At 54.3% G+C, this 57,671-nt stretch carries 47 protein-coding genes and 1 tRNA gene (2 of these 48 running past the window's edge); 21 read left to right on the top strand and 27 right to left on the bottom strand.

All coding sequences use genetic code 11. The annotated features are described in order from the left end of the window. On the top strand, positions 1-607 hold the 3' portion of the coding sequence (menC, locus tag ACHHZ6_RS03110; RefSeq protein WP_395121715.1) for an o-succinylbenzoate synthase. It extends 359 nt beyond the left edge of the window; only the last 607 of its 966 coding nucleotides appear in the window; its start codon lies off the left edge, out of view; the stop codon is at positions 605-607. Beyond that, entirely contained in the window at positions 604-1,965 is a 1,362-nt protein-coding gene (gene menE / locus ACHHZ6_RS03105) for an o-succinylbenzoate--CoA ligase (RefSeq protein ID WP_182920053.1), read from the top strand. The genes menC and menE overlap by 4 nt, the downstream gene beginning before the upstream one ends. On the opposite strand, the gene ACHHZ6_RS03100 is transcribed toward menE, so the two are convergent. The 3 genes from ACHHZ6_RS03100 to ACHHZ6_RS03090 are packed head-to-tail and all read right to left on the bottom strand — an operon-like array spanning position 1,966 to position 4,915. Beyond that, complete coding sequence (locus ACHHZ6_RS03100) at positions 1,966-3,480, bottom strand: tripartite tricarboxylate transporter permease (RefSeq protein ID WP_182918702.1); 1,515 nt, start codon at positions 3,478-3,480, stop codon at positions 1,966-1,968. 11 nt (positions 3,481-3,491) lie between these two features. Beyond that, entirely contained in the window at positions 3,492-3,923 is a 432-nt protein-coding gene (locus ACHHZ6_RS03095; RefSeq protein WP_182272113.1) for a tripartite tricarboxylate transporter TctB family protein, read from the bottom strand. An 11-nt stretch (positions 3,924-3,934) separates the two neighbouring features. Next, the gene (locus ACHHZ6_RS03090; protein WP_395121714.1) at positions 3,935-4,915 is read right to left on the bottom strand and encodes a Bug family tripartite tricarboxylate transporter substrate binding protein; all 981 of its coding nucleotides are present in this window, start codon (positions 4,913-4,915) and stop codon (positions 3,935-3,937) included. 141 nt (positions 4,916-5,056) lie between these two features. Here ACHHZ6_RS03090 and tctD point away from each other — a divergent pair, with 141 nt between their 5' ends. From tctD to ACHHZ6_RS03070, 4 genes are all read left to right on the top strand, one after another. Continuing rightward, complete coding sequence (gene tctD / locus ACHHZ6_RS03085; RefSeq protein WP_182272111.1) at positions 5,057-5,731, top strand: transcriptional regulator TctD; 675 nt, start codon at positions 5,057-5,059, stop codon at positions 5,729-5,731. Beyond that, a complete protein-coding gene (locus ACHHZ6_RS03080) occupies positions 5,718-7,127 on the top strand; it encodes a sensor histidine kinase (RefSeq protein WP_182272110.1) in 1,410 nt (469 codons plus the stop codon). The genes tctD and ACHHZ6_RS03080 overlap by 14 nt, the downstream gene beginning before the upstream one ends. Before the next feature lie 131 nt (positions 7,128-7,258). Beyond that, entirely contained in the window at positions 7,259-7,801 is a 543-nt protein-coding gene (locus ACHHZ6_RS03075; RefSeq protein WP_182272109.1) for a YfaZ family outer membrane protein, read from the top strand. Positions 7,802-7,895: 94 nt separating this feature from the next. After that, the gene (locus tag ACHHZ6_RS03070; RefSeq protein WP_182272108.1) at positions 7,896-9,095 is read left to right on the top strand and encodes a nicotinamide mononucleotide deamidase-related protein YfaY; all 1,200 of its coding nucleotides are present in this window, start codon (positions 7,896-7,898) and stop codon (positions 9,093-9,095) included. A gap of 34 nt (positions 9,096-9,129) precedes the next feature. On the opposite strand, the gene glpC is transcribed toward ACHHZ6_RS03070, so the two are convergent. From glpC to glpA, 3 genes are read right to left on the bottom strand one after another with little or no spacing between them, the layout of a single operon-like run. After that, entirely contained in the window at positions 9,130-10,320 is a 1,191-nt protein-coding gene (gene glpC / locus ACHHZ6_RS03065) for an anaerobic glycerol-3-phosphate dehydrogenase subunit GlpC (RefSeq protein ID WP_182272107.1), read from the bottom strand. Continuing rightward, positions 10,317-11,534 (bottom strand): glycerol-3-phosphate dehydrogenase subunit GlpB, encoded by a 1,218-nt coding sequence (glpB, locus tag ACHHZ6_RS03060; protein WP_395121713.1) that lies wholly within the window; start codon positions 11,532-11,534, stop codon positions 10,317-10,319. Before glpB ends, glpC begins: the two co-directional genes overlap by 4 nt. Continuing rightward, a complete protein-coding gene (gene glpA / locus ACHHZ6_RS03055; RefSeq protein ID WP_395121712.1) occupies positions 11,524-13,152 on the bottom strand; it encodes an anaerobic glycerol-3-phosphate dehydrogenase subunit A in 1,629 nt (542 codons plus the stop codon). The genes glpB and glpA overlap by 11 nt, the downstream gene beginning before the upstream one ends. A 257-nt stretch (positions 13,153-13,409) precedes the next feature. Here glpA and glpT point away from each other — a divergent pair, with 257 nt between their 5' ends. Both glpT and glpQ read left to right on the top strand, forming a co-directional pair. Next, positions 13,410-14,762 carry a glycerol-3-phosphate transporter gene (gene glpT / locus ACHHZ6_RS03050; protein ID WP_182272104.1) on the top strand — a complete coding sequence of 451 codons (1,353 nt, stop codon included), beginning with the start codon at positions 13,410-13,412 and terminating at the stop codon, positions 14,760-14,762. Positions 14,763-14,773: 11 nt separating this feature from the next. Then, on the top strand, positions 14,774-15,835 hold the full coding sequence (gene glpQ, locus ACHHZ6_RS03045) for a glycerophosphodiester phosphodiesterase (RefSeq protein WP_395121819.1): 1,062 nt from the start codon (positions 14,774-14,776) through the stop codon (positions 15,833-15,835). An 83-nt stretch (positions 15,836-15,918) separates the two neighbouring features. Here the strand turns inward: glpQ and yfaE are convergent, their stop codons facing one another. The 4 genes from yfaE to ubiG form a co-directional block, all read right to left on the bottom strand. Beyond that, positions 15,919-16,173, bottom strand: coding sequence for a class I ribonucleotide reductase maintenance protein YfaE (gene yfaE / locus ACHHZ6_RS03040; RefSeq protein WP_182272103.1), 255 nt, complete (start codon positions 16,171-16,173; stop codon positions 15,919-15,921). Continuing rightward, the gene (gene nrdB / locus ACHHZ6_RS03035; protein WP_182272102.1) at positions 16,173-17,303 is read right to left on the bottom strand and encodes a class Ia ribonucleoside-diphosphate reductase subunit beta; all 1,131 of its coding nucleotides are present in this window, start codon (positions 17,301-17,303) and stop codon (positions 16,173-16,175) included. Before nrdB ends, yfaE begins: the two co-directional genes overlap by 1 nt. A gap of 51 nt (positions 17,304-17,354) precedes the next feature. Next, a complete protein-coding gene (nrdA, locus tag ACHHZ6_RS03030; RefSeq protein ID WP_395121711.1) occupies positions 17,355-19,640 on the bottom strand; it encodes a class 1a ribonucleoside-diphosphate reductase subunit alpha in 2,286 nt (761 codons plus the stop codon). Positions 19,641-19,989: 349 nt separating this feature from the next. Next, positions 19,990-20,718, bottom strand: coding sequence for a bifunctional 2-polyprenyl-6-hydroxyphenol methylase/3-demethylubiquinol 3-O-methyltransferase UbiG (ubiG, locus tag ACHHZ6_RS03025; protein ID WP_182918697.1), 729 nt, complete (start codon positions 20,716-20,718; stop codon positions 19,990-19,992). 146 nt (positions 20,719-20,864) lie between these two features. Here ubiG and gyrA point away from each other — a divergent pair, with 146 nt between their 5' ends. After that, positions 20,865-23,501, top strand: coding sequence for a DNA topoisomerase (ATP-hydrolyzing) subunit A (gene gyrA / locus ACHHZ6_RS03020; RefSeq protein ID WP_182272099.1), 2,637 nt, complete (start codon positions 20,865-20,867; stop codon positions 23,499-23,501). Positions 23,502-23,636: 135 nt separating this feature from the next. Next, positions 23,637-26,483 carry a two-component system sensor histidine kinase RcsC gene (rcsC, locus tag ACHHZ6_RS03015; RefSeq protein WP_182918696.1) on the top strand — a complete coding sequence of 949 codons (2,847 nt, stop codon included), beginning with the start codon at positions 23,637-23,639 and terminating at the stop codon, positions 26,481-26,483. A gap of 91 nt (positions 26,484-26,574) precedes the next feature. On the opposite strand, the gene rcsB is transcribed toward rcsC, so the two are convergent. Both rcsB and rcsD read right to left on the bottom strand, forming a co-directional pair. Beyond that, positions 26,575-27,225 (bottom strand): response regulator transcription factor RcsB, encoded by a 651-nt coding sequence (gene rcsB / locus ACHHZ6_RS03010; RefSeq protein ID WP_003859405.1) that lies wholly within the window; start codon positions 27,223-27,225, stop codon positions 26,575-26,577. Between the two features lie 16 nt (positions 27,226-27,241). After that, complete coding sequence (gene rcsD / locus ACHHZ6_RS03005) at positions 27,242-29,914, bottom strand: phosphotransferase RcsD (protein ID WP_395121710.1); 2,673 nt, start codon at positions 29,912-29,914, stop codon at positions 27,242-27,244. Between the two features lie 742 nt (positions 29,915-30,656). Between rcsD and ACHHZ6_RS03000 the strand changes: the two genes are divergently transcribed. The 5 genes from ACHHZ6_RS03000 to mqo all read left to right on the top strand — a co-directional run bounded on the left by ACHHZ6_RS03000 (position 30,657) and on the right by mqo (position 36,540). Next, complete coding sequence (locus tag ACHHZ6_RS03000) at positions 30,657-31,763, top strand: porin OmpC (protein ID WP_182272096.1); 1,107 nt, start codon at positions 30,657-30,659, stop codon at positions 31,761-31,763. A gap of 117 nt (positions 31,764-31,880) precedes the next feature. Then, positions 31,881-32,936 carry an FAD:protein FMN transferase ApbE gene (gene apbE, locus ACHHZ6_RS02995; protein WP_182918695.1) on the top strand — a complete coding sequence of 352 codons (1,056 nt, stop codon included), beginning with the start codon at positions 31,881-31,883 and terminating at the stop codon, positions 32,934-32,936. Positions 32,937-33,008: 72 nt separating this feature from the next. Further along, positions 33,009-34,067, top strand: a complete 1,059-nt coding sequence (gene ada / locus ACHHZ6_RS02990) for a bifunctional DNA-binding transcriptional regulator/O6-methylguanine-DNA methyltransferase Ada (RefSeq protein WP_182920051.1) — start codon at positions 33,009-33,011, stop codon at positions 34,065-34,067. Further along, positions 34,067-34,720, top strand: a complete 654-nt coding sequence (alkB, locus tag ACHHZ6_RS02985; protein ID WP_196390250.1) for a DNA oxidative demethylase AlkB — start codon at positions 34,067-34,069, stop codon at positions 34,718-34,720. Before ada ends, alkB begins: the two co-directional genes overlap by 1 nt. 170 nt (positions 34,721-34,890) lie before the next feature. Continuing rightward, entirely contained in the window at positions 34,891-36,540 is a 1,650-nt protein-coding gene (mqo, locus tag ACHHZ6_RS02980) for a malate dehydrogenase (quinone) (RefSeq protein ID WP_182920050.1), read from the top strand. A 43-nt stretch (positions 36,541-36,583) separates the two neighbouring features. On the opposite strand, the gene eco is transcribed toward mqo, so the two are convergent. Continuing rightward, the gene (gene eco, locus ACHHZ6_RS02975) at positions 36,584-37,093 is read right to left on the bottom strand and encodes a serine protease inhibitor ecotin (protein WP_182272092.1); all 510 of its coding nucleotides are present in this window, start codon (positions 37,091-37,093) and stop codon (positions 36,584-36,586) included. A gap of 204 nt (positions 37,094-37,297) precedes the next feature. On the opposite strand from eco, the gene ACHHZ6_RS02970 reads away from it, so the two are divergent. After that, on the top strand, positions 37,298-37,561 hold the full coding sequence (locus tag ACHHZ6_RS02970) for a DUF2534 family protein (protein ID WP_182272091.1): 264 nt from the start codon (positions 37,298-37,300) through the stop codon (positions 37,559-37,561). A gap of 137 nt (positions 37,562-37,698) precedes the next feature. Further along, a complete protein-coding gene (locus tag ACHHZ6_RS02965) occupies positions 37,699-38,904 on the top strand; it encodes an MFS transporter (protein WP_182918693.1) in 1,206 nt (401 codons plus the stop codon). A gap of 38 nt (positions 38,905-38,942) precedes the next feature. On the opposite strand, the gene ACHHZ6_RS02960 is transcribed toward ACHHZ6_RS02965, so the two are convergent. The 3 genes from ACHHZ6_RS02960 to ACHHZ6_RS02950 form a co-directional block, all read right to left on the bottom strand. Further along, a tRNA-Pro gene (locus tag ACHHZ6_RS02960) sits at positions 38,943-39,019 on the bottom strand. 72 nt (positions 39,020-39,091) lie between these two features. Then, positions 39,092-40,852 carry an LPS biosynthesis-modulating metalloenzyme YejM gene (gene yejM / locus ACHHZ6_RS02955; protein ID WP_395121709.1) on the bottom strand — a complete coding sequence of 587 codons (1,761 nt, stop codon included), beginning with the start codon at positions 40,850-40,852 and terminating at the stop codon, positions 39,092-39,094. 19 nt (positions 40,853-40,871) lie between these two features. Continuing rightward, positions 40,872-41,099 (bottom strand): YejL family protein, encoded by a 228-nt coding sequence (locus ACHHZ6_RS02950; RefSeq protein ID WP_001135586.1) that lies wholly within the window; start codon positions 41,097-41,099, stop codon positions 40,872-40,874. Between the two features lie 146 nt (positions 41,100-41,245). Between ACHHZ6_RS02950 and yejK the strand changes: the two genes are divergently transcribed. Next, entirely contained in the window at positions 41,246-42,253 is a 1,008-nt protein-coding gene (yejK, locus tag ACHHZ6_RS02945; protein ID WP_334399454.1) for a nucleoid-associated protein YejK, read from the top strand. A gap of 51 nt (positions 42,254-42,304) precedes the next feature. Here yejK and rplY read toward each other — a convergent pair whose 3' ends face one another. Further along, complete coding sequence (gene rplY / locus ACHHZ6_RS02940; protein WP_395121708.1) at positions 42,305-42,589, bottom strand: 50S ribosomal protein L25; 285 nt, start codon at positions 42,587-42,589, stop codon at positions 42,305-42,307. Positions 42,590-42,714: 125 nt separating this feature from the next. Continuing rightward, a complete protein-coding gene (locus ACHHZ6_RS02935) occupies positions 42,715-44,475 on the bottom strand; it encodes a DEAD/DEAH box helicase (protein WP_395121707.1) in 1,761 nt (586 codons plus the stop codon). Positions 44,476-44,629: 154 nt separating this feature from the next. Here ACHHZ6_RS02935 and rsuA point away from each other — a divergent pair, with 154 nt between their 5' ends. The 3 genes from rsuA to ACHHZ6_RS02920 all read left to right on the top strand — a co-directional run bounded on the left by rsuA (position 44,630) and on the right by ACHHZ6_RS02920 (position 47,173). After that, complete coding sequence (gene rsuA / locus ACHHZ6_RS02930) at positions 44,630-45,337, top strand: 16S rRNA pseudouridine(516) synthase RsuA (RefSeq protein WP_395121706.1); 708 nt, start codon at positions 44,630-44,632, stop codon at positions 45,335-45,337. Positions 45,338-45,352: 15 nt separating this feature from the next. After that, complete coding sequence (locus ACHHZ6_RS02925) at positions 45,353-46,549, top strand: Bcr/CflA family multidrug efflux MFS transporter (protein WP_182272084.1); 1,197 nt, start codon at positions 45,353-45,355, stop codon at positions 46,547-46,549. A 279-nt stretch (positions 46,550-46,828) separates the two neighbouring features. Then, on the top strand, positions 46,829-47,173 hold the full coding sequence (locus ACHHZ6_RS02920; RefSeq protein ID WP_182272083.1) for a YejG family protein: 345 nt from the start codon (positions 46,829-46,831) through the stop codon (positions 47,171-47,173). A gap of 3 nt (positions 47,174-47,176) precedes the next feature. Here the strand turns inward: ACHHZ6_RS02920 and yejF are convergent, their stop codons facing one another. The 9 genes from yejF to ACHHZ6_RS02875 form a co-directional block, all read right to left on the bottom strand. Next, a complete protein-coding gene (gene yejF, locus ACHHZ6_RS02915) occupies positions 47,177-48,766 on the bottom strand; it encodes a microcin C ABC transporter ATP-binding protein YejF (RefSeq protein ID WP_182272082.1) in 1,590 nt (529 codons plus the stop codon). Position 48,767: 1 nt separating this feature from the next. After that, the gene (locus ACHHZ6_RS02910; protein ID WP_395121705.1) at positions 48,768-49,793 is read right to left on the bottom strand and encodes an ABC transporter permease; all 1,026 of its coding nucleotides are present in this window, start codon (positions 49,791-49,793) and stop codon (positions 48,768-48,770) included. Beyond that, positions 49,793-50,884, bottom strand: a complete 1,092-nt coding sequence (locus ACHHZ6_RS02905; protein WP_196390247.1) for a microcin C ABC transporter permease YejB — start codon at positions 50,882-50,884, stop codon at positions 49,793-49,795. Before ACHHZ6_RS02905 ends, ACHHZ6_RS02910 begins: the two co-directional genes overlap by 1 nt. A 9-nt stretch (positions 50,885-50,893) precedes the next feature. Beyond that, a complete protein-coding gene (locus ACHHZ6_RS02900; RefSeq protein WP_182272079.1) occupies positions 50,894-52,699 on the bottom strand; it encodes an extracellular solute-binding protein in 1,806 nt (601 codons plus the stop codon). A gap of 75 nt (positions 52,700-52,774) precedes the next feature. Further along, positions 52,775-54,331, bottom strand: a complete 1,557-nt coding sequence (locus ACHHZ6_RS02895; protein ID WP_182272078.1) for a cyclic di-GMP phosphodiesterase — start codon at positions 54,329-54,331, stop codon at positions 52,775-52,777. A 127-nt stretch (positions 54,332-54,458) separates the two neighbouring features. Beyond that, positions 54,459-55,028, bottom strand: a complete 570-nt coding sequence (gene mepS, locus ACHHZ6_RS02890; protein WP_182272077.1) for a bifunctional murein DD-endopeptidase/murein LD-carboxypeptidase — start codon at positions 55,026-55,028, stop codon at positions 54,459-54,461. Between the two features lie 416 nt (positions 55,029-55,444). Next, complete coding sequence (locus ACHHZ6_RS02885) at positions 55,445-56,158, bottom strand: phosphatase PAP2 family protein (RefSeq protein WP_196390246.1); 714 nt, start codon at positions 56,156-56,158, stop codon at positions 55,445-55,447. 33 nt (positions 56,159-56,191) lie between these two features. Next, the gene (locus ACHHZ6_RS02880; protein WP_395121704.1) at positions 56,192-57,178 is read right to left on the bottom strand and encodes a CobW family GTP-binding protein; all 987 of its coding nucleotides are present in this window, start codon (positions 57,176-57,178) and stop codon (positions 56,192-56,194) included. Between the two features lie 123 nt (positions 57,179-57,301). Beyond that, positions 57,302-57,671, bottom strand: partial view of a mannitol dehydrogenase family protein gene (locus ACHHZ6_RS02875; protein WP_182918687.1) — the 3' portion only. Its footprint extends 1,097 nt past the window's final position; 370 of the gene's 1,467 nt are visible here — the last part of the coding sequence; the start codon falls outside the window, past its right edge — the gene reads right to left on this strand; its stop codon occupies positions 57,302-57,304.

The raw sequence follows: 57,671 nt of genomic DNA, 5'->3' as shown, positions 1-57,671 counted from the left end.
GCTGCTTTCCGCCATGCCAGGTGAGAAAGTGGCGAAAATCAAAGTCGGCCTCTACGAGGCGGTGCGTGACGGCATGGTGGCGAACTTGCTGCTGGAAGCGATCCCTGACCTGCACCTGCGTCTGGATGCCAACCGCGCCTGGACGCCGCTCAAGGCGCAGCAGTTCGCCAAATACGTCAACCCTGCATACCGCAACCGTATTGCGTTTCTGGAAGAACCGTGCAAAACCCGTGAGGACTCCCGCGTTTTTGCCCGTGAAACGGGTATTGCTATCGCCTGGGATGAAAGTCTGCGTGAGACTGATTTCGAGTTCGTCGCTGAACCGGGCGTCAGTGCGGTGGTCATTAAACCGACGCTGACCGGCAGTCTGGCGAAAGTGCGCGAGCAGGTGGCTGCAGCCCATGCGTTAGGGTTGACGGCGGTGATCAGTTCGTCCATCGAATCCAGCCTTGGGCTGACACAGCTGGCACGCATTGCCGCGTGGTTAACGCCGGATACCCTGCCTGGCCTGGACACGCTGAACCTGATGCAAACCCAGCTTATCCGCCAGTGGCCGGACAGTACGCTGCCGTGTCCTGGCGTTGAGGCGCTGGAGCCGCTGTGGTGAGTTTTACCGACTGGCCGTGGCGGCACTGGCGCGCACAATGCCCAGGGAAACCGGCGCTGCGCCTGGACGAAGAGACGCTCACCTGGCAACAACTGGGCGATCGCGTGGATGGCCTTGCAGCAGGTTTTCACCATCAGGGTGTGCAGGAAGGTGATGGTGTCATGCTGCTCGCCCACAACCACCCGCAGACGTTGCTCGCGTGGCTGGCACTGCTCCAGTGTGGGGCGCGTATTCTTCCGGTTAACCCACAGCTACCGCGTCCGTTGCTGGACGTGTTGCTGCCGCAGATGACGCTGCGCTTTGCGCTGGTGCTGGACGGCATCTACGAAGGGCTTACTGCGTTGCAGATGGCCGCACAGCCAGGCGAATATGTCGCGTCGTGGCAGCCGGAGCGGTTGGCCTCCATGACGCTGACGTCCGGCTCTACCGGGTTGCCTAAGGCGGCGGTGCATACCTGTGCAGCACACCTTGCCAGTGCCAAAGGTGTTCTGGCGCTGATGCCTTACCGTGATAACGATGACTGGCTGCTGTCACTGCCGCTTTTTCATGTCTCCGGTCAGGGCATTTTATGGCGCTGGCTGCAGGCTGGTGCGCGGTTAACCGTACGCGAAAAACAACCCCTGGAGCAGGCGCTGCAGGGGTGTACTCACGCCTCGCTGGTGCCGACGCAGCTCTGGCGTCTGCTCAATGCGAACCAGCGTATCGCGCTGAAAGCTGTGCTGCTTGGCGGCGCGGCGATCCCCGTTGAACTCACGCAAAAGGCCCGCGAGCAGGGCATTCGTACTTTCTGTGGCTACGGTCTGACGGAGTTTGCTTCCACCGTGTGTGCCAAAGAGGCAGACGGTGAGCCGGATGTCGGCTGTGCGCTACCGGGCAGAAATGTGCAGGTAGTGGAAGGGGAAATCTGGCTTAATGCGCAAAGCATGGCTGCAGGCTACTGGCGGGATGGGGCGTTGCTTCCGCTGACGAATGCGCAGGGCTGGTTTGCCACCCGCGATCGCGGTGAACTGCGCGATGGCCGCCTGACGATCCTCGGGCGTATGGATAATCTCTTTTTCAGCGGTGGGGAGGGGATCCAGCCAGAAACGCTTGAGCGTGTCATTGCCACCCATCCGCAGATAAACCAGGTGTTCATCGTCCCGCTGGACGACGCTGAATTCGGCCAGCGCCCTGTTGCGGTGGTGGAGTGTGAACCGGGAACGGACATTACGCTGTTTCCTGACTGGGTTCGGGATAAGCTGGCGCGTTTTCAGCAGCCGGTGCGCTGGCTGGCACTACCGGCCGGGCTAAAAAATGGCGGGATTAAAATATCCCGCCAGGCGTTAACACAGTGGGTGAATGATCAGTCGAAGGGGTAATCACCCCCCTTCCGGCTGCGGTTTGCGCTGGCGTCTGCGCAACAGGCGCAACACCGGCGGCACCACAATCACCATTATCGCCATCGCCAGCAGCACTTTCGCCACGCTACTGTCCCACAGAATCGACAGGTTGCCGTTGCTGATGGAGAGGGCGCGGCGCAGGTTTTGTTCCAGCATTTCCCCCAGCACAAAACCTAAAATCAGCGGTGACATCGGGAAGTGCATCTTGCGCAGGATGTAGCCCAGCACGCCAAGAAGCACCATCAGCACCAGATCGAACGTGGTGCTGTGTACTGCATATACCCCGACGGCAGAAACGGCTGCGATGGCGGGAACCAGGAACCACAGCGGAATGGTCAACATGCGGGTGAACAGGCCAATCAGCGGGATGTTCATCACCAGCAACATCACGTTGGCGATCAGCAACGCAGCAATCAGACCCCAGACAATATCCGGCTGTTCAGTAAACATCGCCGGGCCGGGGGTGATGTTATAGAGCGTCAGTGCGCCCATCATCACCGCTGTGGTACCAGAGCCCGGTACACCAAGCGTCAACATCGGAATAAATGAACCGCAGGCCGAGGCATTATTGGCCGCTTCCGGGGCGGCGACGCCACGAATATCCCCTTTGCCGAAGCTGTCGCTATTGCCGCTGAGCTTTTTCTCGGTCATGTAGGTGATGGCGCTGGCAATGGTGGCTCCGGCACCGGGTAAAATACCAACGAAGAAGCCAATGACTGACGAGCGCAGCGTCGTGGCAATGCACTGCGCTCCCTCTCTGGCATTAAAAAGCATCCGCCCGGTTTTACGTACCAGCGTTTGCCCGCTGCTGGTATGCTCCAGCATCAGTAAGATTTCCGAGACCGAGAACAAACCAATCACGACAACGATAAACTGCACGCCATCGGACAGGTGAACGCTGTCGAAGGTAAAACGATAAACCCCGGTGTTGGCATCCACTCCGACGGTGGCTAGCCCTAAGCCAATCAGCGCAGATAAAAACGATTTCAGTGGGTTTTGCGCCATCATGCTGCCGAGACAGGCAATAGCGAACACCATCAGTGCAAAATATTCTGCAGGGCCAAACGCCAGTGACCACTGGGCCAGCGCAGGGGCGAACAGAATGATGCCGCCAATGGCGATAAGCGACCCGAAGAATGAGCTGACGGCAGAAATAGAGAGCGCCACGCCGCCGCGTCCCTGTTGCGCCATCGGGTAACCGTCCAGCGCGGTCATAATGGCCGCTGCATCGCCTGGCACGTTCAGCAGGATCGACGAGATGCGGCCACCGTATTCGCAGCCGATGTAGACCGTTGCCAGCAGGATCAGTGCGGATTCCGCAGGCAGGTGCAGGGCAAACGCCAGCGGCAGCAGGATCGCGACGCCGTTAATTGGCCCCAGGCCAGGCAACAGGCCCACAATCGTTCCGACAAAGCAGCCGATCAGGGCAATCACCAGGTTTTCCGGGGTCATCGCCACAGCGAACCCCTGAGAGAGATAAATCCAGGTATCCATAGCGAGCTCCGTTAGTTAAACCATGCCCCAAGGGGTAACGTCACGTCCAGCAGGCGGTCGAAGGCGTACCACAGTAAAATGCCCAGCATCGCCCCCGAAATTCCCGCCGCAGGCAGCGTGGCGTTAAACAACATGCCGATCACCATCGTCAGAATGGCGGTGGCAATCGGGAAGCCGAGCCACTCAAACCCCCACGCGTACATCAGCAGCACAACCACCATGACCAGCAGGCGTTGCAGAGTACGGCGTGGCGGCCAGTCCACGGTATCAGGATGGCGCAGTAACAGGGCCACCGAGCAGAGCAGCATCAGGCCGACAATGCCCATCGGAAAGGGGCGTGGCCCCACGGGTTCATAGCTGTATTCGCTGTGGATTTGCCAGGCAACGAATAACCCGCCAGTGCAGAGCAGCAGCCATATCCCGGCAAAAATACGATCGCTCATAGCGCCTCCGGTTATTTCGCCAGACCAAAGGCTTTCGCCTGCTCGCGGTAGTCATTCACCTGCTTTTTGACATACTCATCCAGCTGTTTGCCGTTCAGGTTGAACTCAAACAGCCCGCGCAAATCGCGCTGTTTTTTGAACTCCTCGGTTTGCTGGAGCTTGTTAAACTCGTCCACCCACCACTGGTATTCAGCGTCGGTGACGTTTGGCCCGACAAAGAAGCCACGGATAATCGGCCAGACCAGGTCATAGCCCTGCTCTTTTGCGGTAGGGACGTTTGCCAGCTGGCCGGGCAGACGGTTGTCGGAGAAGACCGCCAGCACGCGAATTTTATCTCCGCTCAGGTAAGGCACCATTTCACTGAGATCGCCGGATACCGCCTGCACGTGGTTACCCATCAGCGCCGTGACCGGTTCACCGCCGCCTTCAAATGCGACGTAGCGCATCTTGTGTGGGTCGACCTTTGCCTGTTGCGCCAGCAGTGCCTCTTTCATCCAGTCCTGGCTGCCAATAGACGCCCCTGCGCCAATCACCACGCTGTTGGGATCTTTTTCCATCGCGGTCAGCAAGTCTTTCAGCGATTTCCACGGGGAGTCTGCCCGCACGGCAATCATGCCGTAATCCGTGCCGACGGTAGACAGCCAGCGCACGTCATCGACGCCATAGCGGCCAAATTTACCCTGCGACAGGTTCAGCAGTGAACCACCGGAAAAGGCAACCACAGTGCCCGCTTCAGCCGGGCGTTGCGCCACGATGGCGTTATAGGCCACTGCACCCACGCCGCCAGGCATATACGTTACGCGCATCGGCTTTTTGATAGCGCCAGTCTCCAGCAGGCTAACCTGGATGAGTTTGCAGGTGAGATCGAAACCGCCGCCGGGTTTGGCCGGAGCGATACACTCGGTACGGGACGGCGCATCTTGCGCCTGGACGACAGAGGCACTCATCATGAATACGCTTGCAGCAAAGGCCGAAAGTAATTGTTTTTTCATCGTTTATCCTCACGCAGGATGACGGGTACGGGTGTTTTTTTTGATTATGTGAACCGCCTTGTGGCGATTCCGTTGCGTGATTGTTAAAACATTAACCTTTCATTTCCCTTTCAATGCCACACGAACTTTACAGGATGTGATATGCGTCTCTTACTGGCAGAAGATAATCACGAGCTGGCTCACTGGCTGGAGAAGGCGCTGGTACAGGGAGGCTTTGCCGTGGACTGTGTGAGCGACGGGCGTGCGGCTGACCATCTCCTGCAGGGGGAACGCTATGCGGTGGCTATCCTCGATATCGGGATGCCTGGTTTTGACGGTCTGGAGGTGGTGCAACGTCTGCGAAAGCGCGGACAAACGCTGCCGGTGCTGTTCCTGACCGCCCGTAGCAACGTGGCGGACAGGGTGAAAGGACTCAATGCCGGGGCGGATGATTATTTGCCGAAACCTTTCGAACTGGAGGAGCTTGACGCGCGCCTGCGTGCGCTGCTGCGCAGAAGTGAAGGCCGAACCCTGGAGCGCCAGCGTCTGGGAGAGCTGGAGTACGATGACGACGGTTTCTTTCTGCTGCGCGATGAGCCGCTCTCGCTGACGCCGCGCGAGCTCTCTTTACTAAAAGTATTAATGTACCGCCGAACACGGCCCGTCTCCCGCCAACAGCTTTTTGATCAGGTGTTCAGCCTGAACGACGACGTGAGCCCGGAGAGTATTGATCTCTATATTCATCGCTTGCGTAAAAAACTGAGCGGCAGCGGGGTACGGATAATCACGCTGAGAGGGCTGGGTTACGTTCTGGAGTGTGGCGATGAAGTGGGTTAAACCGCAGTCTCTTTACCTGCAATTGCTGCTCTTTCTGGGGTTGCCACTGCTGTTGCTGTGGGGACTCTCGGCCTTTAACAGCTACGTCAGCGCACTACAGGCGGCTACTCAGGCTTATGATCGAACGCTGTTATCCTCTGCCCGCACGGTATCAGAGCGGCTGGTGGTGCATAACGGCAGGCTGGAGGTCAACGTTCCCTGGGTGGTGCTCGACAGTTTTGAACTCAATATGAATGACCGGCTTTACTACAAAGTGGTCGACCCTGACGGGCGGGTGATCTCCGGTTATGACGATTTGCCGAAGATGCCGCCCGCAACATCACGCACGACGCTTTATCCGGCGCTGGCATGGTTTTATCACACGGAGTATCGCGGGCAGGCCATCCGCGTCGCCCGGCTGCTTCAGCCTGTCAATGAGGGCAATATCATGGGGATGGCAGAGATCTACATCGCCGAAACGCTCCAGTCCCGTCGCTATCTTGCCAGCCAGTTGCTCTTTTCGTCCTGGGTCACTCAGGGTCTGTTGGTGCTCCTGACGCTCGTCCTTACCGCGTGGCTGTTGCGTCGCGTACTGCGTCCGATGCGTCAGCTTTCAACATTGATGGTACGGCGTGAACCTGGTCTGCTTGCGCCACTGCCGGAGCTGTTGCCCTGGTCAGAAACGCGTCTGCTGATTGTCGCGTTTAACCGTTATATCGACAGACTGCGCGGGGTGCTTTCACGGCAGGAACGCTTTAACGCCGATGCCTCTCATCAGCTCAAAACTCCACTGGCGGTGCTCAAAACGCAGGTTTCGGTTGCCCTGACGCGTGACGATCCGGCGTTGTGGCAGGAGAGTTTGCGGGCGATGAACGTTACGCTGGATAACACCATTCTGCTGACTGAGCGTTTGCTTCAGCTCTCTGCGGTGAAGTGTAAAGAGCAGGGGGAGCGCCAGTTTGCGCCTGTCGATCTGGTTCAGGTGGTACAGCATTGTTGCTTCTCCAGGCTGGCGCAGGCGCGGAGTAAGGCAATTGATCTCGGGTATGAGGGTGTTCAACAGCCGGTCATGATAGATGGCGATGAGGTGCTACTGGGGGAGCTTTGTGCCAACCTGCTGGAGAATGCCATCAAATACACCCCGGTACAGGGGATTGTGACGGTTTACCTGCGTGCAGATAACGGAGCGGTGGAACTGCGCGTGGAAGACAGTGGCCCGGGGATTGATGAACATCTGATGCACCAGGCGATGCAGCCATTTCACCGGCTGGACAACGTCGGAGAGGTGGCCGGGTCGGGGATTGGGCTGGCGTTGGCCGGTGATATTGCCCGGCTGCACAGGAGCCACCTTCAGCTTACGCGCAGTGAAACCCTGGGGGGACTGAGTGTGAAAATGCGGTTTTTACTGCTGATGTAAAAACCGGAAAGTATCATATCGTTACAATCTAATTGTCTGACGCACGCAGAGTACATTGATCCCGGGCTGACTCAGGTTAAAATCTCGCGGTTTTTGGGACATCTCTAAATAATTTGTGTGGGATCACGACAATGAAAAAAGTGGCATTACTGGGCCTCAGCGGCCTGATGTTTGTTTCTGCGGCGGCTAACGCCATTAGCATCAACGGCTCGGCTGGTCAGGATTACACCCACCTGGGCTTTGGCATGGGCACAGAAACCTCCGGTCTGGCGATGAGCGGCGGCTGGACGCATAACGATGACGACGGCGATGCAGCCAGCCTCGGTCTCGGTCTGAACATTCCTCTTGGCCCATTCCTGGCAACCGTGGGCGGTAAAGGCGTTTACACCAATCCGAATGACGGCGACGAAGGTTACGCGGCGGCAGTCGGTGGCGGCCTGCAGTGGAAAATTGGCGACAGCTTCGGTCTGTTTGGCGAGTATTACTATTCTCCGGATTCACTCTCCAGCGGCATTGAAAGCTATGAAGAAGCCAACGCCGGTGCGCGCTGGACTATCATGCGTCCAATCACCATTGAAGCAGGCTACCGCTATCTGAACCTGGCGGGTAAAGACGGTAACCGTGACAATGCGCTGGCAGATGGCCCGTATGTGGGTGTGAGCGCAGGTTTCTAACCACTCCGGCGCGGCGTTCTGTCGCGCCAGTTTCTCTCTTCTTCCCGCAATCAATTGCGCTATAGTGTTTTGACCATAGAAGTGGGAGAACACAATGATAAACGTGGAAATGTTATCCACCGGCGACGAAGTGCTGCATGGGCAAATTATTGATACCAATGCCGCCTGGCTTGCCGATTTATTCTTTGAGCAGGGATTACCGTTAACGCGTCGCAACACGGTGGGCGACAATCTTGATTCGCTGGTGAATATTCTGCGCGAACGCAGTGAGCACGCTGACGTGCTGATTGTGAACGGCGGACTTGGCCCCACCAGCGACGATCTCAGCGCGCTGGCTGCCGCGACGGCCAAAGGCGAAGAGCTGGTGCTGCATGAAGCGTGGCTGGCGCAGATGGCGCGTTTCTTTTCGGAGCGTGGGCGCGTCATGGCCCCCAGCAACCGCAAACAGGCTGAAATTCCGGCCAGTGCGGAACTTATCGACAATCCCGTCGGTACCGCCTGCGGTTTTGCCGTTAAGCTGAATCGCTGTCTGATGTTCTTCACGCCGGGCGTGCCGTCTGAATTTAAAGTGATGGTCGAGCAGCAAATTCTGCCGCGTCTGCGCGAACGTTTTACCCTGCCGGAGCCACCGCTGTGCCTGCGTCTGACCACCTTTGGCCGCTCTGAAAGCGATCTGGCCCAAAGTCTTGACCACCTGCCGCTGCCGCCGGACGTATCGATGGGGTATCGCTCCTCCATGCCAATCATCGAGCTGAAGCTGACAGGCCCGGCAACGCAGAAGGCCGCTATGCTGGCGCTATGGCCAGAGGTGCAACGCGTGGCGGGTGAGAGTCTGATCTTTGAAGGGACGGAAGGGTTGCCTGCACAGATTGCCCGCCATCTGCAATCCCGCCAGCTGAGCGTGACCTTAAGTGAGCAGTTCACCGCAGGGCTGTTGGCGCTGCAGCTTTCGCGTGCCAGTGCGCCGTTGCTGGCCAGCGAAGTTGTACCGTTCCAGCAAGAGACGCTGGCACAGACGGCTCGCTGGGCGTCTGAGCGCAGGGTGAACCATTTCGCCGGGCTGGCGCTGGCCGTGGGCGGTGTCGATGATGAGCACCTTAATTTCGCCCTGGCGACGCCGGAAGGCACGCATGCACTGCGGGTGAAAATGGGGATCACCCGCCACAGTCTGGTGGTGCGTCAGGAGGTATGTGCCATGATGGCGCTGAACATGCTGCGCCGCTGGCTGAACGGCAAAGAGGTCGCCAGCGATCACGGCTGGATTAACATCGTTGAGTCATTGTTTGTCGAATAAGCGGTGTTGCCGGGGCATATTCCCCCGGCACCACTTAGCCCAGCGCTTTTGCCAGTAGGGTGATAGGGTGTTCGCAGCGCTTGCTGGTGGACATTTCTATCTGCCACTTGCAGGTTTCACAGTCTGTCACCACCAGGTCGGCTCCACTCTCTTCAATCTGGTGGAACAAGGGTGCGCCAATGGCCTGAGAGGTTTCGTAGTTTTCACGCTTAAAGCCGTAGGTTCCTGCAATTCCGCAACAGCGCGAATCCAGCACCGTCAGTTCAAGCCCCGGGATCATCCTCAGCAGCTCCAGCGTATAGAGCGCCCAGCCCATCTTTTCCATATGACACGGTGTGTGATACACCACTTTCAGCGGTAATTTCCTGAGCGGTAACGTTTGTCCGCTGTCCAGTTTGCGCCACAGGAAGCGTGTCGCCAGCTCAATGTGTTCCCGTAGGCCGCTGTTATCCACATCCAGCAGATGTGGGTACTCATCGCGTAGCGTGAAGGTACAGGTTGAGGAGGTCGCCAGTACCGGAATACCTTTGTCGACAATCGCCTCACGCAGGGATGTGACGTTGCTTTTGGCCTGTTTGCGTGCCTTGTCGGTAAAACCGTTGGCAATCAGCGGAACACCGCAGCACTTCTCCTTGTTAAGCAACTGCACGCCTGTTCCCATTGCGTTCAGCACTTTCAGCAGGTCTTTACCCAGCTGCGGATGGTTGTAGTTCACGTAGCAGCCGTGGAAGAAGGCAACCTGATCGGTAAACTGCGCCTGTTCTGTCGCCACGGACTTGTACCAGCGACGGAAGGTACCGTGAGAATATTTTGGCAGGCTGCGGTGATGGTCTATCTTAAGCGTCGCATCAAGCAACTGGCGCACCGGTTTCAGCGATGTGGCGGCATTCACCAATGGGGCGAAAGGTGTCGACACCGTGCCCATCAGGTCGGTATGGCTAAGAATGGCATCGCGCAGCGTCGGTTTTTGGCTGCTATAACGCGCGCGGGCGCGCTGGATGATATCGCCGATTTTGACATCCGACGGGCACGCAACTTCACAGCGTTTGCAGTTGATGCAGTATTTCAGCGCTTCATCATACAGCGCGCCGTCCTTCAGGCGCAGACGTTCCCCGTCCGGTCCGGCCTGTTTCGGGCCAGGATAATTCGGGTTCACGCCGCTGACCGGACAGACCGTCGTACAGACCGTGCATTTAATGCAGCTTTCAAAACGGGTATCGTTCATTGTTCCGCCTCCACGCATTGGCAGATTTGTCCGGCAACATAGAGTGCCGTCACGGCGCAGACACCGCCGCCACAGCCCTGAGTGATGGGATCGTAACCCCCCAGAATCGAGCCGATGGCATAGAGATTATTGATGGGGGTACCTGCGAGCTGCGGATGCAGATGTTCATCGACGATGACCCCAAACTGTTGCCAGGGCTGTGGGGCAAAGAAATCACTCTGATACCAGTCTGCACGGGAGGGGCTTTGCCGCACATCCAGTCCCAGAATGGCCTCCCGGATGCCCTCGCGGCTGCTCAGTAACCCGTTACTGAAGAAGCTGCCGCTGGCCAGCACTGCAAATCGTGTGCGAAGGGGGATATCACCGTGGTTGCGCGTCCAGATTTCGCTCACCGCATCCTCCGTGAGGGTGATTTTTTTCACTTCGTCACCCGCCATCCACACGCCGCCCTGAGCAATAAACTGGCGCTGAAGCTGGTTATGCAGGCGAATGCCGGGTACGGAAGGGGGAAGCGTTGGCAGTAAGCCGAGAGTGCAGGGCAGGCGATCCGACAGCCAGCGCCAGAGGCGGTTGTCCGTCAGACCAAAGCAGGCAGGCATAAACAGCGCGTCACATTTTTCACCGAGCGGCCTGAGCGCGTCATACAGCAGTGGCCATTTGTCCTCATTATCCAGCAGCCGGGCGATATTCACCGCCCGAAACTCGCTTGGGTTGTCGCGCAGGACATCAAGCTCAGGAAGGTCTATCTCCGCTGTCTCTGCATTAACGCCTTGTTGGCAGAGCGATGCCGCCGCGAGATGGGGCTGGAAATCAAGAAAACCGCTGATCCCAACCACCAGCACGCGCGCTGCGCTGACGGGCGCGACGGGAACCTCTTCCGGACTGAGCCAGGCTGATCGCAGGGTACCAAGCGGTGTGACGCGCTGATGATTTTGCCGGGCATTGCCCTGTAACCGCGCGCCACACTCCGCCAGAAGCCGTTCCGCTTCATGGGCGAAGTGGGGAATATTGTGCATGCCAGTCAGGCTATAGGGATGTTCTGGCGGCAGCGTGTCGTGGTATGCGGCGTCCAGCAGATCCAGAGAGCCAGACGAGAAATGCAGGGCGCTCTGACCCCGGGTGATAATGGCGCAGCGCAGCCCCTGTTTCGTGAGCCTGATGCCACAGAGTAAACCCGCCAGTCCGCCGCCGACGATCGTGGTATCAAATTTCATCGTGTTGTTCCTTCTCAAGACCGCAAAGTCCCTGATAGACCCAGCGGGTAAACTCGCTTTCGCGCAGGGCATCACCCCAGGCGACAGGCTGAATACCTTTCCAGCGCTCGTTTAAAAAATCGCTGAGTTGTGCAAGCGACTGGGTGGCGGTGGTGACGTGAAAACGTTGCAGCAGCCCGGCGGCGCGGCAAGCACACAGTTCGCCCTGACAGGTCCCCATTCCGACGCGCGTGCGGCGACGTAAATCGAGCAGATTATTGACGGTCAGGTTCTCCACGGCATATTGCACTTCACCGGCGGTAACGGCTTCACACTCGCACACCAGGCTGCGGCTAAGACGCCCTTCACCCAGCCACTGCGGCGTTCTGTCGCCGTGGCGATAGATGGCCGAGCCGCGCAGGGGGGCGGGCAGAGAGATGATCTTTTGCAACGTGGTTTCGGTCGTCTGGCGCGAACCGGGCAACGGTTGCTCCGCCGTTACGCAGAGCCCGGTGTTGCCAAGTTTGCGGCAGACGGCATCGGTGGCCCATTGCGCCATCAGGCGATAGGTCATCAGCTTGCCGCCCGTAATGGTGATAAAACCGTCCATGCCATCACGTTGTGCGTGATCGAGCAGCACGATACCGCGGCTGACGTTGCGTCCGCTTGGGTCGTTATCGCTGGCCACCAGCGGGCGCACGCCCGCGTAAGCGCGAAGAATGCGGGTCTGGGCCATCACGGGAGCCAGTTTTTCCCCTTCACGAAGCAGAATGTCAACCTCTTCAGCCGTTACCCGGTTGTCGTCGATCTCGCTGTAGTCGACGTGAGTTGAGGTGGTGCCGATGAGCGAAATGGTGTCGCCGGGCACCAGAATATCGGCGTCGGAGGGTTTACGGCAGCGGTTGATCACATGGTTATTAATTCGGTGATCGAGGATCAGCAGTGAACCCTTGGCCGGGAACATGCGGATGGACAGTTCCGCGTATTCCGCAATGTGCTGCCCCCAGATCCCCGCGGCATTGACGACCACGCTGGCATACAACTCGCTGTGTTCCTGATATTGCGTGTCGAAAACGCGTACACCACGGACGGTATTTCCCTGGCGGATCAGTCCCGTTACCTGGTGTCCGGTCAGAATACGCGCCCCGTGCTCGCGGGCATCCAGCATATTGGCGGCGGTCAGGCGAAAGGGATCAACGGTACCGTCAGGGACTTTAACTGCACCGGTCAGCATCGGGTTAACGGAAGGCTCGATACGACGCGCGAGGGTAGGGTCGATAGCTTCAGCCTGAATACCCGCCGCGCGGCACGCGGTTATAAACGTCGACTGAAATGCCAGGTCGTCTTCGGGAAGCGTGATGAACAGACCGTCGGTCGGCTCGATGCAGTGGCGGGCGATGCGTCGGAGGATTTGGTTTTCGGCAATGCACTCGCGTGCGGATTCGCCATCGGTGACGGCATAGCGTGCGCCGCTGTGCAGCAGGCCATGATTGCGTCCGGTTGCACCCGTCGCAATATCATGACGTTCCAGAAGCGTAACGCTTAACCCGCGCAGTGCGCAATCACGCGCGATCCCGGCACCGGTCGCACCACCACCAATGATAATCACATCGCTGTAGCGAGGATCGTGAATTGTCATTGTCTTCCCTCGTATTCGTTTTTTTACCATTTAGCCACATCAAAACTGTGGTTTGTTTGATTTCGAACATAATCGAGCGCAATTCGAAAGTGAAACGCGATTTCATGCGCTTTTTTGCGCGTATTGTCATATTTCTGTAACAATCTGTGCGTTGATTCACAGTAACAATCACTGTGATTTCTTAACATCGCCGCCTCTCTGGAGTCGTGGGGCAGTTAAACCCCCGAAAATTCAATACATAGGCCACGGAGGCTGTCATGCTCAGTATCTTCAAACCTGCGCCGCATCAGGCGCGTCTGCCAGAGGCAGAAATAGATCCGCTTTACCGCCGTCTGCGTTGGCAAATCTTTCTCGGGATTTTCTTCGGCTATGCGGCGTATTACCTCGTACGCAAAAACTTTACGCTTGCCATGCCGTATCTGGTGGAGCAGGGCTTTTCACGTGGCGATCTGGGGTTCGCGCTGTCGGGGATCTCTATCGCGTACGGTTTTTCTAAATTCATCATGGGCTCTGTGTCGGATCGCTCGAATCCGCGCGTGTTCCTGCCAGCCGGTCTGATTCTGGCGGCAGCGGTGATGCTGTTTATGGGCTTTGTGCCGTGGGCGACCTCCAGCATCGCCATTATGTTCGTGCTGTTGTTCTTATGCGGCTGGTTCCAGGGAATGGGATGGCCACCCTGCGGGCGTACGATGGTGCACTGGTGGTCGCAGAAAGAGCGTGGCGGCGTGGTGTCCGTGTGGAACTGTGCCCATAACGTGGGCGGGGGCATTCCGCCACTGCTGTTCCTGCTGGGGATGGCCTGGTTTAACGACTGGAAAGCCGCACTCTATATGCCAGCCTTTGGCGCGGTCGTGGTGGCGATTTTTGCCTTTGCGATGATGCGTGACACGCCGCAGTCCTGTGGCCTGCCGCCGATTGAAGAGTACAAAAACGACTACCCGGATGATTACAGCGAACAAAATGAAGAAGAGCTGACGGCAAAACAGATCTTCATGAAGTACGTGCTGCCAAACAAACTGCTGTGGTACATCGCAGTGGCTAACGTGTTCGTTTACCTGCTGCGTTACGGCATCCTCGACTGGTCGCCGACCTACCTGAAAGAAGTGAAACACTTCGCGCTGGATAAATCCTCCTGGGCCTATTTCCTGTATGAATATGCCGGTATTCCGGGCACGCTGATCTGCGGCTGGATGTCGGACAAAGTCTTCAAAGGCAACCGCGGTGCGACGGGCGTCTTCTTTATGACCCTGGTGACCATTGCCACCGTCGTTTACTGGCTCAACCCGGCGGGTAACCCGGGCGTGGACATGGCCTGTATGATTGTCATCGGCTTCCTGATTTACGGCCCGGTTATGCTGATTGGTCTGCACGCGCTGGAGCTGGCTCCGAAAAAAGCGGCTGGCACGGCGGCAGGTTTTACCGGCCTGTTCGGTTACCTGGGCGGCTCGGTCGCGGCAAGCGCCATCGTGGGCTATACCGTTGACTTCTTCGGCTGGGACGGCGGCTTTATGGTGATGATTGGCGGTAGCGTGCTGGCGGTACTGCTGCTGGTTGTCGTGATGATTGGGGAAAGACGTCACCACGCCGACGTGCAGGCGCGTCGTCAATAAGGAGAATTATGATGAAATTGACCCACCTGACTACCGGCCTGCTGCTGGCAGGTTTGATGACGGGCTCTGCGCTGGCAGCCGATAAAATTGTGATCGCTCACCGTGGTGCGAGCGGTTATCTGCCGGAGCATACCCTGCCGGCAAAAGCGATGGCCTACGCGCAGGGCGCTGATTATCTGGAGCAGGATCTGGTGATGACCAGGGATGACCAGCTGGTCGTTCTGCATGACCACTACCTTGACCGCGTGACGGACGTGGCCGAACGTTTTCCGGATCGCGCCCGTAAAGATGGCCGCTACTATGCGATTGATTTCACACTGGCGGAAATCCGCTCGCTGAAGTTTACCGAAGGCTTCGAGATTAAAGACGGTAAGAAGGTGCAGGTCTATCCGGGACGTTTCCCGATGGGCAAGTCTGATTTCCGCATCCATACCTTCGAAGAGGAGATTGAGTTCGTTCAGGGACTGAACCACTCAACGGGCAAAAATATCGGTATCTACCCGGAAATCAAAGCGCCGTGGTTCCATCACCAGGAAGGCAAAGATATTGCCGCGAAAACGCTGGCAGTGCTGAAGCAGTATGGCTACACCAGCAAGAAGGACAAGGTCTACCTGCAGTGTTTTGATGCCGCTGAACTGAAGCGCATCAAAACCGAGCTGGAGCCGAAGATGGGGATGAACCTCAATCTGGTGCAGTTGATTGCGTACACCGACTGGAATGAAACCCAGGAGAAGCAGCCGGACGGGAAGTGGGTGAATTACAATTACGACTGGATGTTTACGCCAGGCGCGATGAAGCAGATTGCGCAGTACGCGGATGGTATCGGCCCGGACTACCATATGCTGGTGGCGGAAGGTTCAACACCGGGTCACGTGAAGCTGACGGCAATGGTGAAAGAGGCGCATGCCAGCAAGATGCAGGTGCATCCGTATACGGTGCGTGCCGATAAGCTGCCGGACTATGCGACAAACGTGGATCAGCTTTATGACGTGTTGTATAACCAGGCAGGTGTGGACGGGTTGTTTACGGATTTCCCGGATAAAGCGGTGAGCTTTCTGAAGGATAAGCGCTGAAGTTGCCGGGTGGCGACTGCGCCTGACCCGGCCTACGAACTGCGGTTTTGTAGGTCGGGTAAGTGAAGCGCCACCCGACACAATCACATCTCGATCTCAATATCCCCTTTTGCCCGGCAGCAGCAGGGCAAAATTTCCCCTTCGTTGATAAAGGCCAGTGGTTCAGTCAGCCAGTCCACCTGGCCTGCAACCAGACGGCAGCGACAGGAGCCGCAATACCCGGCACGACACTGGTACTCTACCTCAACCTGATGGGCTTCAAGCGCCACCAGCAGAGAAGGGTGCTCTTCCCGGCACAGCACTTCTGTACCGGAAAGACTGAGCGTTACGCGTGTCATCAGAGCTGGAAGTTACTCAGGTCGTCAGTATCCACTTCCGCGTCAATCTGACCCACCAGGTAAGAACTCACTTCCACTTCCTGCGGTGCAACCTGCACGTTATCGGACACCAGCCAGGTGTTGATCCACGGGATTGGGTTAGAACGCGTCTGGAATGGCAGGTCAAGACCGACGGCCTGCATACGGATGTTGGTGATGTACTCAACATACTGGCACAGGATGTCTTTGTTCAGACCAATCATTGAACCGTCGCGGAACAGGTAATCTGCCCACTCTTTCTCTTGCTGCGCGGCCAGCACGAACAGGTCGTAGCACTCCTGTTTGCACTCTTCGGCGATTTCCGCCATTTCCGGGTCGTCGGTGCCACTGCGCAGCAGGTTCAGCATGTGCTGAGTTCCGGTCAGGTGCAGGGCTTCGTCACGGGCAATCAGGCGAATGATCTTGGCATTGCCTTCCATCAGCTTGCGCTCGGCAAACGCGAAGGAGCAGGCGAAGCTGACGTAGAAGCGAATCGCTTCCAGCGCGTTCACGCTCATCAGGCAGAGATACAGCTGTTTTTTCAGCGCACGCAGGTTCACGGTGACGGTTTTACCGTTCACATTGTGGGTACCTTCACCCAGCAGATGCCAGTAGCTGGTCATCTCGATAAGTGTGTCGTAGTAGTGCGCAATACCTTCCGCACGCTTCTGGATCTGCTCGTTAGTGACGATATCGTCAAACACCACCGCCGGATCGTTCACGATGTTGCGGATGATATGAGTGTAAGAACGGGAGTGGATCGTCTCAGAAAACGCCCAGGTTTCCACCCAGGTTTCCAGTTCAGGAATGGAGATCAGCGGCAGCAGCGCTACGTTCGGACTACGTCCCTGAATGGAGTCCAGCAGCGTCTGATACTTCAGGTTGCTGATGAAGATATGCTTTTCGTGATCCGGCAGCGCCTGGAAATCAATACGATCGCGGGAAACGTCAACTTCTTCCGGACGCCAGAAGAAGGAGAGTTGCTTTTCAATCAGCTTTTCGAAAATGTCATACTTTTGCTGATCGTAGCGTGCCACGTTGACCGGCTGGCCGAAGAACATCGGCTCTTTGAGCTGGTCGTTTTTCGTCTGTGAAAAGGTGGTGTATGCCATGAATTGGGGTCCTGTCTTACGAAATAAAGGCGGGGATATCCCCGCCCTTCATTAGATCTTACATGCGCCGCTTTCGCAGCCATCGTCCTGGATAGAAGGTGCCAGGTCGTCCTGCGCGTCTTCCGCACCATCACGGGTGTTGTGATAGTACAGCGTTTTCACGCCAAATTTATAGGCGGTGAGCAGGTCTTTCAGCAGTTGTTGCATCGGAACCTTGCCTGACGGGAAGCGCGTCGGGTCATAGTTGGTATTGGCAGAGATCGACTGGTCGATAAACTTCTGCATGATACCCACCAGCTGCAGGTAACCGTCGTTGTTCGGCATTTCCCACAGCAGCTCGTAGTTGTCTTTCAGCAACTCGTAGTCTGGCACCACCTGACGCAGGATACCGTCTTTCGACGCTTTGATGCTGACGTGGCCGCGCGGTGGCTCGATACCGTTGGTGGCGTTAGAGATCTGTGAAGAGGTCTCAGACGGCATCAGGGCAGAGAGCGTGGAGTTACGCAGGCCGTGCGTCTTGATGGACTCACGCAGGGCTTCCCAGTCCAGGTGCAGCGGCTCGTTAGCAATCGCATCCAGGTCTTTTTTATAGGTATCGATCGGCAGAATGCCTTTCGCATAGGTGGTTTCGTTGAACCACGGGCACGCGCCTTGCTCTTTTGCCAGCTCGTTGGAGGCTTTCAGCAGGTAATACTGAATAGCTTCAAACGTTTCATGGGTCAGGTTGTTCGCGCTGCCGTCGGAGTAACGCTTACCGTGTTTCGCCAGCCAGTACGCAAAGTTGATCACGCCAATACCCAGGGTACGACGGCCCATTGCACCGCGTTTTGCCGCCGGGATTGGGTAATCCTGGTAGTCCAGCAGGGCATCAAGCGCGCGAACGGCCAGCACGGCCAGCTCTTCCAGCTCGTCCAGGCTCTTAATCGCACCCAGGTTGAACGCAGACAGTGTACACAGGGCGATTTCACCGTTCTGGTCGTTCACGTCTTCCAGCGGTTTGGTCGGCAGGGCAATTTCCAGGCACAGGTTAGACTGGCGCACTGGCGCAACCACTGGATCGAACGGGCTGTGGGTGTTGCAGTGGTCAACGTTCTGGATGTAGATACGGCCAGTAGAAGCACGTTCCTGCATCATCAGGGAGAACAGTTCCACCGCTTTCACGCGCTGCTTGCGGATGCTGTCGTCTTTTTCGTATTGGGTGTACAGGCGCTCGAATTCGTCCTGATCGGCGAAGAACGCATCGTACAGACCCGGGACGTCGGACGGACTGAACAGAGTGATCTCTTCACCTTTCAGCAGACGGGTGTACATCAGCTTGTTGATCTGCACACCGTAGTCCATGTGACGCACGCGGTTGCCTTCAACGCCACGGTTGTTTTTCAGTACCAGCAGGCTTTCGACTTCCAGGTGCCACATTGGGTAGAACAGGGTCGCAGCACCGCCACGCACGCCGCCCTGAGAGCAGGATTTCACCGCTGTCTGGAAGTGCTTGTAGAACGGGATACAGCCGGTGTGGAACGCTTCACCGCCGCGAATTGGGCTGCCCAGCGCACGGATACGGCCCGCGTTGATGCCGATACCGGCACGCTGGGAGACGTATTTCACAATCGCGCTGGACGTGGCATTGATGGAATCCAGGCTGTCACCACACTCGATCAGTACGCAGGAGCTGAACTGACGGGTAGGGGTACGCACGCCAGACATAATTGGCGTTGGCAGAGAAATTTTGAACGTGGAAACCGCATCGTAGAAACGCTTCACGTATTCCAGACGGGTGTCACGCGGGTAGTTTGAGAACAGGCAGGCGGCTACCAGAATATAGAGGAACTGAGCGCTCTCGTAGATTTCGCCGGTCACACGGTTCTGAACCAGGTATTTACCTTCGAGCTGCTTCACCGCCGCGTAGGAGAAGTTCATGTCGCGCCAGTGATCGATAAACCCGTTCATCTGCTCGAACTCTTCTTCCGTATAGTCTTCCAGCAGATGCGTGTCGTATTTGCCCCGCTCAACCATTTTCACCACGTGAGCGTAAAGCTTTGGCGGCTCGAACTGGCCGTAGGCTTTTTTACGCAGGTGGAAAATCGCCAGACGTGCAGCGAGGTACTGATAATCCGGTGCTTCGCGGGAGATCAGATCCGCCGCAGCCTTGATGATGGTTTCATGGATATCAGACGTTTTGATGCCATCGTAGAACTGGATATGGGAACGCAGTTCAACCTGGGAGATAGATACGTTGTTCAGTCCTTCTGCTGCCCAGTCGAGAACTCGATGGATTTTGTCCAGATTGATACGCTCGGTAGTACCGTCGCGCTTTGTCACCAGCAGACTCTGATTCATGTGGGTTTTTACCTGTCCGTGAAATAAAAAATATCCCCCCGTTTATCCACAGGTCCGTCTTGTGACTAACTCTGTGGATAAATACTACATGTAGGGGTTTTGCGATAAGAAAAACGCTATATGGTGAGTATTCTAGTAAGGATTCTTTTCAGCACAAGGGTTGATTTTGACGTTAAATTGAGGTTGTGAAAGGGTAAAAAAGGCTAAGTCCTCGTACCGTAAGGCCTGGAAGACATGTCAATAATTAAGAAAAAAAATTCAAAATTTGATCGAGTGCTGATTTCTTCAACGAGAGGTCAAAATTGCGCAACATGATGTCGCGCAATCTTTATAAGAATATTTGATGACGTTAGTCGTTTTTGGCCGTTGTGTGCAACATATAATTAACATCCACGCCCGGTGCGAGCTTGAATTTGTCCGTTAATGGATTGTAATGCAGCCCGGTCATGTGCTGCTCTTTGAGCCACGTCTGGTCAACCCAGCTCAATAACTCAGCAGGCTTAATGAATTTCTTCACGTCGTGTGTACCTTTTGGCACCATGCGCAGCACATACTCCGCACCCACCACGGCCATCAGCCAGGCTTTGCCATTACGGTTGATCGTAGAGAAGAAGACCTGACCGCCAGGCTTAATCAGTTTTGCACAGGCATTGACCACGGACTGCGGGTCGGGTACGTGTTCCAGCATCTCCATGCAGGTCACCACATCGTATTGATGTGCGTGCTTTGCCGCGTGTGCTTCAACGGTTTCCTGCACATATTCCACCTGGACGCCGGATTCCAGCGCATGCAGACGCGCCACCTGCAGCGGTTCAAACCCCATGTCCAGGCCGGTGACGGTTGCCCCTTCACGCGCCATGCTTTCTGCCAGGATGCCGCCGCCGCAGCCAACGTCGAGGACTTTCTTACCGAACAGTCCGCCGGAACGCTCCGCGATATAGCCCAGACGCAGCGGGTTAATGCGGTGCAGAGGTTTAAACTCACCTTCGAGATCCCACCAGCGGGACGCCACCGCTTCGAATTTGGCAATCTCTTCATGGTCAACGTTGTGAGCCACCGGGGATTTTTCGGCATTCATGGACGCTTTTACTCCTTATTTAGCAAGACTTCGGAGTATATCAGCCCGCGCGGGTGAATAAAGCTTATTGGTTTACCTCAATCACCGCGGCTGTGTTATAATTTGCGACCTTTGAATCCGGGATACAGTAGAGGGATAGCGGTTAGATGAGCGACCTTGCGAGAGAAATTACACCGGTTAACATCGAGGAAGAGCTGAAGAGCTCCTATCTGGACTATGCGATGTCGGTCATTGTTGGCCGTGCGCTGCCGGACGTCCGCGATGGCCTGAAGCCGGTACACCGTCGCGTACTATACGCCATGAACGTATTGGGCAATGACTGGAATAAAGCCTACAAAAAATCTGCCCGTGTCGTGGGTGACGTCATCGGTAAATATCACCCGCATGGTGATATTGCCGTGTATGACACCATCGTCCGTATGGCACAGCCATTCTCCTTGCGTTACATGCTGGTAGATGGTCAGGGTAACTTTGGTTCTGTTGATGGCGACTCCGCGGCGGCGATGCGTTATACGGAAATCCGTATGTCGAAAATCGCTCACGAGCTGATGGCCGACCTGGAAAAAGAGACCGTTGATTTCGTCGATAACTACGACGGCACCGAGCGAATCCCTGATGTCATGCCTACCAAGATCCCGAACCTGTTGGTTAACGGTTCGTCAGGTATCGCCGTCGGTATGGCAACCAACATTCCGCCGCACAACATTACGGAAGTGATTAACGGCTGCCTGGCCTATATCGACGATGAAGACATCAGCATTGAAGGGCTGATGGAACACATCCCGGGGCCGGACTTCCCGACGGCGGCGATCATCAACGGTCGTCGTGGTATTGAAGAAGCGTACCGCACCGGTCGCGGCAAGATTTACATCCGTGCCCGCGCCGAAGTGGAAGCGGACGCCAAAACCGGCCGTGAAACCATCATTGTTCACGAGATCCCGTATCAGGTGAACAAGGCGCGTCTGATTGAAAAAATCGCCGAGCTGGTAAAAGAAAAACGTGTTGAAGGTATCAGCGCGCTGCGTGACGAGTCTGACAAAGACGGTATGCGCATCGTGATTGAAATCAAACGCGACGCGGTGGGTGAAGTTGTTCTGAACAACCTGTACTCCCAGACTCAGCTTCAGGTCTCCTTCGGTATCAACATGGTGGCGCTGCACCACGGTCAGCCGAAGATCATGAACCTGAAAGAGATCCTGAGCGCGTTTGTGCGTCACCGCCGTGAAGTGGTGACCCGTCGTACCATCTTCGAACTGCGCAAAGCGCGTGACCGTGCGCATATCCTTGAAGCACTGGCCGTTGCACTGGCAAACATCGACCCAATCATCGAGCTGATTCGCCGTGCGCCAACGCCGGCTGAAGCAAAAGCAGCCCTGATTGCGCGTTCGTGGGATCTGGGCAACGTGGCGGCGATGCTGGAACGTGCGGGCGATAACGCTGCGCGTCCTGAGTGGCTGGAGCCGGAATTCGGCGTGCGTGACGGTCAGTACTACCTGACTGAACAGCAGGCCCAGGCGATTCTGGATCTGCGTCTGCAGAAACTGACCGGCCTTGAGCATGAAAAACTGCTCGACGAATACAAAGAACTGCTGGAGCAGATTGCTGAGTTGCTGCATATCCTCGGCAGCGCAGAGCGCCTGATGGAAGTGATCCGCGAAGAGCTGGAACTGGTACGTGAACAGTTCGGCGATGAGCGTCGCACCGAAATCACCGCGAACAGCTCTGATATCAACATTGAAGATCTGATCAACCGCGAAGATGTGGTGGTCACCCTGTCTCACCAGGGCTATGTGAAGTATCAGCCATTGACCGACTACGAAGCACAGCGTCGTGGCGGTAAAGGCAAATCTGCGGCACGTATTAAAGAAGAAGACTTTATTGACCGTCTGCTGGTGGCGAACACCCATGACACGATCCTCTGCTTCTCAAGCCGTGGTCGTCTGTACTGGATGAAAGTCTATCAGCTGCCGGAAGCGAGCCGTGGCGCGCGTGGTCGTCCAATCGTTAACCTGCTGCCGCTGGAAGCGAACGAACGTATCACCGCCATCCTGCCAGTACGCGAGTACGAAGAAGGCGTAAACGTCTTTATGGCAACCGCCAGCGGTACCGTGAAGAAAACTGCGCTGACCGAGTTCAGCCGTCCACGTTCTGCCGGTATTATCGCGGTGAACCTGAACGAAGGCGACGAGCTGATTGGCGTGGATCTGACCTCCGGTTCTGATGAAGTGATGCTGTTCTCTGCCGCCGGTAAAGTGGTGCGCTTTAAAGAGAACGCAGTGCGCGCAATGGGGCGTACTGCGACCGGCGTTCGCGGCATCAAACTGGCGGGTGAAGACTCAGTTGTTTCCCTGATCGTTCCGCGTGGCGAAGGTGCCATCCTGACCGTGACGCAGAATGGCTACGGTAAACGTACGGCAGAAAGCGAATACCCGACCAAGTCTCGTGGCACGCAAGGCGTTATCTCTATCAAGGTTACCGAGCGCAACGGTTCTGTTGTGGGCGCGGTGCAGGTAGATGATACCGACCAGATTATGATGATCACTGATGCCGGTACGCTGGTGCGTACGCGCGTTTCCGAGATCAGCGTGGTTGGTCGTAACACCCAGGGTGTTATTCTCATCCGTACTGCGGAAGATGAAAACGTCGTGGGTCTGCAACGTGTTGCTGAGCCAGTGGATGACGAAGAGCTCGATTCCATCGACGGTAGCGTAGCGGAAGGTGATGATGACATCGCGCCGGAAGCGGACACTGACGATGATGCAGCGGATGACGCTGACGAGTAATGTCTCCTGATGTAAAAAGGGCCGGATTCCGGCCCTTTTCTTTTGCAGATGCAGATAAGTGAACGTTGCGACCTGGCGCGTTTACCGCTACCTTAACCACATTCTTGTTGACCCCGACGGCGGAGCCTCGCCCCTTTGAAATACCTCGTCTCCTTTCGTACCACGCTGAAAGTCTCTCGCTATCTGTTTCGGGCGCTGGCGCTATTGCTTTGGTTGCTGGTGGCGTTGTTCTCGGTGTTTTACATCGTTAACGCGTTGCACCAGAAAGAATCGGAGATCCGTCAGGAGTTCAACTTAAGCTCCGATCAGGCTCAGCGCTATATTCAGCGAACGTCTGACGTGATGAAGGAACTGAAGTACATTGCCGAAAACCGCCTGACGGCAGAGAACGGCATCCTTGCTATCCGTGGGCGTGATGACAAAACGGAAGTCCCGGATTTCGAGCCGCTGTTCCCGGATTCGGATTGTTCGGCGATGGGCAATGCCTGGCGCGGCTCGCTGGAATCACTCGCGTGGTTTATGCGCTACTGGCGTGACAACTTTTCTGCGGCCTATGACCTGAACCGCGTTTTCCTGATTGGCAGTGAAAACCTCTGTATGGCTGATTTTGGCCTGCGCGATATGCCCGTCGAGCGCGATGATGCGCTAAAGAGCCTGCACGAGCGCATAGTGAAATACCGTAATGCCCCTCAGGATGAACGCAGTAATAATATCTTCTGGATAAGCCAGGGGCCACGCATGGGCGTCGGGTATTTCTATGCCCTGACGCCGGTGTATCTGGGTAATCGTCTGCAGGCATTGATGGGCATTGAACAGACCATCCGCATGGAAAACTTCTTCACGCCGGGCAGCCTGCCGATGGGCGTGACTATTCTGGATGAAAACGGTCATCCCCTGATTTCACTCACCGGGCCAGAGAACCGTTTGCAAGTCGATCCACACTGGATGCAGGAGCGTTCGTGGTTTGGCTACACCTCGGGCTTCCGTGAGCTGGTGTTGAAGAAAAGCTTACCGCCATCGTCGCTGAGTATTGTCTATTCGTTGCCTGTCGATATGGTGCTGGAGCGCATTCGCATTCTGATCCTGAACGCCATTTTGCTGAATGTGCTGGTGGGTATCGTGTTGTTTACACTGGCTCGCATGTACGAGCGGAAGATCTTTATCCCCGCCGAAAATGACGCCCAGAGAATGGAGGAGCACGAGCAGTTTAACCGTAAAATTGTCGCCTCCGCCCCGGTGGGGATCTGTATCCTGCGCACGCAGGACGGCACGAACATCCTCAGTAACGAGCTGGCACATAACTACCTGAACATGCTGACGCATGAAGACAGACAGCGGTTGACGCAGATTATCTGCGGGCAGCAGGTTAACTTTGTGGACGTACTCACCAGCACCCATACTAACCTGCAAATTAGCTTTGTTCACTCGCGTTATCGTAACGAAAACGTGGCGATTTGCGTGCTGGTGGATGTTTCTGCGCGCGTGAAGATGGAGGAGTCATTACAGGATATGGCGCAGGCGGCGGAACAAGCCAGCCAGTCGAAATCCATGTTCCTTGCCACCGTCAGCCACGAATTACGTACTCCGCTGTACGGGATTATCGGTAACCTCGATCTGCTGCAGACCAAAGAACTGCCGAAAGGGGTCGACAGGCTGGTGACGGCGATGAACAACTCCTCAAGCCTGCTGCTGAAAATCATCAGCGATATTCTCGACTTCTCTAAAATTGAGTCCGAGCAGCTGAAAATTGAGCCGCGTGAGTTCTCTCCACGCGAGGTGATGAACCATATCAGCGCCAACTATATGCCGCTGGTGGTGCGTAAGCAGCTGGGACTTTACTGCTTTATCGAACCGGATGTGCCGCTGACGCTACAGGGCGATCCGATGCGCCTGCAACAAGTCATCTCTAACCTGCTCAGCAACGCCATCAAATTTACCGACGTCGGCTGTATTGTGTTGCACGTGTGTCGGGCAGGGGACTACCTGAGTATTCGCGTGCGGGATACGGGAGTGGGTATTCCGGCGAAGGAAGTGGTTCGTCTGTTTGATCCGTTCTTCCAGGTGGGGACCGGTGTGCAGCGTAACTTCCAGGGCACCGGGCTGGGTCTGGCGATCTGTGAGAAGCTGATCAGCATGATGGACGGAGATATCTCCGTGGATACTGAGCCAGGTATGGGAAGCCAGTTCACCATCCGTATTCCGCTCTATTCGGCGCAGTATCCGGCTAAAACAACGGTCGATGGGTTGAGCGGTAAACACTGCTGGCTGGCGGTGCATAACGCATCGCTGAATGATTACCTGACGGCACTGCTCATTCAGAGTGGTGTGGGGGTATCCCGTTATGAAGGTCAGACGCCGGATGCGGATGATATGCTCATCACGGATGGCATGCAGAAACAGACATGGCAGGGACGAGGGACGGTGATCTTCTGTCGTCGTCACATCGGCATTCCGCTTGAGCATGTTCCGGGGGAATGGTTGCATAGTGTGGCAACGCCGCATGAGCTGTTAGGTTTGCTGGCGCACATTTACAGCGTGCAGTTGGAAGACGGCGAGGGCACGGCCGCTTTGCCGTCACCGGACTCTCTGACACCGGCGAACGACGATATGATGATTCTGGTGGTGGACGACCATCCTATCAACCGTCGTCTGCTGGCCGACCAGCTTGGTTCATTGGGTTACCAGTGTAAAACCGCCAATGACGGCGTGGATGCGCTGAATGTGCTGAGTAAGAACCATATTGATATTGTGCTCAGCGACGTCAACATGCCGAATATGGACGGTTATCGCCTGACGCAGCGCATTCGTCAGCTTGGGCTGACGCTGCCCGTTGTGGGCGTGACGGCAAATGCTCTGGCGGAAGAGAAACAGCGGTGTCTGGAATCAGGCATGGACAGTTGTCTGTCGAAGCCGGTTACGCTGGACGTTCTCAAACAGACGCTGTCAATTTATGCCGATCGCGTAAGAAAAACGCGGACATAAAAAAGGCCCTTATGGGCCTTTTTTGTTTGTTCTCCCTCTCCCTGTGGGAGAGGGCCGGGGTGAGGGCATCAGTCCGCTCACTCGCTGACGATCAATCCTTGTCCGTTGCACTCAGCGTCACGGAGGAGAGATAGTTCAGCAGGGCAATATCGTTGTCCACACCCAGTTTCATCATCGCGGATTTCTTCTGGCTGCTGATAGTCTTAATGCTGCGGTTCAGTTTCTTGGCAATCTCGGTGACCAGGAAACCTTCAGCGAACAGGCGCAACACTTCGCTCTCTTTTGGTGACAGGCGTTTGTCACCGTAGCCACCCGCGCTGATTTTTTCCAGCAGACGTGAAACGCTTTCAGGGGTGAACTTCTTGCCTTTCTGCAGTGCTGCAAGTGCTTTTGGCAGATCGGTTGGAGCACCCTGCTTAAGGACAATCCCTTCAATATCCAGATCCAGTACGGCACTCAGGATCGCCGGGTTGTTGTTCATGGTCAGAACGATGATCGAGATGTCCGGGAAATGGCGTTTAATGTATTTGATGAGCGTGATCCCATCACCGTATTTATCCCCGGGCATGGAGAGATCGGTAATGAGAACGTGTGCATCAAGTTTCGGCAGGTTATTGATGAGCGCTGTAGAGTCTTCAAATTCACCGACTACATTCACCCACTCGATCTGTTCAAGTGATTTGCGAATACCGAACAGTACAATCGGATGGTCATCGGCAATAATTACGTTCATATTGTTCATGTATAAGGCTACCTTGCTACAGCAAGCTGTTGACGTAGGCGTCAATGTCGCTGATGTATTTTTCAATGCCAGAGGCATCTTTCTCACGAATTAGATGTTCCAGCGTTTCACATAACTGCTTGCCGGGAACCAGATTAAGCATGGCAAACACCCCTTTAAGCCGGTGTGCTGTCTGTGCCAGCGCCGCGAAATCATTCGCAGCGGACTCAGTATACAACCGCTTAACATCATCTGGTACTGTATCAACAAAGAGTGAATAGTAACCGCTGGCATGCAGTTCGGCGTTTTCATCACCGCCTAACGGGGATTCCGGTATCTCTTCCTGCGCCAGTTGCTCTTCTATAAGTTGTAGTACAGCTTCCTGCATCGCATTGCTCATATTAAAGTTGACGCGCATCTGGCCAGGGCCGATTTTTCGCACGCCTGGCTCATCATCGCTTAAAAGCAAGCCGGAGGCAGTAAGATTAGACGGATTATCAGTTAAAAACAGATCAAATTCTTGACTTGAGAGTCTTTCATCCGGCGTGATGCAGGCTGCGCCCCAGTTTTCTAACTGGCGAACCACGATATTGCGGATCTCATTTGAGGTCACATCGACCATCACCACCACGTCATCCAGCAGGCGTTCTTCATCTTCTTCCTGCGGATTGGCGGTCATTTTAACGTGCAGAGAGTAGCGTGTGCCAAGCGATTCGCGCGCCTTGATGTTCAGGTGGCCACCAAGCTTACGCGCCAGCTGATCGCACAGCCAGAAGGTCAGCGCATTGGCTTTGCCATAATGATCGCTCTGGGTATCGTTCAGGAACGGGAAGTGCAGGTTATCGATCTCACTGACCGTGACGCCTTCGCCAGTGTCCAGAATGCGGAACGTCAGGCGGTCGTCCGTAGATTCGTCGGTGCTGACTTCCAGGGTGATTTTGCCAATCTGGGTGGTGGTTACCGCGTACTGGATCAGCATCAGCAGGATCCGACGAAGGGCTTCGCGATCGCCATGACGTTCGTCATTCGCCGGTAAGGCGTTGTTGATCAGCAGCTGTAGCCCTTTGCGCTTAATGATGGGCAGTACATCCGGAACCACTTCATCGATCAGATTCTGGATGGAGAAGAGCGTTGGGGTGCCTTTCCAGATGTCATTCTCCAGCATGTTCGCAAGCTGGATTTCGTCAACCAGACGAACCAGTGAGTCGGCCTGGCTGGCAAGCTGATGGCTTTCAGCTGTGCTCAACGCCGCCGCCTGTGTGGCCAGCGTTTTAAGCGGCTGCTTGAAAGCATCGCCAATATTTTGCATAAACGCGGCACGGCCCTGCTGGTTTTTCTCATACAGCCTTTGTGCCTGTTTGAGCTTTTTATTCACCAGCACTTCCCTGTCCTGATCGCGGATAACGAAGATTTGTGTGCGGGAAGCCACCTGGCTGCGGAACTGGCGGATTTCATACAGTTCATTATTAATGGTCGCCTGAATCACCCCCTGATGCTGATCCGCCATCGTGGTGATGTTCTGCAGGTTCAGATGTGGCAACAGGTGATCGGCAATTTTATTGCTCATCACCGTACGGTTCGCTTCCTGATCGTGCACGAGCACCCCAAGCGGCAGCACGGAAATAATCTCTTCGTTCAGTGCGCGTAACATGCGTAATTCATTGCTGGTTCCTGCCGGAACTGAAGAGGCGTCACTCTGACGCCCTGGCTGAAAACGGAAGGTGCTGTAGCCAAACAGCGCCAGCGCCAGAAGACCGATATTCAGTAACAGCGGTAACAGGATGTTTTGCAGCGTATCGAGCAGCAATGTACCAAACGGCACTTGCCACACCAGGCGCATGCCGGTTGAGTTCAGCGAAGACGCAATTTCAATCTTCGAGCCGTTAAAGGAGATGGATACACTCTCTACAGCCTCTTTGTCCGGCGTAGTGCGCATATTCTGTGTATTGCTGTCTGGATCAAGGCGGAAACTGTCCAGCGGCATATCCGGGGGGATCAAATCGTTGATGGGCAAGTCGAAGGCCACCACGGTCGCCAGGTGTCCTGGCTGGTTAAACGTGGTACGCAGGGTAAAGTAATGCCCATTTTGCCAGGCCAGACGGCGCAGCGAAGAGAAGCTCTCGCGTTCATCAAGGGCGTTAGCCTGCTGCAACATTTCTGCCCGGCGGGAGTCGACAATGCTGCCCACTGTGGTTTCTTTAAAGCCGGACGAGAGATCTTTTAGCGGCAACGTGGAGATCAGGATCATGCTGTTGTCCTGACCGTTTAAATAGTACATCGACCACGGCACGGTCTCAGCGCCCCAGAGGGTATCAAGATAGGTTGAAATGCGCTGTGTCATCTCAAGCGTTGCGCTGTCGTGAGAGCCAAAAATGAGGGCCTCCGTCTTACGCTGGGGCTTTTCGAGGTAATAGACATCTTGCTTAAGGCGTGTCTCCTGCAGGCCTTCCCCTGAAGATGTCGCCGGGGCCGCAGCGATATTGTCGTAAATCTGCCATGTCGCATAGCGCCAGGTATCAATACGTTTGTGCACGGCATGCGTGATATCAACGATCTGGTAGCTTTTATCCTTCAGCCAGGCGTTAACCGCGCTCTGAACCATAACCCCCATCGTGACTAACAGCACAATGATCAACAGAAGAAAGAAACGGGTGATGCTCCCGGGAAGAAGAGAGAACTTACTTGAAGCGGTGGTTTCAGACTGACTCATTGATATGTTTAACCCGTGATGGCCGCGCTTTAAGGGGATAGGGCAGTATAAAGGGTAATAACTGAATTTCCAGCGTCACTGTCTGAGAACAAGCGACTTTTTCCGCCGAGAATATCGGGAGTGCACCTTGCTCTAAACGTGTACAAGCAGGCGGGAGATGTACAAATAAAGGACGATATCAGTCAGGAAATAGCACGAATAAACAAGAAATTAAGTTTGTAGTAATGACAGGCATACGGAAATGATTTCGGCGTAATTTAGTTAATAGTCGTTATTATTTCCATGTGGTAGCACAAAAAAAAGGTATTTACGTAAAGAAAGGTAAAAAAAAACCGAATGCTCAGCATCCGGTTGAATTAGGGATAAACAGACATTCAAAACTGAATGACGGTAATAAATAAAGTTAATGATGATAGCGGGAGTTATTTTAGAGATGTCAGGTGGTTTTGTTTTGTCATTCAGTGCTGTAAAGATTGTTTTGTTAACACATTGATTTTTAATGGTTTTTGATTATTTTTGATTATAAGTGCTATATTTTCAAGCTCTTTGTGCTTTGTAAAAGTTCCCTCAAATTTACAAAATGAAACATCTTTGTTGAAAAATGAAACACCTTCAAAGTTTTCGTATCATATTCGTGTTGGATTATTCTGTAATTTTGAGGAAAATGAACTTGCCGACTGGTTAAGAATGTTTAACCAGTAAGCAGTGGTAATAATAAGGCATATAACAGAGGGTTAATAACATGAAAGTTAAAGTACTGTCCCTCCTGGTACCAGCACTGCTGGTAGCAGGCGCAGCAAATGCGGCTGAAATTTATAACAAAGATGGCAACAAATTAGATCTGTACGGTAAAGTTGATGGTCTGCACTATTTCTCCGACGACAAGAGTGCTGACGGAGATCAGACCTACATGCGTATCGGCTTCAAAGGCGAAACCCAGGTTAACGATCAACTGACGGGTTACGGTCAGTGGGAATACCAGATCCAGGGTAATACGGCTGAAAGCGAAAACAAATCCTGGACTCGTGTGGCGTTTGCGGGTCTGAAATTCGCTGAAGCAGGTTCCTTCGATTACGGCCGTAACTACGGTGTGATCTACGACGTAACGTCCTGGACTGACGTTCTGCCAGAGTTTGGTGGCGATACTTACGGTGCAGATAACTTCCTGCAATCCCGTGCGAACGGCGTAGCGACCTACCGTAACCAGGACTTCTTCGGTCTGGTTGATGGCCTGAACTTTGCTCTGCAGTATCAGGGCAAAAACGGCAGCGTAGATGGTGAAAACAATACGGGTCGTAGCACCCTGAAACAGAACGGTGATGGTTATGGCGCGTCCGTGACCTACAACCTGGGTGCTGGCTTCAGCATTGGTGGTGCGATGGCATCTTCCAAACGTACCTACGATCAGAACAACACTGCAGCACTGGGTAATGGCGACCACGCTGAAGTTTACTCCGGTGGCCTGAAATATGATGCTAACAACATCTATCTGGCAACGCAGTACTCTCAGACCTATAACGCAACCCGTTTCGGTGACTCTCAGAGCAGCAGCGACATCTACGGTTTTGCTAACAAAGCGCAGAACTTCGAAGTGGTTGCTCAGTACCAGTTCGACTTCGGCCTGCGTCCGTCCGTGGCTTACCTGCAGTCTAAAGGTAAAGACATCGAAGGTTACGGCGATCAGGATCTGCTGAAATATGTTGATGTGGGTGCGACTTACTACTTCAACAAAAACATGTCCACCTATGTGGACTACAAAATCAACCTGCTGGATGACAACTCCTTCACCAAACAGGCTGGTATCGGTACTGATGACATCGTAGCGCTGGGTCTGGTTTACCAGTTCTAATTCGCTTCTCAGTATGACAAAGGGGCCGTCTGGCCCCTTTTTTCGTGTCTTTTTTAGGGTCTTACAATTCCCCCGTTTTGGTGTACTCTTGCCGCCCAGGCATGAGGATAATAACGAATGGATATGACTTTTTTACGCGCCAGCTTTCTGGCTACCTTTTTTTTCCTGACAGCATGTGACTCTTCCACACCACCGGCGAAAACGGACGCGCCAGCGGCGACGGTTCTGGAAGGCAAAACGATGGGCACATTCTGGCGCGTCAGCGTGATGAATCTCGATGAGAAACGCGCTGAAGAACTGCGCGGCAAAATTCAGTCGCAACTGGATGCTGACGATCAGCTGCTCTCGACCTATAAAAACGACTCGGCACTGATGCGTTTTAATCTGTCTAAAAGCACCTCCCTCTGGCCGGTGAGCGAAGCGATGGCCGATATCGTGACCGAAGCAATGCGCGTGGGCTACAAAACCAACGGTGCAATGGATGTCACCGTGGGGCCGTTAGTTAACCTGTGGGGGTTTGGCCCCAACAAGCAGCCGCTCACTACACCCGCCCAGGCGGCCATTGACGATGCCCGTGCCCGCACAGGGTTACAGCATCTGACGGTGATCAATCAGTACGGGCAGCAGTATCTGCAAAAAGATATTCCCGATCTGTTTGTCGATCTGTCGACGGTGGGGGAAGGATACGCGGCGGATCACCTTGCGGCGCTGATGACCCAGGAAGGGATCGCGCGTTATCTGGTTTCTGTCGGGGGGGCGTTAGTCAGCCGTGGCATGAACGCCAGTGATAAACCCTGGCGGGTCGCTATTCAAAAACCAACCGACCAGCAAAACGCCGTGCAGGCGATTGTGGATATCAATGGTCATGGTATCAGCACCTCCGGGAGCTACCGTAACTATTACGAACTCGACGGTAAGCGCATTTCGCATGTTATCGATCCGCAAACAGGGCGTCCGATCGAGCATAATCTGGTGTCCGTTACGGTGATTGCCCCAACAGCACTGGAAGCCGATGCCTGGGATACCGGATTGATGGTGCTCGGCACGGAAAAAGCCAAAGAGGTGGTACGCCAGGAAGGACTGGCAGTCTACATGATCACCAAAGAGGCCGACGGCTTTAAAACCTGGAGTTCACCCCAGTTCAACAGCTTCCTGGTGAGCGAAAAAAATTAAAAAGCAAGGTTGCGGGTTTTTCTTCGCTGGCACTCAGGCACGCTGTATGTATGCTTGTAAAAGGAGCTGATGATGAAAAATCCAACCTTTAATACCGATGAGGATCGCTGGCAGGCAGTTCTGGCCCGCGATCTGCGTGCTGATAACCAGTTTGTCTTTGCCGTACAGACGACGGGTATCTTTTGTCGCCCGTCCTGTCGCGCCCGCCACGCGCTGCGTAAAAATGTCCGCTTTTACCCTGATGCTCAACACGCTGTTCTGGCCGGATTCCGCCCGTGTAAGCGCTGTATGCCAGACAAACGTGACCCGCAGGAACAGAAGCTGGCAAAAGTTGAACTGGCCTGTCGTCTTCTGGAGCAGGAGCCCACGCTCACCCTGGAGGCGCTGGCGCAGCAGGTTGCCATCAGCCCATTCCATTTCCACCGCCTGTTTAAGTCCGTGACCGGCATGACGCCCAAAGCCTGGCAGCAGGCGGCGCGGGAGCAACGTCTGCGCCATGCACTGGCACAGGGCGACAACATTACCGAGGCTGTACTGGCAGCAGGGTTTCCTGATAGCAGCAGCTATTACCGTAAAGCCGATGTGGCGCTGGGTATGACGGCGAAACAGTACCGGAAAGGGGATGTTGCCGTGCGTTATGCTGTCAGCGGCTGTTCGCTAGGGCGTTGTCTGGTGGGGGAAAGTGAGCGGGGGATCTGCGCGATATTGCTGGGCGACGACGATGCGACCTTAACAGAGGAACTTCTGACGCTGTTTCCAAAGGCAGAGCAGGAACCACTGGAAGGCGCATTTGCGCAGCGTATCCGCCAGGTAATTGCCAGTATTGATGGCCGTGCGGTACCGCTGACACTTCCGCTGGATATTCGCGGAACCGCTTTTCAGCAACAGGTCTGGCAGGCACTTCGTACCATTCCCTGTGGTGAAACGGCAAGCTATCAGCAGGTCGCGCAGGCGATTGGCAAACCCGCTGCCGTTCGCGCGGTGGCGGGAGCCTGCGCCGCTAACAAACTGGCGATTGTGATCCCCTGTCATCGTGTTGTTCGTAACGACGGGGCACTTTCTGGTTACCGCTGGGGGACGGCGCGAAAGGCGTTATTGCTAACACGTGAGGCGAAGAGCCGGGAGGGGTAATGCTCGATCTTTTTGCAGAGGCTGACCCCTGGCAGGAGCCGCTTGCCCCGGGGGCCGTGATCCTGCGCCGTTTTGCGCTCTCGCGCGCGGCGGCGCTGCTTGCCGGGATTGATGAGGTTGCGGCTGTCTCGCCATTCCGTCAGATGGTCACGCCGGGCGGTTACACCATGTCGGTGGCGATGACCAACTGCGGTAAGCTGGGCTGGACGACGGACGATCGCGGCTATCTGTACGCCCCCGTTGACCCAATGACCGGCAGCGCCTGGCCTTCCATGCCTGCGGTCTTTCAGGCGCTATGCCACGACGCTGCCGTTGCAGCCGGTTACGCTGACTTTACACCCGATGCGTGCCTGGTGAACCGCTATGCCGTCGGCGCGAAACTCTCGCTGCACCAGGATAAAGATGAACCAGACCTGCGCGCACCTATCATCTCCGTCTCTTTAGGCCTGCCTGCGGTTTTCCAGTTTGGTGGATTGCGTCGCAATGACCCGCTCAAACGTCTGATGCTGGAGCATGGCGATGTGGTGGTGTGGGGCAGGGAATCGAGGCTGTTTTATCACGGCATTCAGCCGCTTAAACCGGGTGTTCATCCGCAGACAGGCGAATTCCGTTTTAACCTGACTTTTCGGCAGGCTGCAGAGAGCACAAAGTGATCCGCGATGCCGTTGCAAGGTCGTCGGCACAAACAACACTCCTCATTAAATTTCACAATTACAATAATTTCGTAACCTTTAAACAATATTTAAAAGTTGTTACCGTTCCCCCGCAGTTTTTTCACCTGCAATTTCTACGCATCAAGCACTATTAAACTAAGGCATAAATGATGAAAAAAATGACTGCCATGCTCTTTTCTCTGGCCGTGGGGCTGAACGCTGTCTCAATGGCGGCGAAAGCAGAGACGCCTAAAGAGCAGGAAACGGACGTCCTTTTAATTGGTGGCGGCATCATGAGCGCCACGCTGGGAACTTATCTGCAAGAACTGCAGCCGGACTGGTCAATGACGATGGTCGAGCGCCTCGATGGCGTGGCACAGGAGAGCTCTAACGGCTGGAACAACGCCGGTACGGGACATTCGGCACTTATGGAACTGAACTATACGCCGCAGAAAAAGGACGGTTCCATTAGTATCGAGAAGGCGGTAGAGATCAACGAAGCATTCCAGGTCTCGCGCCAGTTCTGGTCTCACCAGGTAAACAGCGGCGTGATGCACGATCCGCACTCCTTTATCAACACCGTGCCGCACATGAGCTTTGTGTGGGGCGAACAGAACGTGAACTTCCTGCGCGCCCGTTATGCGGCCCTGCAGCAAAGCACGCTGTTCCGTGGCATGAAATACTCTGAAGATCACGCTCAGATCAAAGAGTGGGCACCGCTGGTGATGGAAGGGCGTGACCCGAATCAGAAAGTGGCGGCGACCCGTACTGAAATCGGTACTGACGTCAACTACGGCGAAATCACCCGTCAGCTGGTGGGTTCTCTGAAGAAAAAAGAGAACTTTAATCTGCAGCTCAGCACCGAAGTCCGTGGCTTCAAGCGTAACGCGGACAACAGCTGGAGCGTGACTGTTGCTGACCTGAAAAACAATGATGCTGAACACGTTATCAAGGCGAAGTTTGTCTTTATTGGCGCGGGCGGTGCGGCACTGAAACTGCTGCAGGAGTCTGGTATTCCTGAAGCGGAAGACTATGCAGGCTTCCCGGTGGGTGGTCAGTTCCTGGTGTCTGACAACCCGGAAGTGGTGAACCGCCACCTGGCGAAAGTGTACGGCCAGGCCTCCGTAGGTGCGCCTCCGATGTCCGTTCCGCACATTGATACCCGTATTCTGGATGGTAAACGTGTAGTGCTGTTCGGGCCGTTCGCGACCTTCTCTACCAAGTTCCTGAAAAACGGTTCTCTGTTCGATCTGTTAAGCGCGACCACAACATCCAACTTTAAACCGATGGTTGATGTCGGTCTGGATAACTTCGATCTGGTGAAATACCTGATTAGCCAGGTGATGCTCTCTGATGAAGAACGCTTTGAGGCGCTGAAAGAGTATTACCCGCAGGCGAAGAAAGAAGACTGGCGTTTGTGGCAGGCTGGTCAGCGCGTGCAGATCATCAAACGCGATCCGAAAGAGGGCGGTGTGCTGCGTCTGGGTACCGAAGTGGTGAGCGATAAAGAAGGTACTATCGCCGCGCTGTTGGGGGCTTCACCGGGCGCATCTACTGCGGCACCGATCATGCTGCACCTGATGGAAAAAGTGTTTAAAGATAAAGTTTCCAGCCCGGAATGGCAGGCGAAACTGAAAACCATCATTCCATCCTATGGGACGAAGCTGAATGGTAACGTTGATGCGACGGAACAGGAGCTGGAATACACCAGCCGTGTTCTGCAACTGCAATACGTAAAACCGCAGGCCGCTGATGCGGCACCAAAAGCAGAGCTGAAACCTCAGGCCGTGAACAAACCGGTCGCAGATATCGCGCTGTAATGTAAAAAAAGCCGGGTAAGCGTTAGCGCCACCCGGCTTATTATTAACGCACTACAGCGTGTTCAACGTTTTCTTCCGCCTTCCACACGCGATATTTCACATCGACGTTTTCAGGGGTATAAACCACAATAGGCAGCTTGCTGTTGTAGCGCAGAAGGCTATGATCGCCCAGATACGCGGTCACAAATTTCTTCTCTTTCTTACCGTCCGGGCAAGCCATCATGGTGGAAACCGGAGACATCACTTTATCAAAGACGTAGTAGTCGTAACCCCAACCTTGCAGGGTTTTGCTTTCCAGTTGACCACCCAGGCGATGCTGGTTGCAGTCCACTTCCAGTGTCTGTCCAATTAACAGTTCCACTTTGAAATTCGCTTCATCCTGCTGAGCAGGTAATTGAATCACCTGACGCTTCATGCCTTTTTCTGCTTGCGGATAAGGTGCCACTTTTTCCAGTGGCTGCGCTTTTGAGGTATCGCTGGCGAAAGCACTGGTGCTGGCGCACGCTGCGGCGATCAGGGCAAGGGCAAATTTAGGTGCGTTTTTCACAGTCATTCCTTTATGTCAAAACGATCTTGTTCAGCCTATCATAACGTTGATGAATAAATGGGGTAATTTACTTACATTTTCAAAATGAAAGGTGTAATAAACTGCCTTATTGCTATTGTTTTGGTGTTTTGTTCTGAATTGGAGTCTGGCGGCAGATCGTGTTAGTGTAAGCGATAAATAATGTTATTTATCTGTAAAGGAATGAGAGACATGGTTCGCGCAAAACTGAAGACACCTGAAGGCCGGAAATTTTTACTGGCACTGTTCGTTGTGTTTATGATTGCCGCTGCGGGTGTTGGGCGGGCAACCATTGTCGGCGTCATTGAGCAGTACAACATTCCGCTCTCACAGTGGACTACCAGTATGTATGTCCTGCAGTCGGCGATGATCTTTGTTTACAGCCTGGTATTCACCGTCCTGCTGGCTATTCCGTTGGGGATCTTCTTCCTCGGTGGACGTGATAACCACCACTAGGCGTGCAGACATGATAATCAAGCCAGCCTGCGGGTTGGCTTTTTTTTTGTCTCAAAGACTGTATTCAGGTTTTTTTAATTCTCCATATCCTATTCTGTAATCAGTTAAGCAACTGTTTTCTGAGCAGGAGTCATTGAATGCTTTCCAGGTTTCCGGTACTCAGCCGGATCCCAAAAGGGGTCTGGGTTGTGGGGGGCGTAAGCATGTTGATGGATATCTCCTCGGAGAGCATTCACAGTCTGCTGCCGCTTTTTATGGTGACAACGCTTGGGACAAGCGTGCTGTTTATTGGTCTGATTGAAGGACTCGCGGAAGCAACTGCACTTTTTATCAAGGTTTTCTCCGGGGCTATCAGCGACTATCTTGGCCAACGCAAAGGTCTGGCGGTGTTGGGATATGGTCTGGGTGCGTTGAGTAAGCCGCTTTTCGCGTTGGCATCCTCTTCTGGTATGGTTTTAAGCGCGCGGCTGATAGACCGTGTAGGGAAGGGGATCCGTGGAGCTCCCCGTGATGCGCTGGTTGCGGACTTTACGCCACCGGATATGCGTGGTGCGGCATTTGGCCTGCGTCAGTCTATGGATACCACGGGCGCATTTCTCGGCCCTCTGCTGGCCGTGAGTTTGATGTTGCTGCTGAACAATGATTTCCGCATTATTTTCTGGATCGCCCTGATCCCCGGCCTGCTTTCCGTCGCACTTCTGTACTTTGGTTTGCAGGAACCGAGATCCCCCATTGAACACAAGCGCACTAACCCCATAAAAAAAGAGAATTTAAAGCGGCTGGGTAAAGATTGCTGGTGGGTGATTGGTCTTGGTGCAGTGTTCACCCTGGCACGCTTTAGCGAGGCTTTTCTCGTCCTTCGTGCGCAACAGTCCGGTGTCCCCCTGGCCCTTATTCCGCTGGTCATGGTGGTAATGAACGTGCTCTATTCTCTGTCGGCGTACCCGTTCGGCAAACTCTCCGATGGCATGAGTCATACCCGGCTACTGCAGTGGGGATTGGTGGTATTGATTGGTGCAGATATTGTGCTGGCGCTGAGCACCCACTGGGTTGGCATTATTGTGGGGGTTGCACTGTGGGGCGTCCATATGGGCATGACGCAGGGGCTTCTGGCGGCAATGGTTGCCAAAACTGCGCCTGCCGACTTACGCGGTACGGCTTTCGGTATTTTTAGTCTGCTCAGTGGTGGTGGATTATTAATTGCCAGCGTTGGTGCCGGGGCAATCTGGGAAACATGGGGGGCAGAATACACGTTTTATGCAGGGGCTGCGATTTGTGTGGCGACGTTGGTTTACCTGCGTAAAACACCGGATCGGCAAGGGGATGTCGATTCTGGGAAATAAAAAAACCAACCATAAAGGTTGGTTTTTTCAGGATTTTTTGGTCGGCACGAGAGGATTTGAACCTCCGACCCCCGACACCCCATGACGGTGCGCTACCAGGCTGCGCTACGTGCCGACGCGTAAAAAGAATACTACTCGATTCCTTTTTGAATGCAAGGGTGACAGATGCTAACTGGTTTATAATTAATCAGTTAGCGATAAACCGCTTCTCATCTGTCAGCACTTGCAGAAGCAGGCTCAACTGCGGTTTTTGATCTTTCAGCTTCTTGCCCTGCAGGTTATACGTCTGGTAATTCCCGTTGCTGTTCAGCACCAGAGTCAGCCCCGGCGTGGTGATCGCCAGAGTATTATTTCCTGCAGCCGTCACCCAGTTATGGCGACGCGTGGCGCTGAAGAGATCTTGTCCTTGCGAATACTCATTTGCTGGCGTGCTGACGTGCAGCAGGCGTTGCATCAGGGTGGTCATCACATCTTTATGTTCGGTAAGCATGTTGATGCGCTGCGCCGGCGTGCCCGGCCAGTGGATCACCAGTGGAACATGAAGATTTGGACGCGACCAGCTCATGCTCTGCGTCTCGTCACCCAGCGGTATGCCATGACCGGCAGTAATAATTACCACGGTATTATCCAGCTTGCCCGATGTGCGCAACGCGTCAAGTATGCGGCCAATCTGCACATCAACATCGCCTGCCGAGCGGCTGTAGCGGCGGGCAAAGCCTTTCTGGTTACTGTCTTCAAGCGTAGTGCCGTTAAACGCAACCCAGGAGAACCAGCGGTTATCTTCCTGCGCGTAGCGCTGAAGCCAGCTTACCCACTGATTGGCTGTCTGCTCATCCGACTGATTTTGCGCGGCCGGTAGAGAGAAATCAGACAGCAATGCCTGGCGGTACAGCGCGCTATTAAAGCCATCTGATGAGAACAGCCCTAACTGGTAGCCTTGTTGATTCAGTCCGGTGATCAGCGCAGCAGGAGTGCGTGCAGAAAGCACTCCGTCCATGTATCCGGCAGAGATCCCGTAGAACAGGCCAAAAATACCGGCATCAGCTGAGTTACCGGAGCTCATATGCTGTGTGAACGATATATTCTTGCTGGCAAAATCGGCCAGCGCAGGCATCTGTTTCTCGTAATTTGAATAATTAAGACCATCGACGGTGATCAGCAGAACGTTCTGCCCAGCCCCCATATCGCGATAGTGCAGATCGTTCAGTGGATACTGAACGGTGACCGCCTCCGGATTACCTTGTTCAACCAGACGACGCTGATACTCCTGCGCATCCAGCAGACCGTGCTTCTCAAGGAAACGACGGGCCGTCATCGGGTAAGAGAGTGGCAGGTTTGCACGCTGCATGGTAATGGGGCGATAGAAGTTCGCATCCGCCCAGATGTACATGACGTGCGAACTAATAAATGACACGAAAAAGAGCGCTGCCACGGGCTTCGCGTAATGGCGTCGCCGGGTCAGGCTGCGGAGTTTTTGCCAGCTCCAGGTGGCAAACAGCATCTCTATCAGAAGAATGACCGGGACGCTGATAAACATCAGCTGCCAGTCACGGGCTGTTTCATTCTGATCGGGGTTAATCACCAGTTCCCAGACAATGGGGTTGAGATGCAGGTGGAAGCGGGTGAACACTTCGCTGTCGATAAGCAGCAGCGTCATGCCCGCTGTTGCAAGGATGGCGGATAAGAACCGCATCAGACGCTGCGAGATGACGACAAACGTCAGGGGGAACAAAATCAGCAGGTAGGTGGCGAAAACCAAAAAGCTAAAGTGACCGACTACGCTCATCCAGGAGTAGATACGCCCGACAAGCGTTGTTGGCCAGTCTGCCACAAACAGGTAACGACAGCCTATGACCGCCGCTATCAGAATGTTAAACAAGGCAAACCAGTGCCCCCAACTCACCATCTGGGAGACTTTTTCACGGTAGCGCTGACGATTCGTCACCATAAACTGTTGTTCGTTTCCCTTAATGGGCCTGGTCGTCGCTAACGGATGACTGTAAAGCCTGGGCGAAAGATTTTGCGATCGCCTGACGCTGAGCCGGAGCAACGCTGGTATTGATAAGGTTGGTGACCATATTTCCCAACACCATCAGGGAAAGATCGGTCGGCGTTTTATGTTTTTCCAGTACGTTGACCAGCTCACTGAGCAGTTGTTCAACGTGTTCATCACTGTAGCGGGAATGTTGTGGCATAAATCAAAATCAGTTTGTGGATGAAAGGGCAACATATTACCGTAGCAACAGCTTTTTTTCCCCTTTTTTATAGCCTAAATAATTCGGGTTGCACACATGTATTGGGTGGTGGTTGAATACCGCCCGGTCTAAAAGGAGAGTTTATCATGAGTCTGGAAATCAACCAGATTGCCTTGCACCAGCTTATCAAGCGTGATGAGCAAACCCTTGAAGTGGTGCTACGCGATTCGTTACTGGAACCCACGGCGACCGTTGTGGAAATGATGGCGGAGTTGCACCGCGTCTACAGCGCAAAGAATAAAGCTTATGGTTTGTTCAGCGAAGAGAGTGAACTGGCCGACAGCCTGCGCCTGCAGCGTCAGGGTGAAGAAGATTTCCTGGCGTTTAGCCGTGCAGCAACGGGACGCCTGCGCGATGAACTGGCGAAATACCCGTTTGCCGACGGCGGTATTGTGCTGTTTTGTCACTATCGTTACCTGGCGGTTGAGTATTTACTGGTAACCGTACTGAACAATTTGAGCAGTATGCGCGTGAATGAGCAGCTGGATATCAGCTCAACACACTATCTGGATATCAACCATGCGGATATTGTGGCGCGTATTGATTTAACCGAGTGGGAAACAAACCCGGAGTCAACCCGCTATCTGACCTTCCTGAAAGGACGCGTGGGCCGTAAAGTGGCTGATTTCTTTATGGACTTCCTCGGAGCCAGCGAAGGCCTTAATGCCAAAGCGCAGAACAAAGGCCTGTTGCAGGCGGTTGATGATTTCACGGCGGAGGCGCAGCTTGATAAATCCGAACGCCAGACCGTGCGTCAGCAGGTTTACAGCTACTGTAATGAGCAGCTGCAGGCGGGTGAAGAAATTGAGCTGGAGTCGCTGTCGAAAGAGCTGGCGGGCGTCAGCGAGGTGAGCTTCCAGGCGTTTACCGCGGATAAAGGGTATGAGCTTGAAGAGAGCTTCCCGGCGGATCGCAGTACGCTGCGCCAGTTAACCAAATTTGCCGGCAGTGGCGGTGGCTTAACGGTTAACTTTGATGCCATGCTGCTTGGAGAACGCATTTTCTGGGATCCCGCAACTGACACGCTGACCATCAAAGGCACGCCACCGAACCTGCGCGATCAGCTGCAGCGTCGGACGTCAGGTGGTAAATAACAGCCATAAAAAAACCCCGCAGAAGCGGGGTTTTTCTCGACGTGTTTGCGATTACGCGCGAACGAAGTCGATGTGAGTCAGTTTTGGCTTGAACGCGTGACGCTGAACAGCCTGAACTTTCACTTTTTCTTCTTTACCGCCAACAACGATGGTCAGAACTTCGCTGTAGAATTCAGCTTTGTTCTGCAGGTTCCACAGTTTGTCGTGATCCAGTTCGATAGCAACTGGAGCAGCTTTGCCACCGTAAACGATAGCCGGGAACTTGTTAGCGTTACGCAGGCGGCGGCTCGCACCCTTACCCTGCACGTTACGTACTTCTGCTTCGATAGTAAACATTGATTTCTCTCTGTATTTAAAACCCTGCTACAGGCGACCCAGCAGCAGGTGAGTGTTCTGCCTCACGGATGTGAAGCGGGCGGCATTTTATACTCAAATGCACTTCACATCAATGAAAAGTCCCGCTAACCCCGTAATTCATTCGCCCTGCGAAAGCGTCCTTCATAGTCGAAAACTTTCTCACGTACCTGCCAGAACTGGCCTTTCTTCCTGGCGACAACAAAATCAGGATGGCGCAACAACACCTGCTGATGCACGATATCCGCCACGGTTATCCAGTGCAGCGGCACGCCCGGCGTACGGGTATGCGGGCGGATAAAGAGCTGCTCAAAGGCCGTTCGCTGTGCCGGGGTATGTACTCTGAACCGTTCGCTGACATCGGCACCGTCTTCATCGTAATAGGTGATTTTCAGCCACTCACCTTTTTCATCTGCCCCGGTGTGCAGCGTCATACCGGAACAGCGGAGTACCAGCGCATCTTTAAGCTTCAGCGCCGCCTTGAGCATGTCGTCAGGATCGACCAGTATCGTGTCACATTCGCGGCAGCGGCGGGCGGCAATATCGTTTTCGGCATTACATTGCGGGCAGTTTTTAAAGCGGAAACGGAAATCGCACTGTTCACGATGCCCTTCGTCATCTTCAAACCAGCCCTGACAGCGGCGGCCAAAATGTTCAATCAGCGTGCCGTCAGCGGTGGTTTTACCCCAGAAGGTGTTGGCAAACCCGCAGGCAGGGCAGAAGACCTGTACCGGCACATTGTCACTTTTGCCTTTTGGCGTGCCGACTTCAGGGGAATAGAGGTCATGCGGGTTACCGGCGTAATCGAGGATCAGACAGTCGGTTTTTCCCGGTGCCAGGCGCAGGCCGCGTCCGACAATTTGCTGATACAGGCTGACGGATTCGGTTGGGCGTAAAATGGCAATCAGATCGACGTGCGGCGCATCAAACCCGGTGGTTAATACCGAGACGTTGACCAGAAAGCGAAACTGTTGCGCTTTAAAGGCGTCAATCAGGCTGTCGCGCTCCGGGCCTGGCGTTTCACCGGTGATCAATGCGGCATCGTCAGCGGGCAGCAACCCGGTGATTTCTTTTGCGTGCTCGACGGTGGCGGCAAAAATCATCACCCCTTTGCGTGTCTGCGCGAACTCTTCAATCTGGCTGATGATATGCGGGGTAATGCGCTTTTGCTTTTTCAGCTCCTGGTTAAGGTCTGCTTCGCTGAACAACCCGTTGTTTTGCGCCTGAAGGCGGCTGAAATCGTACTGTACCACTGGCATATCCAGCCGCTCTGGCGGCGTCAGATAGCCGTGCTTGATCATGTAGCGCAACGGGAGTTCATAGATGCAGTCGCTGAACAGGGCTTTATCATCCCCGCGTACCATGCCGTGATAATGGAAGCGATAAATCCAGCCTTTACCCAGACGAAACGGCGTTGCCGTCAGGCCGAGAAGACGTAAGTGAGGATTGACCTCTTTCAGGTGCGTAAGGATTTGTTGATACTGGCTGTCGTCGTCATCGCTGATGCGGTGGCACTCGTCGACAATCAGCAGTGAAAATTCGCTACGAAACAGGTCAAGGTTACGGGCAACTGACTGTACGCTGCCAAACACCACTTTACCGTGGCTCTCTTTGCGCTTGAGCCCGGCGGCAAAGATATCGGCTTCAAGCCCGAGTGCGCAATATTTGGCATGGTTCTGGGCCACCAGCTCTTTGACGTGTGCCAGCACCAGCACACGCCCGCGTGCCAGACGTGCCAGTTCGGCGATCACCAGGCTTTTGCCTGCACCGGTTGGGAGCACAATGGCTGCCGGTTCCTGATGTTTGCGAAACCAGGCAAGGGTGGCGTCAACGGCTTCCTGCTGGTAGGGGCGAAGTGTAAAAGTCATGGTGTCTCGGTTTGGTTATTCCGCACATAGTATGCCACGAAACTTTTTCCCTTGAGTGGCGCAACCAGACCATTATACTGAACCGTTCCTGACTGCTTCTTTTTCGGACATGTTGTTCGACTCCAGCACCATTAAGTAAGGCAAAAAAGACTTCATGCGACTTGATAAGTTTATCGCTCAGCAACTCGGCGTAAGCCGCGCTATTGCCGGACGTGAAATCCGCGCCAGCCGTGTTACCGTGGATGGCGATATTGTGAAAGACACCGCTTTCAAACTTCAGCCTGAGCACCAGGTTGAGTATGACGGCAATCCGCTGACCCAACAGCATGGCCCACGCTATTTCATGCTCAATAAGCCGGAAGGGTACGTGTGCTCGACCGACGATCCCGATCACCCGACGATCCTCTATTTCCTGGATGAGCCGGTGGCGCATAAGCTGCATGCTGCGGGTCGTCTGGATATCGACACGACCGGGCTGGTGCTGATGACCGACGATGGCCAGTGGTCGCACCGTATCACCTCTCCGCGTCATCACTGTGAAAAAACTTACCTGGTGACGCTGGAATCTCCGGTTGCCGATGGCACGGCTGAACAATTCGCCAAAGGCGTTCAACTGCATAATGAAAAAGATCTGACTAAACCGGCAGTGCTGGACGTGATTGCCCCGACTGAAGTCCGTTTGACCATCAGCGAAGGGCGCTACCATCAGGTGAAACGTATGTTTGCTGCAGTAGGGAACCACGTTGTGGGCCTGCATCGTGAACGTATTGGTGAGATTGAACTCGATCCGGAACTGGAGCCTGGTGAATACCGTCCGCTGACGGAAGAAGAGATCGCCAGCGTCGGGCTGCCTTCGCATTAATTTCAGGAGAACTCTGTGACCACCAGGCCACATTCGTCTTTCAAAATCGTGTTCATTCTTGGTCTGCTGGCCATGTTAATGCCGCTGTCCATCGACATGTATCTGCCTGCGCTACCGGTGATTTCCGCACAGTTTGGCGTACCGGCGGGCAGCGCACAGATGACGCTCAGTACCTATATTCTCGGTTTTGCCATTGGCCAGCTTCTTTACGGCCCGATGGCGGACAGCCTCGGGCGCAAGCCAGTGATTCTGGGTGGAACACTGATCTTTGCCGGCGCGGCGGTGGCCTGTGCACTGGCTCAGACCATCGATCATCTGATCGTTATGCGCTTTTTCCACGGTCTGGCGGCGGCAGCGGCAAGTGTGGTCATTAATGCCCTGATGCGCGATATTTACCCGAAAGAAGAGTTCTCCCGCATGATGTCGTTCGTCATGCTGGTGACCACCATTGCACCGCTGGTGGCCCCGATGGCCGGTGGTGCAGTGCTGGTGTGGTTCAGCTGGCATGCGATTTTCTGGATCCTGGCGCTTGCGGCGCTGCTGGCATCGGCGATGATTTTCTTCTTTATTGATGAAACACTGCCCGTCGAGCGCCGGCAGAAATTCCATATCCGCACCACGCTTGGCAACTTTGCGTCACTGTTTCGCCATAAGCGCGTGCTGAGCTACATGCTGGCAAGCGGCTTCAGCTTTGCCGGGATGTTCTCTTTCCTGAGCGCCGGGCCGTTTGTGTACATTGAGCTGAACCACGTTTCACCGCAGCACTTTGGTTATTACTTCGCGCTGAATATCGTGTTTCTGTTTGTGATGACCACCATTAACAGCCGTTTTGTCCGGCGGGTCGGTGCGATCAACATGTTCCGCGCCGGGCTGTGGATCCAGTTTGTGATGGCTATCTGGCTGGTGCTGAGTGCGTTCCTGGGCGTGGGCTTCTGGGCGCTGGTGGTGGGCGTTGCGGCCTTTGTCGGCTGCGTTTCGATGGTCTCTTCCAACGCAATGGCGGTGATCCTCGACGAGTTTCCACATATGGCAGGCACGGCGTCTTCGCTGGCAGGGACATTCCGCTTCGGGATTGGTGCTGTTGTGGGCGCGCTGCTCTCAATGGCGACGTTTAACACGGCCTGGCCGATGCTGTGGGCGATTGCATTCTGTGCAACCAGCTCTGTTCTCTTCTACCTCTATGCCAGCAGGCCACATAAAGCGGCTAATTAAGGCGCACATCAGGCCCGAATAGGGCCTTTTTGTTGATGCATGTCAACCAAACCTTCGTTCGTTTACCCTGTGTTTGTTTCTTTTATGTAAAATCTATTTGTGTAAAAAGTCACATCATTGTATTTAAAAAGGTTGAGTTAGATCGCAGAAACGGGTACATATAGCGCCGACGCGAACCTGTAACGCCTATAAAAACCGCTAATTAGTGCAGGTTTGCAATCATGTGTTACTATAAATGTAAATAAATTGTGAAGTAAATTTTGCTTCCGGGGAACGAACGTGAATACAATACAACTCTCCATTGTCCATCGCTTGCCCCAGAGCTATCGCTGGTCGACGGGTTTTGCAGGTTCGAAAGTTGAACCGATTCCGCAAAACGGCGCAGGTGGTGAGAATTGTCTGGTTGCACTCAAACTGCTTAGCCCGAGTGATGAAGACGCCTGGCCGGTTATGGAACGCCTTAGCCAGGCATTGACTGATATTGAAGTGGACAGCTCCGTGCTGGAGTGTGAAGGTGAGCCGTGCCTGTTTGTGAAAAGTCAGGATGAGTTTGCTGCCACCTGCCGTCTGAAAAATTTTGGTGTGGCAATTGCGGAGCCTTTCTCCGGCCAGTACCCGTTCTGAGTGTTAGTCAGTCGATAACAGCTGGCGCGTGTAGCTTTGCGTCGGCGCAGCGAATACGCGCTGGCATTCTCCCTGCTCGACCACTTCTCCCTGTCGCAACACAATTACCTGATGGCATAGCGCCCGCACCACCTGTAAATCATGGCTGATAAAAATGTAGGCCAGCCGGTGCTTTTCCTGTAATCCCTTCAGGAGTGCCAGGATCTGCGCCTGCACGGTTCTGTCCAGCGACGAGGTCGGTTCATCCAGAATAATCAGCTCCGGCTTCAGGATCAGCGCCCGGGCAATAGCAATACGCTGGCGCTGTCCGCCGGAGAATTCGGCAGGGTAGCGGTGTCGCGTATCGGGATCTAATCCCACTTCCACCATTACCCGCATTACCTCTTCTTCACGCTGCTGAGCCGTCAACCCAGGCTGGTGGACGCGTAAACCCTCTTCGACAATCTGCAAAATGCTCAACCGTGGGTTGAGTGAAGAGTTGGGATCCTGAAAAACAACCTGCATGCGCGGGCGTACAGGCAGCATCTGGCGGCGATTCCAGCTGTGCAGCGGCATGCCGTCAAAGAGGATTTCACCCTGCGAGGCGATTAAGCGCAGCAGCGCCAGACCAGTGGTGCTTTTACCTGAGCCGGACTCGCCAACCAGCCCGAGCGATTCTCCCGGACGCAGGGAAAAGCGGATGTTTTTCAGCACCGGGTTCTGGTCGACAACGCGTCGCAAAATACCTTTGCGTATGGGGAACGAGACGCTCAGCCCCTCGACGCGCAGCAACGGCGTACTGTCAGCGTTCAGGGGAACCGGGTCACCCGAGGGTTCGCTATCGAGCAAACGCCGCGTATACGGGTGCTGAGGCGCATTCAGTAGCCGGGTTGCCGCATTTTGCTCTACGCAGCGCCCGTTTTGCATCACGGCGACGCTGTCCGCCAGCTTTTTCACGATGCTCAGGTTGTGGGTGATAAACAGCAAACTCATGTTGAGCTCGTTACGCAATTCCCGCAGCAGCTGCAGGATCTGCGCCTGTACCGTGACGTCCAGTGCTGTTGTTGGCTCATCGGCAATCAACAGTTCAGGACGTGTGAGCAGAGCCATTGCAATCATCACGCGCTGGCGTTCACCTCCGGAAAGCTGATGAGGGAAATCATTCAGCCGTTTGGCCGCATTGCGAATGCCGGTGCGTTCAAGACAATCGAGGATTTCGCCACGCGCCGCTTCTTTACGCATGCCACGGTGCAGGGAGAGCACTTCGTAAAGCTGTTTTTCAAGCGTATGCAGTGGGTTGAGTGAGACCATCGGCTCCTGGAAAATCATGGCAATTTTATTACCACGGATCCCGCGCAGGATCTGTTCATCGGCGTGCAGTAGCGAGCTGCCGTGAAACAGAATATCCCCCTGTGGGTAGCTCACCGGGGGAGAAGGGAGCAAGCGCAGCACGGAAAGCGCCGAGACACTTTTGCCGGAACCCGATTCACCCACCAGCGCCAGGGTTTCGCCCGGCTTGATCTGTAGCGACAGGTCGCTGACCACCGTACGAGTCTCACCTTGCTTCGAAAACGCAATCGACAGGTTATCGATACTGAGAAGAGGTTGCGTCATCTTATTCCGCCTTGTTGGGATCAAAAGCATCGCGCACGGCTTCGCCAATAAAGATCAGCAGCGAAAGCAGCACAGCCACAGAGAGAAAGGCGGTGATGCCAAGCCAGGGGGCCTGCAGGTTGTTTTTTCCCTGCAGCAACAGCTCGCCGAGCGATGGAGAGCCAAGCGGTAACCCGAAGCCGAGGAAATCGAGCGAGGTGAGGGTGGTGATGGAGCTGCACAGAATAAAGGGCAGGAAGGTCAGGGTCGCGACCACGGCGTTAGGGAGCATATGACGGAAGATGATCCCGCGGTCGCTAACCCCAAGTGCCTGTGCGGCACGAATATAGTCAAAATTACGCGTACGCAGAAATTCTGCACGGACGACTCCCACCAGCGCCATCCAGCCGAACAGGACGGTGATCCCCAGCAGCCACCAGAAATTCGGCTGTACCACGCTTGAAAGCAGGATGATCAGAAACAACGTCGGCATACCTGACCACACTTCAATGACACGCTGACCCCAGAGGTCAATTTTTCCGCCGTAGTAACCCTGAACGGCCCCCGCCACGACGCCCATCACGCTGGAAAAGAGCGTCAGCATCAGCCCAAAGAGGATGGAGATGCGCGTACCGTAAAGAATGCGCGCCAGCACATCGCCACCGTTGGCATCCGTTCCCAGCCAGTTTTGCGTGGAGGGCGGTGAAGGGAAGGGGCTGGCAGTGGCAAAGTTAATGCTGTTTGCCCCAAACCGTACCGGTGTCCAGAGCGCCCAGCCGTGTTGCTCAATCTGTTTGCGAAGCCACGGATCCTGGTACTCCGCAGGTGTCGCAAAAGGACCACCAAAGTCGCTTTCACTGTAGTTGGCGAGCACGGGGACATACCAGCGGTCGTTAAAATGCACCAGCAGGGGTTTATCGTTGGCAATCAGTTCAGAACACATGCTGAGGACAAACAGGACGGCAAAGATCCACAGCGACCAGTAGCCGCGACGATTGTGGCGAAAACGGGCCCAGCGGGCCTGGTTGACGGGGCTTAAACGCGGCATCAGCGGCCCTCAAAATCGATTCGGGGATCGACCAGCGTATAGCTGATATCACTGATGATATTCAGCAGCAGGCCAATCAGGGTGAAAATATAGAGTGTGCCAAACATCACCGGATAATCACGTGACACGGTGGCCTCATAACCCAACAATCCCAACCCGTTCAGCGAGAACATCACCTCTATCAGCAGCGAGCCGGTAAAAAACATACTGATGAACGTGGCCGGGAATCCGGCAATCACCAGCAGCATGGCGTTGCGGAAAACGTGCTTCCACATAATCTGCTTTTCACCGACCCCCTTCGCGCGCGCGGTGACAACGTATTGTTTGCGAATTTCATCGAGAAAGGCGTTTTTGGTCAACATGGTCAGGGCCGCGAATCCCCCAATGACCGTTGCAAGAACCGGCAGCGTGATATGCCAGAAATAGTCGGTGATTTTTTTGTACCACGGCAGGGTGCTGAAATCCGCCGACACTAATCCCCGCAGTGGGAAGATATCGAAATAGCTGCCACCGGCAAAAAAGACAATCAGCAGGACGGCAAACAGGAAGGCCGGGATGGCATAACCGATGATGATGAACGTACTGCTCCAGATATCAAAGCGGCTGCCGTTGTAAACCGCTTTACGGATACCCAGTGGAATGGAGACCAGGTAGATAATCAGCGTACCCCACAACCCCAGCGTGACGGATACGGGCAGGCTTTGCTTGATCAGCGTTAAGACTGATGCACTGCGGAACAGACTGTCGCCAAAATCAAAACGGATGTAATTCCAGAGCATGTTGAAATAACGCTCGTGAATAGGTTTATCAAAGCCATAGCGATGGGTGATCTCGGCGATCACTTCCGGATCCAGCCCGCGTCCGCCCCGATAATGACTTTCGCTGATATTACTGACGCCGGTTCTGGCGTGGCTCGCTCCCATCCCTTCGCCGCCGCCTGGCATACCGCCGCCGTTGCCAAATTCAATGGCCGCGATGGCCTGATCGACCGGGCCACCGGGAGCGATTTGCACGATAAAAAAGTTAATCGTGATAATCGCCCACAGGGTCGGGATAACCAGTAGCAGGCGGCGGATCAGATAAGCACCCATGATGATTCCTTAGCGCCGCTCAGCGGGGAGTGTGGCGGCTTTGTTGACGTCATACCACCAGGTGTCAAAGCCCAGCGAATAGATAGGGCGGATGGAGGGCTGAGAGAACTTGTTCCAGTGGGCAACACGGTCTTCGCCCATATACCACATGGGCAACATGTAGTAATTCCAGGTTAAGACCCGGTCGAGGGCGCGCCCCAGAGGCAGGAGTTTGTCTTTATCACCCTGCGCTGCCACGATTTTCGCAATCAGTGCATCAACCGCCGGGCTTTTGACGCCAGGCGCATTGTAGGAGGAGTCGATATAACGGGATGCCCAGGAAATTTGCAGGTCAGAGCTTGGCCACGGCTGCGCGGGCCACAGGCGCTGCATCATGTCGTAATCGCGGCTGCGCATGCGGTTGGTGATTTGCGCATTATCTACCTGGCGAATATTCATGGTGATCCCCAGGCGCTCAAGATTATGCTTAAACGGCAGCACCCACTGATCGTTACCGCCGGACGAGAGCAGCAGCTCAAAGCTCAGAGGTTTACCCGTTTGTACATTCACGCGTTTCTGGTTTTTCAACGGCCAGCCCGCGTCATCCAGTAGCTTGCTGGCCTTTAGCAGGTTATCGCGGTCGTAACCGTCTCCGTTCGACACCGGGGGCTGAAACACCGTGGTGAACACCTCTGGCGGCAGTTCAGCTTTTAACGGGGCCAGCAGGACCAGCTCGTCAGCCTTTGGGTAATCCCGTGCGGCATATTCGGTATTCTGGAAATAACTGTTGGCACGGCTGTAGGCTCCGTAAAACAGCGCCTTGTTCATCCATTCGAAGTCAAACGCCAGAGAAATAGCTTCCCGAACCCGACGGTCGGTAAACACCGGGCGCTGAATATTAAACGCCAGCCAGCGCGTATCCTGAGCGGACTCATTTTTGTGCTCGTCTTTGACGATGTAACCTTTTGCGAAGTTTTTCCCGATATAACGTGTTGCCCAGTTTTTGGCACTGCTCTCCTGGCGTAGATCGAAGGCTCCGGCTTTAAACGCCTCAAATGCCACGTTGTCGTCGAGATAGTAATCGTAGCGAAGGGTGTCGAAGTTCCAGCGGCCCCGGTTTACCGGCAGGTTTGCCGCCCAGTAGTTTTTGACACGGGAATAGACCACATATTGCCCCATACGCCAGTCGGTAATACGGTAGGGGCCTCCCGCCAGTGGCGGCGTGGAGAGAGGGTCACTAAGCTTGTGATCTTTCCAGAACGATTCCGGCATGACGGGCAGCGAGAACAGGCTGAGCATGTTCTCTTTATTCGGCTCGCTCAGTTCGATACGTACGGTGAGTGGGGCGATGGCCTTGACCGTTGCGCCTTTGTACACCAGGCGGAACTGAGGAACACCTTCTGTCATAAATTTATGGAAGGTGAAGGCCACATCGCGGGCGCTAACCGGTGTACCGTCATGGAAACGCGCCCGGGGGTTAATCGAGACTTCAGCCCAGGCAAAATTATCCGCGTAACGAACGTTATCGGCCACCAGCGGGTAGTAACTACCGGGTTCATCGTCAGAGGTAACAAAGAGCGTGTCGTAAAGGGATTCTGTCCGTGCGGCGGCCACGCCACGCAGGGCGAAACGGTTAAAATTGTCGAACGTCCCCGTGGCAGAGAGGGTTACATTCCCGCCTTTGGGGGCGGCCGGGTTAACGTAATCGAAATGCGAAAAGTTAATCTCGTACTTCGGCTCACCAATCACGGAAAACGCATAGTTTTCTTTGATGGTTTGCGCCTGGCTGGACAGGCTCGTTAATGCCAACAGCAGCAACATGAAGCGCATAAGCATCTCGCGACGGCTCCCTCTTTTTACTGGCGTGCTCAGTTATGCTGAATAATAAGTGACGCTGCCGTCATTGTGAAATTATTCACTGGCTGGCGGTAAATCTGGCTGCCATTTTCTGAACTGTTCCAGCGGCATCGGGCGGCTAATCCAGTAACCCTGCAGGAAGTTAACGCCATGTTCGCGCAGCCAGGTCGCCTGTTCAGGTGTTTCCACGCCTTCCGCGACGGTCAACATATTCAGGCGTCTTGCCAGCATCAGCACAGCATCAAGCACCGGTGATGTGACGGTTTCCATACCAATCGTGTTGACAAAACCCCGGTCGATTTTGATGTAATCCATTGTGAAGTGTTCAAGGTAAATCAGCGCACTGTGGCCAGTACCAAAATCATCGATCGCAATCTCAAACCCTTCGTTGTGCAGCCACTCGAACAGCGTGTTGGCTTCCCGATGTTTCAGCATATCGCGCTCGGTGATTTCCAGCACAGTCTGGAAATGATCCGGCGGCAGCAGGGCATTAAAGGTGCGCATATCTTCTTTGAAGCTTTCTGCATGCAGGTGCCCCGGCGCAATGTTAATACCCAGTTTTGCACCCTGCGGTAACACGCTCTGCAATATGGGGGCATCGCGGATGATGAGGTCAAAAAGATGCAGCGTCAGTGGGACAATCAACTTCTGTGCTTCGGCAAAATTGATAAAGGCGTCAGGTGGGATTTCACCCATAGTGGGGTGTTTCCAGCGCATCAATACCTCGACGCCGCGCATTTTGAGCTCTTTTGCGTCCACCACAGGCTGATAGACCACATAGAACTGGCCGCGTTTAATGGCGCTTAAAATCTCTTTGCCCGGGTTCAGGCGCGTGCTGAGGATATAGAAATTGAGCGACCCGGCCGCGATACCACATACCAGCCCGAAGAACAGCGCGTACAGCATCTCTTCGCTCGTCCATGCTTTTGCATACAGTTTAAGCGTAAGGGGAACGTCTTTCAGCGTGGCGGTACGGGCGGACATCACAGGCAAATCGCGGACATTGACCAGCGCACTGGACATCGTTGATAACGCATGGTCGTCAATGATGATGGCAATGCCCGCAAAATCATCCTGTCGCTCGGTATAAAGCAGGTATGGCGTCAGATTAAGATTTATCGAGGTAAACACACCACCGTCTTTGACCAGCGGGTTGCGATACCAGATGGCAATAGCCGGTTTATTGGGCAGCATTGGCGTACCCTGCAGCAGCACCATATCAACCTGTTTGTTGATGTGAAGCTCGGGGATGAGCTCCTCCATCGGAACGTTCATCGCCCCCGTTGCTGAAGAACAGAATGCATTTTTGTCTCTGACCAGTAAAAAGGCACGGACATTGAGACTAAAGGCTGCGCGTGAGGTGAGTTCGGCACTGACGTCGTGGCACGTGCTGAGCGTGAGCGGCTGGAGGGTATCGATCGATGTTTTCAAATCATCGAAATACGACTCCATGTAAACGCTCAAATCCGTCATCAAGGTATTTAACCTGACTTCCCGCTTGTGGTAACTCCAGAAAAACTGCAATGAGCCCAGGAGCAGGGCAATGAACAGACCTGTAATAATACTGAGGATCAGTATCTTGCGATTGCTGGAGAAGTAGCGGGTGAACATAGAGGTCGTGGTTCCTGAATTGCCGCTGAATGTGTTCAGTGTAACGGGCAAAAAAAAACACCGCCGAAGCAGTGCTTTTTTTATCATATCGCCAGCCAAGGGAATAACCAGCGATACAATTGCGATCTTAACTGCGAGTCAGTACGCGACGAGCTTCGTTGTAGCGTTTCTTCCAGTAAGGTTCGTTCATGCTGGAAATGGTCACACCGCTGCTGGTGGAGGCATGCACGAACTGGTCGTTACCAATGTAGATGCCAACATGCCGACCTGTAGAACCCGCGTTGAACAGGACTAAATCACCTGTGCGCAGTTTGGTACGTGAAATCGACTTGCCCATCTCCTGCTGTTCATAAGTTGAACGCGGAAGATCTAACCCAAATTGCTCACGGAAAGTACGCTGTACAAAACCGGAACAATCGATACCTGTTTTCGTGCTGCCGCCCAGACGATAACGCACGCCTTTCCAGTCAGCATACTGGTCCATGATGCGGGACTTCACGTCCAGATTACGTACCATATTCTCAAATTCATCCTGAGAAGCTTGCAGTGAAGAGGAATCTTCCATTCCCACAACACGCGTCTCAGGATGCATATTCTTTGCGGTGTTCGATGTACTACATGCAGATAACAGTACCGCAACTGCTATCGCCGGGATTCCCCGTAAGATATATCTCAAAATCGGTTGAGATTTGACCATTTTGTTTATTTTCCCTTGAAGTCCTTAACGATAAATATCGTTATAAAAATGCCAAACGTGACGAGACTAATTATCTGTGCACATCGAGACAATTCTTTCTGGTCAGATTTGTGGTACAGCGCACAAATTTATTCACCATGATAATAATTATCTCTATGGGGCAAAACGAGTTCGAGATTAACCGATTGCTGGGGGCATTGCGAGCAAAAATGTCCGTTTTTTTATAAGAAATTGTGATACAGGAAGTGAATAAACGGAATTGCTCAAAATACCATCAATTTTGGTTAAAAACCATGCAACGCATTCATTTGTATCATGAATAATATGACAAAATGATGACGATAAAGGCAATGAATGGAGAAAAATTCATCAGGGATCGACAATGATCCCTGATGGATGACGTTAATTCAGGTTGGTTATTTGTTTTTAATTTGTTGCATTTTGCCGGGAAGATGGTGCCCGAACAGCGCTATTATCCTGTCGCTGAGTGGTGTCATCAGGCACCACGGCAGGGCAATCAACGCAACAGAGAGCGAGCCGACGGCAATATCGGTGAACCAGTGTGCGCCAATCATTACGCGTGGGAAGGCAAAAACCACAAAAATAATCAGGGATATTGCAAAGGCTTTTTTGCCGAAATAGCGCAGCATTATTGTGGAAAAAATAAGCAGCATCATTCCGTGATCGCCAGGGAAACTGTTCCGGGAAGCATCTTTCGTCGGAATATGCAGCAATTCACTGACGCGATAAATATCAGTAAAAAAGAGCGTTGGGCTGGAGCGCTTAACCGGAATAATCGCCGTCGCCAGCTGGTTAATCACAACGGCAAGCAGCAGCATCACCAGACCAATAATCAGAATATGGCGGCGGCCTGATTTGTCTTCTTTTAACCAGAACGAGAGCATCAGGCAGCCCATTGCCAGAAGCGAACAGCCGTCAAAGGCGCGGTTATTCGTCACGGCTACCAGCCACAGAAACGCCGGGCTCTTTGCCAGTGCCTGGTTGAAGAAATGAAAAATAGCGGAATCCAGGGGAAACCAGAAACCATGATTCACCGGGAGGTACCAGGAGAAAAAGAGCGCCAGACCGGCGACATTAAGCAGCAAAATCAGAGAAAATCGAGTCGTCATAGCATTCAGCGAACAGTTAAATCAGGGGCAACGTTAGCCATCTGAACTTAAACGAAGCTTCAACAGGCTGGACTGCAGGGCGTTCCAGTCGGCGTTAACCGCACTAATTAACTCTATCCGGCTATCAGGTGGCGAAACATTTTGCGTTTCGATAAAGAAATCAGCGCCCTGACGGTTGATGCGCACCAGTCCGTCCAGGGTTCGCATGACCCCTTTAACGCGATCGACTGGGGCAAGTCTGGCCCATTCCAGGATACCGATAGTGTCAAAAACGGTATCGGCATCAAAGATCCATCCGCAGGCCTGATACCCCTGACCACTGTTCAGATTACGACGCCAGCGCTGGTGTTCCGGCAGGCTCAACGCCGCCAGACCTTGCTTCAGTGGATGGCTATGGACATGTTCCGGGCTTGCAGGGAGTTCTGCCTGGTTCAGCCGGGGAAGGTCAAGCAGGGCATTGTCAATCTTGCCCTGAGTGGTCTGAACGCGTTTACGATTGCCACCCGCATGTTGCCACCAGGCATCCAGTGCTGCCTGGCTTTCTGCTGTCGCGCGATCGTCTTTATTGGCGACGATAATATCTGCCGAGGCCAGCTGATCGCGGAAGTTTTCATTTGCCACGGTTTTCTCATCCAGAAGCTGACGTGGATCGAGAAGGCACAGCGTGGCACGCAGATCGATCCACGGCTCGTAAACCGGTGCGGTCAGTAAATCGAGGATTTGCTTTGGGTGACCCAGCCCGGTGGGTTCAATCAACAAACGGTCTGGTTTGCCCTGACGCAGCAGCGTGTTCAGTCCAACCTGCATCGGCAGGCCATTTACACAGCACATGCACCCGCCTGGGATCTCTTTAATCAATGCACCGCTGTCTGACAGTAACGCACCGTCGATACCGACTTCGCCAAATTCATTGACCAGGACGGCCCATTTTTCTGCGGGATCTTTATGGGCCAGCAGATGCAGGATTGAGGTGGTTTTACCGCTGCCGAGAAAACCGGTGATGAGGTTGGTTTTGGTCACATGCGCTCCAGAAGGTCGTTGTGATGCTATAACAATTACCCATCATCCTGGCGAAAAAAGAGCGTAATGAGAAGAGGAAGGGCGAACGGAGGTGATTTCCGTTCGCGTTAATCGCAATAAATGTTAAATATTTAACGTTTCGATAACGGCCTGGCGTGCGCCATGCCGGGCAATACGCTGGTATGCCTGGTTGACAGCATCCACAAAGACGTTGTCCAGCGGGAGATCCTGACCAAAGACTTCATTCAGCCCCAGCAGGGCGTTGACGCGATCCGTGTCGCTGGTGTTCTCGACAATCGCGCGGATTTTATCGCCGAGCGGATCGCGCACATCAATCGGGTTTCCACGTTCGTCAACGCCGCTGACGTAGCGTATCCACCCTGCAACGCCCAGCGCCAGCAGCGGCCACGCGCTTTTACGCTCAAGATGCACCCGAATTCCGTCCAGCATGCGCTGAGGTAGCTTCTGGCTACCGTCCATCGCAATTTGCCAC

It is taken from the genome of Enterobacter cloacae complex sp. 2024EL-00214, assembly GCF_043945575.1.
In the GTDB taxonomy this organism is placed as follows: domain Bacteria; phylum Pseudomonadota; class Gammaproteobacteria; order Enterobacterales; family Enterobacteriaceae; genus Enterobacter; species Enterobacter cloacae_P.
This window is presented reverse-complemented; position numbering and strand designations above follow the sequence as displayed.

Excerpts from the sequence above, each read along its gene's own strand:
- nrdB (WP_182272102.1), bottom strand. The coding sequence starts at position 17,303 with ATGGCATACACCACCTTTTCACAGACGAAAAACGACCAGCTCAAAGAG.
- nrdA (WP_395121711.1), bottom strand. The coding sequence starts at position 19,640 with ATGAATCAGAGTCTGCTGGTGACAAAGCGCGACGGTACTACCGAGCGT.
- ACHHZ6_RS02900 (WP_182272079.1), bottom strand. The coding sequence starts at position 52,699 with ATGCTTATGCGCTTCATGTTGCTGCTGTTGGCATTAACGAGCCTGTCC.
- ACHHZ6_RS03075 (WP_182272109.1), top strand. The coding sequence starts at position 7,259 with ATGAAAAAAGTGGCATTACTGGGCCTCAGCGGCCTGATGTTTGTTTCT.
- yfaE (WP_182272103.1), bottom strand. The coding sequence starts at position 16,173 with ATGACACGCGTAACGCTCAGTCTTTCCGGTACAGAAGTGCTGTGCCGG.
- glpA (WP_395121712.1), bottom strand. The coding sequence starts at position 13,152 with ATGACAATTCACGATCCTCGCTACAGCGATGTGATTATCATTGGTGGT.
- ACHHZ6_RS03090 (WP_395121714.1), bottom strand. The coding sequence starts at position 4,915 with ATGAAAAAACAATTACTTTCGGCCTTTGCTGCAAGCGTATTCATGATG.
- ACHHZ6_RS02965 (WP_182918693.1), top strand. The coding sequence starts at position 37,699 with ATGCTTTCCAGGTTTCCGGTACTCAGCCGGATCCCAAAAGGGGTCTGG.
- ACHHZ6_RS03100 (WP_182918702.1), bottom strand. The coding sequence starts at position 3,480 with ATGGATACCTGGATTTATCTCTCTCAGGGGTTCGCTGTGGCGATGACC.
- rcsB (WP_003859405.1), bottom strand. The coding sequence starts at position 27,225 with ATGAACAATATGAACGTAATTATTGCCGATGACCATCCGATTGTACTG.
- ACHHZ6_RS02935 (WP_395121707.1), bottom strand. The coding sequence starts at position 44,475 with ATGACTTTTACACTTCGCCCCTACCAGCAGGAAGCCGTTGACGCCACC.
- yejF (WP_182272082.1), bottom strand. The coding sequence starts at position 48,766 with ATGACGCAACCTCTTCTCAGTATCGATAACCTGTCGATTGCGTTTTCG.
- ACHHZ6_RS03000 (WP_182272096.1), top strand. The coding sequence starts at position 30,657 with ATGAAAGTTAAAGTACTGTCCCTCCTGGTACCAGCACTGCTGGTAGCA.
- rplY (WP_395121708.1), bottom strand. The coding sequence starts at position 42,589 with ATGTTTACTATCGAAGCAGAAGTACGTAACGTGCAGGGTAAGGGTGCG.
- ACHHZ6_RS02910 (WP_395121705.1), bottom strand. The coding sequence starts at position 49,793 with ATGCCGCGTTTAAGCCCCGTCAACCAGGCCCGCTGGGCCCGTTTTCGC.
- rcsD (WP_395121710.1), bottom strand. The coding sequence starts at position 29,914 with ATGAGTCAGTCTGAAACCACCGCTTCAAGTAAGTTCTCTCTTCTTCCC.
- ACHHZ6_RS02970 (WP_182272091.1), top strand. The coding sequence starts at position 37,298 with ATGGTTCGCGCAAAACTGAAGACACCTGAAGGCCGGAAATTTTTACTG.
- ubiG (WP_182918697.1), bottom strand. The coding sequence starts at position 20,718 with ATGAATGCCGAAAAATCCCCGGTGGCTCACAACGTTGACCATGAAGAG.
- ACHHZ6_RS02905 (WP_196390247.1), bottom strand. The coding sequence starts at position 50,884 with ATGGGTGCTTATCTGATCCGCCGCCTGCTACTGGTTATCCCGACCCTG.
- ACHHZ6_RS03070 (WP_182272108.1), top strand. The coding sequence starts at position 7,896 with ATGATAAACGTGGAAATGTTATCCACCGGCGACGAAGTGCTGCATGGG.
- eco (WP_182272092.1), bottom strand. The coding sequence starts at position 37,093 with ATGACTGTGAAAAACGCACCTAAATTTGCCCTTGCCCTGATCGCCGCA.
- glpC (WP_182272107.1), bottom strand. The coding sequence starts at position 10,320 with ATGAACGATACCCGTTTTGAAAGCTGCATTAAATGCACGGTCTGTACG.
- yejK (WP_334399454.1), top strand. The coding sequence starts at position 41,246 with ATGAGTCTGGAAATCAACCAGATTGCCTTGCACCAGCTTATCAAGCGT.
- ACHHZ6_RS02885 (WP_196390246.1), bottom strand. The coding sequence starts at position 56,158 with ATGACGACTCGATTTTCTCTGATTTTGCTGCTTAATGTCGCCGGTCTG.
- glpQ (WP_395121819.1), top strand. The coding sequence starts at position 14,774 with ATGAAATTGACCCACCTGACTACCGGCCTGCTGCTGGCAGGTTTGATG.
- ACHHZ6_RS03095 (WP_182272113.1), bottom strand. The coding sequence starts at position 3,923 with ATGAGCGATCGTATTTTTGCCGGGATATGGCTGCTGCTCTGCACTGGC.
- ACHHZ6_RS03080 (WP_182272110.1), top strand. The coding sequence starts at position 5,718 with ATGAAGTGGGTTAAACCGCAGTCTCTTTACCTGCAATTGCTGCTCTTT.
- glpB (WP_395121713.1), bottom strand. The coding sequence starts at position 11,534 with ATGAAATTTGATACCACGATCGTCGGCGGCGGACTGGCGGGTTTACTC.
- apbE (WP_182918695.1), top strand. The coding sequence starts at position 31,881 with ATGGATATGACTTTTTTACGCGCCAGCTTTCTGGCTACCTTTTTTTTC.
- yejM (WP_395121709.1), bottom strand. The coding sequence starts at position 40,852 with ATGGTGACGAATCGTCAGCGCTACCGTGAAAAAGTCTCCCAGATGGTG.
- tctD (WP_182272111.1), top strand. The coding sequence starts at position 5,057 with ATGCGTCTCTTACTGGCAGAAGATAATCACGAGCTGGCTCACTGGCTG.
- mqo (WP_182920050.1), top strand. The coding sequence starts at position 34,891 with ATGAAAAAAATGACTGCCATGCTCTTTTCTCTGGCCGTGGGGCTGAAC.
- ACHHZ6_RS02895 (WP_182272078.1), bottom strand. The coding sequence starts at position 54,331 with ATGTTCACCCGCTACTTCTCCAGCAATCGCAAGATACTGATCCTCAGT.
- alkB (WP_196390250.1), top strand. The coding sequence starts at position 34,067 with ATGCTCGATCTTTTTGCAGAGGCTGACCCCTGGCAGGAGCCGCTTGCC.
- gyrA (WP_182272099.1), top strand. The coding sequence starts at position 20,865 with ATGAGCGACCTTGCGAGAGAAATTACACCGGTTAACATCGAGGAAGAG.
- rsuA (WP_395121706.1), top strand. The coding sequence starts at position 44,630 with ATGCGACTTGATAAGTTTATCGCTCAGCAACTCGGCGTAAGCCGCGCT.
- ACHHZ6_RS02950 (WP_001135586.1), bottom strand. The coding sequence starts at position 41,099 with ATGCCACAACATTCCCGCTACAGTGATGAACACGTTGAACAACTGCTC.
- glpT (WP_182272104.1), top strand. The coding sequence starts at position 13,410 with ATGCTCAGTATCTTCAAACCTGCGCCGCATCAGGCGCGTCTGCCAGAG.
- mepS (WP_182272077.1), bottom strand. The coding sequence starts at position 55,028 with ATGGTCAAATCTCAACCGATTTTGAGATATATCTTACGGGGAATCCCG.
- ada (WP_182920051.1), top strand. The coding sequence starts at position 33,009 with ATGAAAAATCCAACCTTTAATACCGATGAGGATCGCTGGCAGGCAGTT.